53 protein-coding genes and 2 tRNA genes (2 of these 55 cut by a window edge) are annotated in these 57,671 nt (G+C 45.3%); 23 read left to right on the top strand and 32 right to left on the bottom strand.

Features of this window, described 5'->3' with window-relative positions; translation table 11 throughout:
• Positions 1-487, top strand: partial view of a cache domain-containing protein gene (locus ACN0W5_RS18685; protein ID WP_417455588.1) — the final stretch only. Its footprint begins 908 nt before the window's first position; only the last 487 of its 1,395 coding nucleotides appear in the window; its start codon lies beyond the left edge, outside the window; its stop codon occupies positions 485-487.
• Entirely contained in the window at positions 484-1,125 is a 642-nt protein-coding gene (locus ACN0W5_RS18680; protein ID WP_417455587.1) for a response regulator transcription factor, read from the top strand. The genes ACN0W5_RS18685 and ACN0W5_RS18680 overlap by 4 nt, the downstream gene beginning before the upstream one ends.
• Before the next feature lie 66 nt (positions 1,126-1,191).
• Here the strand turns inward: ACN0W5_RS18680 and ACN0W5_RS18675 are convergent, their stop codons facing one another.
• A complete protein-coding gene (locus ACN0W5_RS18675; RefSeq protein WP_417455586.1) occupies positions 1,192-2,637 on the bottom strand; it encodes a TrkH family potassium uptake protein in 1,446 nt (481 codons plus the stop codon).
• Between the two features lie 73 nt (positions 2,638-2,710).
• On the opposite strand from ACN0W5_RS18675, the gene ACN0W5_RS18670 reads away from it, so the two are divergent.
• The gene (locus tag ACN0W5_RS18670) at positions 2,711-2,836 is read left to right on the top strand and encodes a hypothetical protein (RefSeq protein WP_417455585.1); all 126 of its coding nucleotides are present in this window, start codon (positions 2,711-2,713) and stop codon (positions 2,834-2,836) included.
• A 24-nt stretch (positions 2,837-2,860) separates the two neighbouring features.
• On the opposite strand, the gene folE is transcribed toward ACN0W5_RS18670, so the two are convergent.
• From folE to ACN0W5_RS18635, 7 genes are all read right to left on the bottom strand, one after another.
• Positions 2,861-3,469, bottom strand: coding sequence for a GTP cyclohydrolase I FolE (gene folE / locus ACN0W5_RS18665; protein ID WP_047765473.1), 609 nt, complete (start codon positions 3,467-3,469; stop codon positions 2,861-2,863).
• A gap of 55 nt (positions 3,470-3,524) precedes the next feature.
• Positions 3,525-3,917, bottom strand: coding sequence for a Co2+/Mg2+ efflux protein ApaG (apaG, locus tag ACN0W5_RS18660; RefSeq protein ID WP_299377591.1), 393 nt, complete (start codon positions 3,915-3,917; stop codon positions 3,525-3,527).
• Positions 3,918-4,195: 278 nt separating this feature from the next.
• Complete coding sequence (locus tag ACN0W5_RS18655; protein WP_417455584.1) at positions 4,196-5,461, bottom strand: SulP family inorganic anion transporter; 1,266 nt, start codon at positions 5,459-5,461, stop codon at positions 4,196-4,198.
• Between the two features lie 247 nt (positions 5,462-5,708).
• The gene (locus tag ACN0W5_RS18650) at positions 5,709-6,392 is read right to left on the bottom strand and encodes an ATP-binding cassette domain-containing protein (protein ID WP_417455583.1); all 684 of its coding nucleotides are present in this window, start codon (positions 6,390-6,392) and stop codon (positions 5,709-5,711) included.
• 8 nt (positions 6,393-6,400) lie between these two features.
• The gene (locus ACN0W5_RS18645) at positions 6,401-8,119 is read right to left on the bottom strand and encodes an ABC transporter permease (RefSeq protein ID WP_417455582.1); all 1,719 of its coding nucleotides are present in this window, start codon (positions 8,117-8,119) and stop codon (positions 6,401-6,403) included.
• 40 nt (positions 8,120-8,159) lie between these two features.
• The gene (locus tag ACN0W5_RS18640; protein WP_417455581.1) at positions 8,160-9,428 is read right to left on the bottom strand and encodes an ABC transporter substrate-binding protein; all 1,269 of its coding nucleotides are present in this window, start codon (positions 9,426-9,428) and stop codon (positions 8,160-8,162) included.
• A gap of 191 nt (positions 9,429-9,619) precedes the next feature.
• Positions 9,620-10,108, bottom strand: a complete 489-nt coding sequence (locus ACN0W5_RS18635) for an Hsp20 family protein (protein WP_417455580.1) — start codon at positions 10,106-10,108, stop codon at positions 9,620-9,622.
• A 275-nt stretch (positions 10,109-10,383) separates the two neighbouring features.
• On the opposite strand from ACN0W5_RS18635, the gene ACN0W5_RS18630 reads away from it, so the two are divergent.
• The 6 genes from ACN0W5_RS18630 to ACN0W5_RS18605 all read left to right on the top strand — a co-directional run bounded on the left by ACN0W5_RS18630 (position 10,384) and on the right by ACN0W5_RS18605 (position 15,650).
• A tRNA-Gly gene (locus ACN0W5_RS18630) sits at positions 10,384-10,457 on the top strand.
• 55 nt (positions 10,458-10,512) lie between these two features.
• Positions 10,513-10,968 carry an NUDIX hydrolase gene (locus ACN0W5_RS18625; RefSeq protein ID WP_417455579.1) on the top strand — a complete coding sequence of 152 codons (456 nt, stop codon included), beginning with the start codon at positions 10,513-10,515 and terminating at the stop codon, positions 10,966-10,968.
• A complete protein-coding gene (locus ACN0W5_RS18620) occupies positions 10,968-11,960 on the top strand; it encodes a glycerophosphodiester phosphodiesterase (protein WP_417455578.1) in 993 nt (330 codons plus the stop codon). The genes ACN0W5_RS18625 and ACN0W5_RS18620 overlap by 1 nt, the downstream gene beginning before the upstream one ends.
• Positions 11,961-12,225: 265 nt before the next feature.
• A complete protein-coding gene (locus ACN0W5_RS18615) occupies positions 12,226-12,819 on the top strand; it encodes a biotin transporter BioY (RefSeq protein ID WP_417455577.1) in 594 nt (197 codons plus the stop codon).
• 227 nt (positions 12,820-13,046) lie between these two features.
• The gene (locus ACN0W5_RS18610) at positions 13,047-13,316 is read left to right on the top strand and encodes a hypothetical protein (RefSeq protein WP_417455576.1); all 270 of its coding nucleotides are present in this window, start codon (positions 13,047-13,049) and stop codon (positions 13,314-13,316) included.
• A gap of 183 nt (positions 13,317-13,499) precedes the next feature.
• Positions 13,500-15,650 carry an EAL domain-containing protein gene (locus ACN0W5_RS18605; protein ID WP_417455575.1) on the top strand — a complete coding sequence of 717 codons (2,151 nt, stop codon included), beginning with the start codon at positions 13,500-13,502 and terminating at the stop codon, positions 15,648-15,650.
• 15 nt (positions 15,651-15,665) lie between these two features.
• On the opposite strand, the gene ACN0W5_RS18600 is transcribed toward ACN0W5_RS18605, so the two are convergent.
• The 10 genes from ACN0W5_RS18600 to hutG all read right to left on the bottom strand — a co-directional run bounded on the left by ACN0W5_RS18600 (position 15,666) and on the right by hutG (position 24,535).
• The gene (locus tag ACN0W5_RS18600; protein ID WP_417455574.1) at positions 15,666-16,802 is read right to left on the bottom strand and encodes a CobW family GTP-binding protein; all 1,137 of its coding nucleotides are present in this window, start codon (positions 16,800-16,802) and stop codon (positions 15,666-15,668) included.
• A gap of 12 nt (positions 16,803-16,814) precedes the next feature.
• Positions 16,815-17,870, bottom strand: a complete 1,056-nt coding sequence (locus ACN0W5_RS18595) for a COX15/CtaA family protein (RefSeq protein WP_417455573.1) — start codon at positions 17,868-17,870, stop codon at positions 16,815-16,817.
• Positions 17,871-18,096: 226 nt separating this feature from the next.
• A complete protein-coding gene (locus tag ACN0W5_RS18590) occupies positions 18,097-18,501 on the bottom strand; it encodes a tellurite resistance TerB family protein (protein ID WP_417455572.1) in 405 nt (134 codons plus the stop codon).
• A 167-nt stretch (positions 18,502-18,668) separates the two neighbouring features.
• The gene (locus ACN0W5_RS18585; RefSeq protein ID WP_417455571.1) at positions 18,669-19,472 is read right to left on the bottom strand and encodes an anti-sigma factor family protein; all 804 of its coding nucleotides are present in this window, start codon (positions 19,470-19,472) and stop codon (positions 18,669-18,671) included.
• Positions 19,469-20,002 (bottom strand): RNA polymerase sigma factor, encoded by a 534-nt coding sequence (locus tag ACN0W5_RS18580; protein ID WP_417455570.1) that lies wholly within the window; start codon positions 20,000-20,002, stop codon positions 19,469-19,471. The genes ACN0W5_RS18585 and ACN0W5_RS18580 overlap by 4 nt, the downstream gene beginning before the upstream one ends.
• 42 nt (positions 20,003-20,044) lie before the next feature.
• Positions 20,045-20,440 (bottom strand): hypothetical protein, encoded by a 396-nt coding sequence (locus tag ACN0W5_RS18575; protein WP_417455569.1) that lies wholly within the window; start codon positions 20,438-20,440, stop codon positions 20,045-20,047.
• Positions 20,441-20,593: 153 nt separating this feature from the next.
• Positions 20,594-21,220 carry a LysE family translocator gene (locus ACN0W5_RS18570; protein ID WP_417455568.1) on the bottom strand — a complete coding sequence of 209 codons (627 nt, stop codon included), beginning with the start codon at positions 21,218-21,220 and terminating at the stop codon, positions 20,594-20,596.
• Between the two features lie 282 nt (positions 21,221-21,502).
• Complete coding sequence (locus ACN0W5_RS18565) at positions 21,503-22,261, bottom strand: IclR family transcriptional regulator (RefSeq protein ID WP_417455567.1); 759 nt, start codon at positions 22,259-22,261, stop codon at positions 21,503-21,505.
• 6 nt (positions 22,262-22,267) lie between these two features.
• Positions 22,268-23,650, bottom strand: a complete 1,383-nt coding sequence (locus ACN0W5_RS18560) for a formimidoylglutamate deiminase (RefSeq protein ID WP_417455566.1) — start codon at positions 23,648-23,650, stop codon at positions 22,268-22,270.
• Positions 23,651-23,761: 111 nt separating this feature from the next.
• The gene (hutG, locus tag ACN0W5_RS18555; RefSeq protein ID WP_417455565.1) at positions 23,762-24,535 is read right to left on the bottom strand and encodes an N-formylglutamate deformylase; all 774 of its coding nucleotides are present in this window, start codon (positions 24,533-24,535) and stop codon (positions 23,762-23,764) included.
• Between the two features lie 147 nt (positions 24,536-24,682).
• Here hutG and ACN0W5_RS18550 point away from each other — a divergent pair, with 147 nt between their 5' ends.
• From ACN0W5_RS18550 to ACN0W5_RS18540, 3 genes are read left to right on the top strand one after another with little or no spacing between them, the layout of a single operon-like run.
• A complete protein-coding gene (locus tag ACN0W5_RS18550; protein ID WP_417433023.1) occupies positions 24,683-25,660 on the top strand; it encodes a TAXI family TRAP transporter solute-binding subunit in 978 nt (325 codons plus the stop codon).
• A complete protein-coding gene (locus ACN0W5_RS18545; RefSeq protein ID WP_417455564.1) occupies positions 25,647-26,144 on the top strand; it encodes a DUF1850 domain-containing protein in 498 nt (165 codons plus the stop codon). Before ACN0W5_RS18550 ends, ACN0W5_RS18545 begins: the two co-directional genes overlap by 14 nt.
• A 3-nt stretch (positions 26,145-26,147) precedes the next feature.
• Complete coding sequence (locus tag ACN0W5_RS18540; protein ID WP_417455563.1) at positions 26,148-28,364, top strand: TRAP transporter permease; 2,217 nt, start codon at positions 26,148-26,150, stop codon at positions 28,362-28,364.
• A 340-nt stretch (positions 28,365-28,704) separates the two neighbouring features.
• Here the strand turns inward: ACN0W5_RS18540 and ACN0W5_RS18535 are convergent.
• Positions 28,705-28,781: transfer RNA gene (locus ACN0W5_RS18535), tRNA-Pro, on the bottom strand.
• 124 nt (positions 28,782-28,905) lie between these two features.
• A complete protein-coding gene (locus ACN0W5_RS18530) occupies positions 28,906-31,701 on the bottom strand; it encodes an ATP-dependent DNA helicase (protein WP_417455562.1) in 2,796 nt (931 codons plus the stop codon).
• 407 nt (positions 31,702-32,108) lie between these two features.
• On the opposite strand from ACN0W5_RS18530, the gene ACN0W5_RS18525 reads away from it, so the two are divergent.
• Complete coding sequence (locus ACN0W5_RS18525; RefSeq protein WP_417455561.1) at positions 32,109-33,692, top strand: lysine--tRNA ligase; 1,584 nt, start codon at positions 32,109-32,111, stop codon at positions 33,690-33,692.
• A 99-nt stretch (positions 33,693-33,791) separates the two neighbouring features.
• Here the strand turns inward: ACN0W5_RS18525 and ACN0W5_RS18520 are convergent, their stop codons facing one another.
• Together ACN0W5_RS18520 and ACN0W5_RS18515 are read right to left on the bottom strand one after the other, a co-directional pair.
• Complete coding sequence (locus ACN0W5_RS18520; RefSeq protein WP_417455560.1) at positions 33,792-34,220, bottom strand: hypothetical protein; 429 nt, start codon at positions 34,218-34,220, stop codon at positions 33,792-33,794.
• Positions 34,221-34,382: 162 nt separating this feature from the next.
• A complete protein-coding gene (locus tag ACN0W5_RS18515) occupies positions 34,383-35,015 on the bottom strand; it encodes a S24 family peptidase (RefSeq protein ID WP_417455559.1) in 633 nt (210 codons plus the stop codon).
• Between the two features lie 340 nt (positions 35,016-35,355).
• Here ACN0W5_RS18515 and ACN0W5_RS18510 point away from each other — a divergent pair, with 340 nt between their 5' ends.
• Positions 35,356-35,925: a pseudouridine synthase gene (locus ACN0W5_RS18510; protein WP_417455558.1), complete on the top strand. Its 570-nt coding sequence runs from the start codon at positions 35,356-35,358 to the stop codon at positions 35,923-35,925.
• A gap of 137 nt (positions 35,926-36,062) precedes the next feature.
• On the opposite strand, the gene ACN0W5_RS18505 is transcribed toward ACN0W5_RS18510, so the two are convergent.
• Positions 36,063-36,272: a hypothetical protein gene (locus ACN0W5_RS18505; protein WP_417455557.1), complete on the bottom strand. Its 210-nt coding sequence runs from the start codon at positions 36,270-36,272 to the stop codon at positions 36,063-36,065.
• 406 nt (positions 36,273-36,678) lie between these two features.
• On the opposite strand from ACN0W5_RS18505, the gene ACN0W5_RS18500 reads away from it, so the two are divergent.
• The gene (locus ACN0W5_RS18500; RefSeq protein WP_417455556.1) at positions 36,679-37,038 is read left to right on the top strand and encodes a DUF952 domain-containing protein; all 360 of its coding nucleotides are present in this window, start codon (positions 36,679-36,681) and stop codon (positions 37,036-37,038) included.
• Between the two features lie 108 nt (positions 37,039-37,146).
• On the top strand, positions 37,147-38,211 hold the full coding sequence (locus tag ACN0W5_RS18495; RefSeq protein WP_417455555.1) for a quinone-dependent dihydroorotate dehydrogenase: 1,065 nt from the start codon (positions 37,147-37,149) through the stop codon (positions 38,209-38,211).
• Positions 38,212-38,221: 10 nt separating this feature from the next.
• On the opposite strand, the gene arsC is transcribed toward ACN0W5_RS18495, so the two are convergent.
• Positions 38,222-38,569: an arsenate reductase (glutaredoxin) gene (gene arsC / locus ACN0W5_RS18490; protein ID WP_417455554.1), complete on the bottom strand. Its 348-nt coding sequence runs from the start codon at positions 38,567-38,569 to the stop codon at positions 38,222-38,224.
• A 133-nt stretch (positions 38,570-38,702) separates the two neighbouring features.
• Here arsC and ACN0W5_RS18485 point away from each other — a divergent pair, with 133 nt between their 5' ends.
• From ACN0W5_RS18485 to rpmB, 7 genes are all read left to right on the top strand, one after another.
• Positions 38,703-40,013 (top strand): EAL domain-containing protein, encoded by a 1,311-nt coding sequence (locus ACN0W5_RS18485; RefSeq protein ID WP_417455553.1) that lies wholly within the window; start codon positions 38,703-38,705, stop codon positions 40,011-40,013.
• Positions 40,014-40,117: 104 nt separating this feature from the next.
• Positions 40,118-41,002, top strand: coding sequence for a TIGR01459 family HAD-type hydrolase (locus ACN0W5_RS18480; RefSeq protein WP_417455552.1), 885 nt, complete (start codon positions 40,118-40,120; stop codon positions 41,000-41,002).
• Between the two features lie 551 nt (positions 41,003-41,553).
• Positions 41,554-43,698, top strand: a complete 2,145-nt coding sequence (scpA, locus tag ACN0W5_RS18475; protein ID WP_417455551.1) for a methylmalonyl-CoA mutase — start codon at positions 41,554-41,556, stop codon at positions 43,696-43,698.
• A 120-nt stretch (positions 43,699-43,818) separates the two neighbouring features.
• Positions 43,819-46,182, top strand: a complete 2,364-nt coding sequence (locus ACN0W5_RS18470) for a hypothetical protein (RefSeq protein ID WP_417455550.1) — start codon at positions 43,819-43,821, stop codon at positions 46,180-46,182.
• Positions 46,183-46,188: 6 nt separating this feature from the next.
• A complete protein-coding gene (locus tag ACN0W5_RS18465) occupies positions 46,189-48,048 on the top strand; it encodes an ABCB family ABC transporter ATP-binding protein/permease (RefSeq protein ID WP_417455549.1) in 1,860 nt (619 codons plus the stop codon).
• A 13-nt stretch (positions 48,049-48,061) separates the two neighbouring features.
• Positions 48,062-49,051 (top strand): methylmalonyl Co-A mutase-associated GTPase MeaB, encoded by a 990-nt coding sequence (gene meaB / locus ACN0W5_RS18460; RefSeq protein WP_417455548.1) that lies wholly within the window; start codon positions 48,062-48,064, stop codon positions 49,049-49,051.
• Positions 49,052-49,220: 169 nt separating this feature from the next.
• Complete coding sequence (gene rpmB, locus ACN0W5_RS18455) at positions 49,221-49,517, top strand: 50S ribosomal protein L28 (protein WP_085902858.1); 297 nt, start codon at positions 49,221-49,223, stop codon at positions 49,515-49,517.
• Here the strand turns inward: rpmB and ACN0W5_RS18450 are convergent.
• From ACN0W5_RS18450 to cobT, 8 genes are all read right to left on the bottom strand, one after another.
• On the bottom strand, positions 49,484-50,620 hold the full coding sequence (locus ACN0W5_RS18450) for an esterase-like activity of phytase family protein (protein WP_417455547.1): 1,137 nt from the start codon (positions 50,618-50,620) through the stop codon (positions 49,484-49,486). The genes rpmB and ACN0W5_RS18450 overlap by 34 nt on opposite strands.
• A 120-nt stretch (positions 50,621-50,740) precedes the next feature.
• Positions 50,741-51,532, bottom strand: coding sequence for a heme ABC transporter ATP-binding protein (locus tag ACN0W5_RS18445; RefSeq protein ID WP_417455546.1), 792 nt, complete (start codon positions 51,530-51,532; stop codon positions 50,741-50,743).
• Complete coding sequence (locus ACN0W5_RS18440) at positions 51,529-52,533, bottom strand: FecCD family ABC transporter permease (RefSeq protein WP_417455591.1); 1,005 nt, start codon at positions 52,531-52,533, stop codon at positions 51,529-51,531. The genes ACN0W5_RS18445 and ACN0W5_RS18440 overlap by 4 nt, the downstream gene beginning before the upstream one ends.
• An 88-nt stretch (positions 52,534-52,621) precedes the next feature.
• The gene (locus ACN0W5_RS18435; RefSeq protein ID WP_417455545.1) at positions 52,622-53,521 is read right to left on the bottom strand and encodes a heme/hemin ABC transporter substrate-binding protein; all 900 of its coding nucleotides are present in this window, start codon (positions 53,519-53,521) and stop codon (positions 52,622-52,624) included.
• A gap of 22 nt (positions 53,522-53,543) precedes the next feature.
• A complete protein-coding gene (locus ACN0W5_RS18430) occupies positions 53,544-54,620 on the bottom strand; it encodes a hemin-degrading factor (protein WP_417455544.1) in 1,077 nt (358 codons plus the stop codon).
• Between the two features lie 137 nt (positions 54,621-54,757).
• The gene (locus ACN0W5_RS18425; RefSeq protein ID WP_417455543.1) at positions 54,758-56,812 is read right to left on the bottom strand and encodes a TonB-dependent hemoglobin/transferrin/lactoferrin family receptor; all 2,055 of its coding nucleotides are present in this window, start codon (positions 56,810-56,812) and stop codon (positions 54,758-54,760) included.
• A gap of 128 nt (positions 56,813-56,940) precedes the next feature.
• Positions 56,941-57,060 (bottom strand): hemin uptake protein HemP, encoded by a 120-nt coding sequence (gene hemP / locus ACN0W5_RS18420; protein ID WP_417455590.1) that lies wholly within the window; start codon positions 57,058-57,060, stop codon positions 56,941-56,943.
• Between the two features lie 226 nt (positions 57,061-57,286).
• Positions 57,287-57,671 carry the 3' portion of a cobaltochelatase subunit CobT gene (cobT, locus tag ACN0W5_RS18415; protein ID WP_417455542.1) on the bottom strand. It continues 1,466 nt past the right edge of the window, so only the last 385 of its 1,851 coding nucleotides appear in the window; its start codon lies beyond the right edge, outside the window; the stop codon is at positions 57,287-57,289.

The following is a 57,671-nucleotide window of genomic DNA, read 5'->3' as shown; positions in this document are numbered from 1 at the left end:
CGCGATTAATGAAGTTCGACGCATTTCTCGTGATCTCAGGCCTAGTCTTCTTGATGATCTAGGATTGTCGCCTGCCTTGGAAAGTTTAGCTCATGAATTTTCAGAGCGTACGAATATTAAAATTAAAATAGGTACTGTTACCTTTAAAAATTTGCTTCCAAAGGATGCAAAAACAACATTGTTTAGAGTGGCGCAAGAAGCTCTGACGAACATTGAACGCCATGCAAATGCCGACCATGTTGATATTAATTTGGCTGCACATCAGGGAATTGTGACGTTAGAAATTTCTGATAATGGTTCCGGTTTTGATATTCAGGGACTGAACACAAAAAAAGATCCCCTTGCAGGAATTGGATTAAGAAATATGCAAGAGCGCATGGAACATCACGGTGGAGAATTAGACATAACATCTTCCCCGTCGGGAACGAAGATTGTTGCGACACTTCCAAAGGGTATTTTGCGTACGGAGGCCGAGATAAAGTCATGATGAATGAGAAAAAAGTAATATCCGTACTGCTTTGCGATGATCATCCTTTGGTTCGTGATGGCCTTAGATCCTGCCTAGAGCTTTACGACAATATTGAAGTGATTGGGGAGGCGACAACCGGAGCTGAAGCTTTGGCCAAAGCGGAAGAGCTAAGACCTGACGTCGTCTTAATGGACATCAATATGCCGGAATTGAACGGGTTAGACGCAACAGAAATATTTGCCGAAAAGTATCCTGAAATAAAACTCTTGATTCTGAGCATGCATAACAATCGTGAATATATTTCCAGCGCTTTACGCTATGGGGCACGGGGGTATGTTTTAAAGGATGTACCATCTCAAGAGGTGGTTGCTGCTATTGAAGCCGTACATTTAGGGGGAACTTATTTTAGTTCGGGAGTGTCCAAGATTCTGATGTCATATCAGGATAGTGATGCGGAAGGCCCCTTAACCACACGCGAGCAAACTATTTTGTTGTTGTTGGCAGAGGGGAAAAGCAACAAGCACGTTGCTGTGGAGCTGGATATCAGTGTGCGCACAGTCGAGACTCATCGTAAGAATATCAAGCGTAAACTGGATATTAGTTCTACTGCAGGTTTGACACGATACGCGATCGAGAACGGGTTGCTTTCAAGCTAAAGTGATTATTCCCCGAAAAAGTTCAGGGGGAAAATGTTTAGGGTAAAATTATTAGAGTCTGTTGATCTAGCCGCGCCAGAAACGAGGAAGGATCATCACCATAATCGTGAAGAGTTCCAGCCGTCCAAGAAGCATTCCCGCAGACATGAGCCACTTAGCACTATCTGGTAGAGGCTGGAAGTTTCCGGCGGGGCCAATGGTTTCCCCAAGACCGGGGCCAACATTTGCAATCGCAGTTGCCGCGCCTGAAATAGCAGTGATGAAATCCAATCCCGAGAAACCTAATCCTGCTGCAAGCAAGACAAAACTGACGGCAAAGAGGAAGAAGAAGCTCATGACTGAGTCTGAGACACTTTCCGGGATCGGGTTACCATTATAGGTCGGAAAGAAAATACCGTTGGGTTGGATCAAACGGTTGAGCTGTGCCTCGGCAGTTGAATAGAGAACCTGCAGGCGGAATATTTTAATGCCACAGGTCGTGGAGCCTGCGCATCCACCGACAAACATCAATATAAATAGCAAGGCGAGGGCAAAGCCGCCCCATAAGCCGTAGTCGGCAGTTGTAAAGCCACTACCTGTCATCAGAGATATGACATTAAATGCCGATAGTCTTAGGGCTGTAGCAAAAGAATAGCCATTATCAGCAATAAGCCAGTAAGTTATAAGGGCAATTGATAACCCAAGAATGATCAAAAATGTTTTTACCTGACTATCCTGAATCAGAGATTTGAAATCCCCCCGAATAACGCGCAGATAAAGTATAAAGGGAATGGAGCCAAGAACCATAAAACCACTGATAGCCCAATGAATTTTAGGATCTTCAAAGTGTCCAATAGAGGCATCGTAGGTTGAGAAGCCTCCTGTTGCGATTGAGGTCATGGCGTGAACAACAGCATCAAACCCGCTCATACCCAAAAGGGACAGGATTATTGCAGCTCCGATTGTGATAAAGACATAAAAGATGGAAATAGCGGCAGCAATTTGAGCTGCCTTGGGAAGTACTTTATCTGCTTCAAAGGCTTCAACCCGGAACATCTGCATACCACCGACTTGTAGAATCGGAAGAATGGCAACGGCCATGACAATAATACCGATACCACCCAGCCATTGCAGAATCCCACGCCAAAGAAGGATACCTGGGGGGGTCTCATCCAACCCTACAATAATGGTAGAGCCAGTTGTTGTGATCCCAGACATGGATTCAAAAAAAGCATCAGTGATGCTGAGATCCAGTTCTGAAAATGCCAATGGGACAGCCCCAGCAATGGCAATGGTCAGCCAGGCAAGATTTGTAATAACGAAAGCTTCACGCAGGCTAAAGGCTGTCCAGGTTGCGTTGGTTGCCAGCACCATGGATATGCCAACAGAAAGACTAAGGGCAGAAGATGTCGCGAAAACGCGCCAGTCAGGGTGTCCTGCTGCAGCATCAACGATGGCAGGTATGATCATGGCAATGGCCATGATCGAGAGCAGTATTCCTGTGACGAAGACGACGGGACGGAACTTGATCATCTTCAAACCTTTTGGCCAAATAGTGGTTTTATGACCGATGAAAAAACTAAAGTAAATCCATCGAGGAGCCAGAATGACACCTAAAAGATCTTATACCAGTTCCGTCAGGGAAGCAGGTGTAAGGGCGAAAGTGCTGGGAGGGTATCAGAAAATTATTGTTATTGGTATGCAAAAGCCCCCTATCCGCATTGCGGATTAATGGGGGCTTTGGATTTTATTTTTCTTAAGACGCTGAAGAAGAAGGATTCCCAATGAGAGAAAGGAATTCGCGCCTTGTGGATGGGTTGGTACGGAACAGGCCAAGCATACGGCTTGTTACCATTGTAACGCCTGATTTATGAACACCGCGTGTGGTCATGCATTGGTGTGCAGCTTCGATAACAACGGCGACGCCCTTGGGCTGGAGAACCTCGTTAATGGCGTTGGCAACCTGCGCTGTCATCTTTTCTTGAATCTGCAGTCGTTTTGCATAGGCTTCGATCACGCGGGCAAGTTTGCTGATGCCGACAACACGATTATTAGGCAGATAAGCGACATGTGCTTTTCCAATAATCGGTGCCATGTGATGTTCGCAATGAGATTCAAACCGGATATCTCTGAGCAATACAATCTCGTCGTACCCTTCTACTTCTTCAAAAGTACGTTCGAGTAATTCCCGAGGCTCAACATTATAGCCTGCAAAAAATTCTTCGTAGCTGCGTACAACGCGATCAGGCGTGCCCAATAAGCCTTCGCGGGTTGGGTCATCACCTGCCCAACGTAGAAGGGTTTCAACCGCGGCCAGAGCTTCATCGCGTGAAGGGCGGATGACTTTGCTATCTTTGTCACTCACGGACTATAATCCTTTTAGCTTCTAACGGATTCAAAGCTCCGATAAAAGTGTTGTTCTAGTTCGGACGCGCTATCTCGTAAGGGCTGTCCAGTGAAAAGGGTGGAACCAATACATCGTATAGTTCCCCGCTAGTGTCTTCCATTTCATAACTGCCACACATGATACCAGAGGCAGTAGAAAGAGGCGTACCACTTGTATATTCAAAACTTTCACCAGGCTGTAATAGAGGTTGTTCTCCAACCACGCCAGCGCCTCGGACCTCTTGAATGCGTCCCATTGAATCAGTAATTCGCCAATAACGATTTTTCAAGGTAACGGCCTCGTCGCCTGTATTTTCTATCTGTACCTGATACGCCCAGACATAATGATCATCAGTAGGTGACGACTGATCTTCAAGAAAAGTCGGTGTTACTGTTACCGTTATAGACCGGGTTGTCTGGCTATACATCAACGTTGGCTCCCAAGCTATCTCAAAACGTGACAGCTTTTATCTCGTTTCTGCCGCAAGAGCAAAAATCGAGACGATATTCTGTTATTAAAAAAATCTCATATCACTTTGTTAGACAACTGTTAATATAAATATATTATTAGAAAGCAATCCCCTCTGTGCACTATTCATGGAAATAATGTCAAAATGTCTTCGGAAAATTGATTTTTGTATCTGTAGGAATGAACTTAGAGCGAGGAGGCATTCGGTGATATTAATAGGTCTTTTTTCATTGAGTATTATCGGTTTGGCGGAGACCAATCATTTTTTATATTATTTCGTCTACTAAGGCGCAGAGCTAACCCAACAGATACACCGACACCGATTGCGACAGTCAAATCAACAAGAACAGTCAAAATGAGTGTTAGTAGCAAAAGTATAATATCGCTTTTCTTGCCTCGAGCATATTCACGCCATTTGTGTGGCTCGGTCATGTTCCAGGCGGTGATCGTGAGAAGGGCGGCCAATGCGGGCATAGCCATATAACTTGCCAGTGGAGCAGCGAGCAACATAACAAGCAGTATTATAATAGCATGAATGATTCCTGCTACTGGTGTTTTGCCTCCTGCTTTTATGTTCGTTGCGGTTCGGGCAATTGCGCCTGTGGCTGGAAGCCCTGTGAATAATGCTGAGCCAATATTAGCGATACCCTGTGCGGTAAGTTCGGCATTCGGCCTGTGTTGTCCGTCAATCATTTTGTCGGCTACCATCGCCGATAGCAATGATTCAACGCCTGCTAAAAATGCAATAATCAAAGCAGAAGGAATAAGCTCTATAATTCGAGAGAAAGACAAATCAGGTAGCTGTGGCCATGGCATTTGACTTGGTAGTTGACCAAAGCGAGATCCGAGTGTGTCCACAGGCAGAGACATCATTGCAACGAGTACCGACCCAACGCCAATACCAATAATTAAACTAGGAAAACGAGGGGCTATAATGCGGAGAACGACAATCAGTATAAGTGTGATAATCGCTATTGTCGTGGCTGGTAAGCTAAGGGTTTGGTGGGCTGCCCAGAAGACAGGTATTTTTTCTAAAAAATCGGCTGGAACGTTATCTATAGACAAGCCAAATAAATCCTTTAGCTGACTTGTGGCGATAATGATTCCTATGCCAATAGTAAAGCCATTAACAACGGCTTCGGGAACAAAAGCTATCAGGTTTCCTGCTCGAAAATATCCGCCGACGAGTAGAATAATCCCTGCCATGAAAGTGGCCAATACAAGGCCATCATATCCGTATTGTGTGATGACGTTGAAAACAACAACGATGAATGCCCCTGTCGGACCACCTATCTGAACGCGACTGCCACCAAAAAGTGAAATCAATAAACCGCCAATTATAGCGGTTACAATCCCTTTTTCTGGGGGTGCACCGGAAGCGATCGCGATCGCGAGGCTGAGGGGAAGAGCGACTAATGCTACTGTCACACCGGCGAGAAGATCTGCAAAAAAAAGCGATCTGTTATATGTTGTTAAAGTTGTAAAAATCTTTGGATTACGCATGATCAGGTGGTCTCGAAAAATTGCGAGCGCTAGAATTGGTTGATGGTGTTCGTGAACATTACGGCGTGGAGTGTTCGTTAGAGACAATCAAGAACACAGAATATTTCAACAATCTCTGACGAGTATGACAAATTATAGCGTCGCGTCTGATGCGGATCAAGTTGGCGGTCTGAATAAAATTTGGAGGCTGTAACAGATAATGCTAACCAGGTTCTATTATTTTGATCAAAGCTAATGAGGTTTTCAACTAGAAATCGGATACTCGAATAACTTTCCCGCCTGTTGATTGAGCATCTTCGGGGTCATGGGTGACCAACAAAGTGGGCAGGTTATGTGCCCTTGCGTGTCTGAAGACAAAATCGCGAAAGCGAGTACGTAGTTCAGTGTCTAGTTTCGAGAAGGGTTCATCCAGTAAAAGCGCACGGGGTTGAGAGAGTAGTGTTCTTAATACTGCAATGCGTGCTCGCTGCCCACCTGATAGGGTTGCGGGATCTCTATTTTCGAATTCTGATAATCCAGCATCTTTTAACGCTTGGGAAATCAAAGATACTCGTTCTTTTTTGCTTTTGATGTGGGCGGGAATACCAAAGCATAGATTTTCGCTCACAGACATATGAGGGAACAAAAGATCTTCTTGGAACAGCATTCCTATATGTCGTTCTTCAGAGGGAAGATTGGTTAAGTTCATATCATCCAGAAAAACTTCTCCGACAAGAGAAAAATCGCTTTCAAGGGTACCGCTTATCGCCGCAAGAAGACTTGATTTCCCACAGCCACTTGGCCCCATAAGGGTTACAATTTCCCCCGGAGAAATGTTCAAGGAAAGGTTCGTGAAGAGCGTTTCCCCACGTAAGCACAGCTTCAGATCCTTTAAATAAAGTGTGGGATATTGTGCGGGGGGGGCAGATTGCTTGAAAGTATTATCGCTCATGATGTCACTTAATGTTCCTTTAAAGCACGGCGATTACGGAAAACAATATTTGGCAAGGTTAGCGCAGCTATAAAGCATAGCAAAGGTAACAAAGCCTGAAGAAGTGCGTACACGGCAATTATACGTCTATTGCCACTAGCTGAAAGATTGACAGCTTCGGTGGTCAAGGTTGAAAATCGGCCTCCACCGACGAAAAGAGTTGGTAAATACTGGGCTACCGAAACCGCAAAACCTATGGAAAAGGCAAAAAGTAATGGTCTGAGTAACATGGGCAATCTTATGCGCCAGAACGCACGAGCCGGGCTTATTCCCATCGAAAGCGCGACCTTCATATAGCGATCATCGTGTTGTCGGTAAGGGTCTGTCAGGGACAGGAATACATAGGGGAGAACAAAGAGAAGGTGGCTCCAGATAATCGCAAGCCAACTGGCATCGATGCCTGCTTTAATTGTCAAAATTTGTACCCCAAAAAGGAAAGACACCTGTGGGATCATAAGAGGTAAGTACACAAGCCACAGGGCTCCCGATCCGGCTGTTTTCCCCCGGCGTTTTTCATTTTCCAAACAGGCAATAACAAGTATTACCGCAATGAACGAGCTGATCAGGCCAATTATAAGCGTGGAAGAGCTACTCCATAATAGGTTGTTTATATTACGGTCCCAGCTTTGAATGCTCCAGACTGAGGGTAAAAAGTCCGGGTATCGCCATCGGCGGGTGAAAGACCAAAGAATAATGACGAGTAAGCTACCAAAAAACAGAACGAAAATACTATTCAGGGAAAATTTGGAAACCTGACGAACAGGTTGTTCTAAAAATGTCCGTCGGCCATTTATAAGCCACCTTATACTTATCCGGGATATTGCTTTTTCTGTAATCCACCAAGTGCCAATTACGCAGACAACGACAAAGAGTTGGAGTAAGGCACCTGCGGCAGCAATAGTCCGATAGTTTAGGTCGGGGTCATTAAACCACCGAAGTACCAATATTGATAACGTAGGCGGTGTTGTTGGGCCGAGGATCAGGGCAAGATCAACAACGGATAAGGAAAAAGCGAGAACGGCATAGATGGGGAGGCGAATTTGCTTATAGATGACAGGCAGTATGCCCTTTACCCATGCTGCGATCGGATGATAACCCAAAGTTTTCGCGAGCTTTAGCCGCTGTTTTGCTTGAGACTGATCCAGTGCGGCCAGTATCATCAATAAAAGATAGGGTGTTTCTTTTATCATTAGCCCAAGAACGAGTGATATTCCCCATTCATCGTGAATAGTAGCGATATCCGGAGGGCGTTCCCAGCCCGTCGCCCAAGGTGAAAATATACGGGCAATCCAGCCGCTAGGGGCAATTAAAAAAGCAAGGCCAATAGCAAGGGCAGAATGGGGAATGGCAAGAACCGGGGCCAAAATCCTACGTGCTTTTTTAAAGCTGCTCGTACCATTCCACGCTGCAACAAACGAAAGGGATACGATCAAGGAAAGAACTGTTGCGAGGACCCCGCTCGATATAGACGTGATCAGGGCACTGGATAAAGCAGGATGCGAAAAAAGATCTTCCCAGGCATTGGTATTTATCGATACCTGCCCAATAACGGGCAGGTATCCAAAAGCAGGTAAAACAGTACTCGTAAGTCCGGCAAGTACGGGTAGTAGAAAAACCATGAGTGTCAGCACAGGTACAGTGGGCAAACTGAAAAGCACGCTGAAAATTGAGCTGAGAAGTTTTGTCATGCTTTAAATGGTATCGTAATTGTTTGTTGATGATACTGTTTTATTGCCCGTACCGTGTCAGCCATTCTTTTTCGATACGTTCCATCCAGCTTGGGTGAGGTTCCAGCAAGGTTGGTCCCAGATCTTGAGGAGGCAAGGTTGCAACGCCGAGTTCAATTGCCGAAAAGATTTTCTGATCTTTAGCAGATAGCTTTGCAATAGATAAAACGGTGTCATCACCCCAATATTCTGGATCTTGTTTGCGGGCCTGTGCCTCGGGGCTCATCAAAAAATTTGCAACCACCATGGCTGCTTCTTTACTGGACGAGTTGTAAGGAATGGCAACAAAGTGTGTGTTGCCAATTGTTCCTTTTTCAAAAACAAAGGTTCGAACGCTTGGTGCCAGTTCACCTGACTTGATAAGAGACGAGGCCGCCCCCGGATTGAATGAGAGGTGAATATCAACTTCACCGTCGTCAAGCAATTGTTGTTGGGCAGAACTGCTTACGGGGAACTGTTTGCCAGTACGCCATAGTGTTGGGTGCAATTGATCAAGATAGTTCCATAAAGCAGATGTGGTTTGTTTGAATTCAGTTTCGTTTGTTGCTGCTTGTCGTAGTATTTTGAGATCATCAACAGATTCAACAAGCACTTGTTTTAAGAAGGTCGAACCTAAGTAGTCAGGTGGTGAGGGGTATGTAAAACGTCCTGAATTGTTCTTGGCCCAAGCCAAAAGTTCTTCGGAAGAGTTCGGGGTTTTGTCCACACGGGCACTGTCATAGATGAAGTTGAACTTTGCCATTCCCCAAGGTGCTTCCAATCCATCAACTGGAATTGTAAAATCTATTGTTGTTGTGGCTTTGTTTTCTGTATCGACCAAGGGATAGTTCGGCAGGTTTTCTGAGAAGGGGCCAAACAGAAGACCGTTCTTTTTCATGGAGGCAAAGTTCTCGCCGTTAATCCAGACAAGATCAACAGAGCCTTCGGCATCTTTCCCCGCTGTTTTTTCAGCTAGAACCCGGCTGACAACATCGGCAGTATCAGTAATCTTTACATGCTTGAGGGTGATTTTATTGTCATCCAACACTCGTTTGCCGACCCAGGCGATATATTCATTGATAAGCTCACTACCGCCCCAGGCATTCCAGTAAACGGTTTGGCCCTGAGCTTTGGTTGCAATTTTTGACCAGTCCTGATTAACAGTGGCTTGATCTTGAGCGATAACACTTTGTGGTGTCGCCAAGTTGAGAGCAAGCCCGGTAAAAAGAATGGCAGAAGTGAAAGTCAGTTTGATCCCCATTGATACCTCTTCGATGAAACTATCAGCCAACTGATGGTTTCTTGTTTTGTTAAGTTATCGGAAAGGTATAGATCAAAAGCGGCTTTGTCAGCTTTAAGAACCTCTGATCACGAGGGTTTTATCGGAATGGAAAAGCTGGTCTGTGTTAATTGTTTGAAAACAAGCGCCGGGAAAAGAACCCGACGCTTGTAAGTAGGAACATGTGATCGAACGTAAGGGGATTATGCAGCTTTATTTTTTGTTCCGTCGATTATTTTTTTTGCTTTGCCAAGCAAGTTTGCAGGCTGCCCCTGCGTAATTTCAATCGTACGCGGTTTCTTTTCTTCGGGAATCTCGCGGACGAGGTCAATGGTAAGCAACCCATCTTTGAGATGGGCATCCTCGACTTTTACATAATCATCAAGTTGGAATTTCTGCTCGAATTTTCGACTGCTCAAGCCATGGTGAAGATATCGACGTTCTTCTTTGGCTGGTGGAATTTCCCCTGAAACATTAAGCATGTTTTCATGAAAGCTGATCGCGAGCATTTCTTGTGTGTAACCTGCGACAGCCATGGTGATTCTATAGTGGTCTTCGCCGACGCTTTCTATATTGTAAGGCGGATAAGCAGGGCTATTATCTTTGTAATCAGGAATTTCATCCAGCATCCGTGCCAAGCGGTCAAAGCCGACAGTCGAGCGGAAAAGTGGTGATAGATCGTAACGGGTCATAACGACATCCTCCTAAAAGCAATGTGATCATAACAAACGGCCATTCAGGCCTATGTTGCGGGTCTGGTTTCAGCCCCCGCTAAACAACATTTAGGAAAGGTTTTTGTGGGGTCAAGGATAGAAGGTGTAAAATTTTACCACAAAATAATCCCACAAAATAATCGGTGAATTATTTCAGCAAAATTAAAAGGATGAAGGTACATATACCTTGTTATATTATCAGGCAAAGGATAGGAATAATGATTAGATATGTGCCAATCTAGTGTCTAGCTATCGCGGGTGTAGTTCAATGGTAGAACGGCAGCTTCCCAAGCTGCATACGGGAGTTCGATTCTCCTCACCCGCTCCAATTGTCCGCTATCCAAGTTCGGTTGCTTGATTATTTTATAAAAGAAGGTTCTTTGATGAGTTCCCAAGAAAAAAACACTGAAACGCCAGACGTGATCAAAATCGCGGCGGCTGTGATTGGTAACAGTCATGGAAAAATGCTGTTGGTTCGAAAAAGAGGCATGTCTTTTTTTATGCAAGCCGGCGGGAAGATTGAGCAAGGGGAAGAGCCCTTGGCTGCTTTGGAACGGGAGTTGGGGGAAGACCTTGGCTTTACGTTTGATCGATCTGATTGTCGTTTTTTAGGAAAATTTACAGCCCCGGCAGAGAATGAAAATCATACATCTGTAGAAGCTGATGTTTTCTATATTAAAAGTGATGCGTCAGTCGGCCCACAGGTGGAAATCGAACAGGCAATCTGGATTGACCCACGAAACATGGGTTCGATGAAGGTGGCGCCTTTGACCCGTCAGGTGCTGGTTCTCAATTTTGATGACAGCAAGACAATCGGGCAATCTGTAGAGGGCAGCTAATGTTTTTGAGCCAAGGAATAATCAAAGCTGGTGTAATCTTGGCCGTTATGGGGTTGCCCCTGAATGCAGGTGCAGAGAGTCTCTCGCAAAGATTCTCTAATCTTGGTGTGTCAGAAGATTTTGATTTGCAGGGGCATCGCGGTGCTCGGGGGCTTGCCCCGGAAAATACGTTGGCTGGCTTTTCCAAGGCGCTGGAGCTGGGTGTTACGACGCTTGAGCTTGATACAGGAGTGACCAAGGATGGTGTTGTTATTGTTCATCACGATCCTTATTTAAATCCCAATATTGCAAAAGATCCCAAGGGTAATTGGGTTCAGGATAAATCGCTTGTTTTGAACAAGATGAATTACGAGAACGTCGCCAAATTTAATGTAGGGGGGCTTAAACCTGGATCAAAGTACGCAGAAAGATTCACCCGACAAAAAGCTGAACCGTTTCAAGCTATTCCCAGATTGTCTGATCTTTTTGATTTGGTGACGCGCTCAGGTAATAAGATTGTTCAATTCAACATTGAAACTAAAATAAATCCTCAATTACCTGATGCGACTGTACCTCCGGATGCCTTTGTCGCGGCACTTCTTACTGTTATCGATAAGCACAGCATGTCGGATCGCGTGACGATCCAATCCTTTGATTGGCGGACACTTCAGCTCGTGCAAAAACAGGCACCGTCTATACCCACGGTTTATCTGACCGCGCAGCAAAAGTGGTTGGATAACATAGCGACTGGACAAACAGGAACAAGTGGCTGGACAGCGGGTTTCGATGTTGACGACTATGCGGGGAGCATCCCCAAGATGGTCCAGTCTGCGGGGGGACGTGTCTGGTCACCTTTTTATCGGGAAGTTACGCCTGAACTCGTGAAAGAAGCTCATCAAGAAGGCCTGAAAGTCATTCCATGGACTGTTAACGACCCTGATGATTTCACGCGTTTAATCAAGATGGGTGTGGACGGTATTATTACCGATTATCCAGATATGACACTTCCTTAAAGATCAAGGTTTTGAGCAAAACATAATTCTGTAAATATCCAGATTGTTTGGGCATGAGTATCTCGTTGGTATGGAGAGGCTGAATATAGCTCAACCCTCAGTAATTATTACCCGGTATTTGTTGCAAGACCCCCAATCAGTACCTGCAGAATTGCAACTTTCTTCTTGGACGCTAGCTTGTTAGAGTAAAATTGAAATTATCGATTCTTAACAAGGTGATATCAATCGATAACAATTGTTCGCTTATTTTGCAGGAGGCATATTGATGCTCTCGGTACAAACCGCTCACCCTACGTTGGGACAGCAACTTGTTGGTTCTCATTCTAACCTTCTAACAAAGATGTTGATGGTCCTCGTTGGGTCCCTTGCTCTTTGGGTGTCGGCTAAAATACAGATTCCTTTTTATCCCGTGCCAATGACAATGCAGACAACAGTGGTCTTTATGATTGGTATGGCCTATGGCTGGCGCTTGGGTGGATTAACGATCATGCTTTATCTTTTCGAAGGTGCTATGGGGCTTCCAGTGTTTTCCGGTACGCCTGAAAAAGGGCTTGGTCTTGTATACATGATGGGCACAACAGGGGGCTATTTGCTTGGCTTCTTCTTTGCTGCTGTCTTGCTTGGCTGGTTAGCTGAAAAAGGCTGGGATCGCAATTATATCTCAACCGCTGTTGCGATGATCCTTGGTAATGCAGTGATCTATAGCTTTGGTTTGCTTTGGCTTGGTTCGATTGTTGGTTGGGACAAGCCTTTGTTGGAATGGGGTATGTTGCCATTCCTTATGGGTGACGCAGTAAAACTTGCGTTGGCTTCATTACTCCTGCCAACGGTATGGAAATTATTGGGAAATCATAAATAATCGATTTCTACCAATTTGGGCATATAGATCCAAGAGCGTTGTTCTTTTTCATAAGACAACGCTCTTGTTGATTCCAGACGAGCACTTTGTCTGTATCTGCCCGCTCAACATAGTTGGGTGCTGATTGTTCTTGCTCTAGACGCTGTCGGATTCTAGAAAATAACTGGTCTAGAGAATTTTAATTGAACTTGATTATAAACTGAAGACCTTAAAAGGTGTTCGGTTACATGGGAAATCGCATGGTTGGCCGTATTATTCAGATCGTACTTCTTTGTTTTGTGGTTGGTGTTGTACTTGCCGCTTTCAACACGGATGCATTGGGGCTCGTGAACTGGATTGTCGATAATTTTCAGAAGGTAGTCGATTCTGCTGCTGAATTTATTGATTGGGGCGGGCGCTATATTCTTTTGGGGGCAGGGTTGGTCTTACCAATCGTTGCGATCAACTTTTTGATCAAATATTTCAAGGGTCGCGGGTCAAAAAATCATACCGAATAAAAAATGTAAGATTTATTGTCAAAAAATTGTGAAATTTTCCAGATCTTTACATTCCAGTAAGAGTCATTTTGCTAGCTTAGAGGATAAGCTGGGCGGCGTTTCTTTGAGTTATTAGCCAGTCCAAATGGCGGTTGTAAGTATAATGGAATGGATGGCTATTTCTATGATAGTCATAAATAAAGTTTGAATACAGATATCAAGCAAATCCTTAATGCTCTTCCTGATCTGGCTCTATTAGTGCGGGATCAGTGCGTTGTTTTCTGCAATAATGTGGGATGCGATATGCTTGGTTATGATAATTCCGGGAATGATAATCCTCTTCCCGTTATTGATCTTGTTGATGTCGAATATCACGATGTCTTCAACGATATTTGGCAGGGACTATTGGAAAGTGGGAAAACAGATTTTCCGTTAAAAATAGTTGGCTTTAACAACAACAAGCATGAAATCATGTTTTATGCAGATTCTGTTGTAGAAGCGGAACAGAACACCATCATCCTTTATGGCAAGGACTTCTCTCTTGCTAAGAAAAATGCTGCAGCTCTTGTTGAAAGCGAGATGTCACAGCGTATTCTCAAGGATGCGGCGCTTTCTTTCCTATGTATCTGTGACGATAATGGCATTAGCTATATGAATCCTGCTGGGCTAAAGTTGCTTGAAGGTGATGATGAGGAAGAAGTTCTTGGTAAAGCTTTTTCAACGTTTGTTCATCCGGATTACAAATCTGTTTTTAATAAAGATTTTAAACTTCTCTCCGCTGAAACACAGGCATTTCCTCTCAAGCTTGTTGGTTTAAAAGGGGGACCATTACGTGTTGAAATGTTTGTTTCAAAGTTTCGCCATGGAGGGCGAAGTGCGTATTTAATTGAGGCCAAGGACATCAATGACCTGTTATTGCGCCAAGAAGAACTGCTTCGTATTCAAGGGGTGTTGAAGAAGAAGGTCGCGGAAAGAACACAGGAACTCTCACAGGAAATCAAAGCACGTATTGAAGCCCAGAAAACAGTGGAACATATGACTTACCACGACGCGTTAACGGGGCTTGGAAACCGCATACAGTTTGTACATGCTGTAGATCAGTACCCATCTCTTTTCAAAGGGGCCGAAGCGTGTGAGGATAATAAATACTGTGCTGTTCTGGTGATGGATTTGGATCATTTCAAAGATTTGAATGATATCTTTGGGCACGAAACGGGTGATCAATTATTACGAAAAATTGCTGATTTACTCAAAGAAGAATTAATCCCAGGGGCACATTTGGCTAGGTTGGGCGGCGATGAATTTGCGCTGATGCTACCGATCGAAGAAAAAGTTGATGCTGAATATTGTGCTCAACGACTGCTTATGCGAATGGGCAAAGCGTTTTTCCTAAGCGGTAAAGAAGTTTATTCAGGATGCAGTGTTGGTATCGCCATTGGTCCTGAACATGGGGGGACGGCAACTGAGCTTTTAGGGCATGCTGAAATGGCACTCTATCAGGCGAAGCATAAAGGGCGGTCGACCTACACATTCTTTGATAGCGGTTTAAAAAAGAATCTTGAAGAAAGTAGTCGGTTAGAACATTTACTTCGGGCCGCGTTGGATAAAAATGAATTTGAGCTTTATTATCAGCCTCAGATAGAGCTGCAAACAGGACGTTTGGTCGGGGCCGAAGCCTTAATTCGCTGGCATAGCAGTGATGGAATGGTGAGCCCGGATCGTTTTATTCCTATTGCTGAGAAAACAGGATTAATCGATCCTATCACTGACTGGGTTATGACGACGGCTTGTACACAAGCAAAAGAATGGCAAAATATTTTGCCGGGTATTCGTGTCGCGGTTAATTTGTCTGCCGTTTCATTCAGGCAAGTCGATTTTGTTCACAAAGTGGCTGAAGTTCTTGAATTCACGCAGGTAAGTCCAGGATGTCTAGAGCTTGAAATTACCGAGACGGCGATTATGGCTGACTTTAGAGAAGCTGATCGTATTCTGAACAGTCTTGCTGAACTTGGGGTTCATTTGGCTATTGATGATTTTGGTACGGGTTATTCTTCGCTTTCTTATCTGAAGCGATTCCCGGTTGATAAGCTGAAGATTGATAAATCGTTTGTCCTAAAACTGGATCAGAATCAGGATGATGCTGCGATTACGGCTGCGATTATCTCTATGGCGCATGCTATGGGAACGAAAGTCCTGGCCGAGGGGGTCGAAGAAAAGTCTCACATGCTATTCCTGAAAGATCGAGGTTGTGAAGAGGCGCAGGGGTATTTCTTTGCCAAGCCGATGCCAGCAGAAGAGTTTCTTCGATGGTGTACTCATGAAAGAACAGGCGGTTTTAAAGCGATAACTGGTTGAGGCTAGCTATACCCGCTATATCACATCGTCATTCTGTTCCATGAAGGCTTTGAAGGTATCTTCAAACATTTCTTGTTTTAAATCTTTGACGATAAAAACAATTTTTGATCGGCGGTCTCTGTCTGGCCAACCTTCTAGCATCACGGGGGGATGAAAAATATGTTGAACGCCATGAATGACAATTGGTTTCTCATCACCTTCGATATTCAGCAAACCTTTGATCCGAAGTAGATTGCTGCCATACAGTGTGATCAGCATATCAACCCATGAATTAAGTTGATCCCAGTCTAGCGGTTTGTCATGTGTCAGACAAAAAGCATGCACCTTGTCATCATGTCTGTTGGGGTTATGGCTATGTCCGTGGTGGTGTCCATGACCATGATGGTGATTATGCCCGTGATCATGATCATGATCATGACCGTGGTTATGCTTGTGGCCATCTTCAAACGCTTCTGCTTTAAGCCAGTTTTGCACATCCAGTGTTTTGGTTTCGGGATTATAGAGCCCAGCGTTAAAAAGCTGTGCCGGATCAATCTGGCCCTTCGCAATTTTGAAGATACTTGCTGTGGGGTTTAATTCTTTGAGGCGAGCGACAAGATCCTTAAAATCACCATCTTTGGACAGATCAGTTTTGGTCAGAAGCAGGCGGTCGGCCACCGCAGCCTGCTTGATTGATTCTTGATGATTGTTCAGTGTTTCTGTACCATTAATGGCATCGACAGTGGCGATTACACCATCCAGTCTAAAACGGTCACTTAGAAAAGGATCGGACATTAAGGTTTGCAGGATCGGCGCAGGATCGGCGAGGCCTGTTGTCTCGATAACGATGCGGTTGAAAGTGGGAACTTCTTTCATCAAGCGTTGTTTGTAGAGCTTTCTGATTGTTTCAACCAAGTCACCACGAACTGTGCAACACAGGCAACCACTGTTCATTAGGACGATATCTTCTGAAGAGCTTTCTACCAGAAGATGATCCAGTCCTATTTCCCCAAACTCGTTAACAATAACAGCAGTTTCATCCATGTCAGGATGTTGTAATAGCTCTTTCAATAGGGTAGTTTTGCCACTGCCCAGAAAGCCGGTAAGTACAGAGATTGCTAGTGGCTCATCAGGGATGTCCATATCGTGAACTTGGAATTTATGATCTGACATATCTAATAAACCTTAAAAGAGAGCAGGGTTTTTATCCCGGCGAACAACATAGAGGGCATAGAGACTGGCGGTAAGATACAACAGGCCACCGGCCTGGTGCATGGCAGCTAACGAGATGGGAACAACCAGTAAAAGAGTACTAATGCCCAATATAACCTGAATGACAGCACTCAAAAGCAACAGGTTGAGCGCGAGCGCGAGGTTAGTAGAACGCTGCAAGACAAGGGACCACCCCCATATAACTAAAGTAAGGGCGAAAGTAGTGATCGCCAAAGCCCGATGGTTAAACTGTACAGCAGCGATATTCTCAAAAATATTTAAATGCCATGGTTCAAGCGCATGATAGGCGTCGGGAATGATTTCTCCGTCCATCAGAGGAAAGGTGTTGTAAATCATGCCTGCATTGAGGCCGGCTACGAGACCACCTGAAGCAATTGTTATGGTAACGAGTATAGGAATAAGGCAAAGCGGAATGTGCAGCTTGGCGCTTGAAAAAGCCGAATTTCTGCTTGGTTGTGGAAATAATAACCCGATGGCAATCCAGAAAATATAGGCATAAATGGCAAAGGCTAGTAACAGGTGTGCAGTTAATCGGTACTGGCTGACATCAGTTCTGTCTGCGAAGCCACTGGCAACCATATACCATCCCATACCACCCTGTAGTCCACCAAGAATAAACATCAGAACCATATGAGGGATAAGCGGTTTCCTGATTTGTCCTTTGATTAAAAACCATACAAAGGGCAACAGAAAAACGACGCCAATGGCACGACCCCAAAGACGATGGATGAATTCCCACCAGAAAATACTCTTAAATTCTTCCAGACTCATGCCCAGATTTTCTTGCTGGTATTCGGGAATTTGTTTGTAGATATCAAACATGCGTTCCCATTCGCCTTGGTTCATCGGGGGAAGAACACCTTTGAAGGGTTCCCACACCATGATTGACAAACCCGATTCCGTTAACCGGGTTATGGCACCAATGACAGCCATGGCCAGAATCATTCCACAGCAGAGCAAAAGCCAAAGGGCAATGGGACGATCTTGTTGTCTTGTGTCTGATATCATGCTGTACCTGCCAAAAACGATAGCTCTATACTGGTCTTATATAAGGATTTCGACGGGTATCAATAGCATAAATCATAGGATAGATGATTGTTAGTTAACGGGCTTTTGTCACAGGGCATCTACAAAGGTAAAAAGATGTCTATCTCTAGTATGGACATAGAAGTTACTTCCAAAGAAAAAAGAGAGGTTGTTGGCCTCTCTTTTTTTTAAATTCGAATAATTAAATTCAAGCGTGCATGTAACGTGCGCGGGCGCCACGCTCAATTGCGGCGGCTGCAAGGCGTTCGATATCAAGTGTGTGGCGTAAAATTTCTAAAAGACGTAACTCTTCCTGGCTGGCAATACCATCCGCGGCAACAACTTCTAATGCCAGTGCATAGGCTGTTTCTCTGAGATGTTCAGGCAGAGCCGCGACAACTTGGTCTAGGACACGATCAATACCGTCTTCGCCTTCGAGAAGGTCAGCGCACTTACGAGAATCCATGGGAAGATCTTCTGGGTTATAACCTTTGAACACAGGCAGGACCTTTACGATTTCACCAATCGTTGTTAGCTCTGAATCAGTCATGTCGCTGTCAGCTGCAGATGTAAGAACCATTACATAGACCAAGGCAGAACGATAATCGGTCATTGAGACACTTCCTTATGAACGTGTATAAACATTGTGCGTAATATTTGAAATATTGAGCCTCTTACTTGAGATGAAGCGCGGTAAATTTCAATAGCTTTTTCATTACTATAACAGTCTTGGTGAATAAGTCCCTAGAGAACTCTTGAAAATAGGTGTTATTTTTTCGTTTAGAGTTGCTTATAGACATCATTAACAATTTCTTGGAGTTCATTCCGCTCAATGTCGCCGATGACGGCGTAGCCGAGAGCGCCATTGTACCAGTAGAATGCCCGTGTTGTTTCGGCTTGTTTGAATTGAAATCCCATCTCGCTCTTTTCGTCGTTGAATGATTTTGTGAGATAGAGGGTAATACGGCTGCCGGCTTTACTTTCATACATAAACTGCGCGGCAGGTCCTGTTTGCGAAGGTAAAAGACGGCCGCCCATCAAATCAAACCCTTGTGCCGAGAGATCAGGAATCGTGAGGGGGGTCTCTAGCCGATAAGAAAGCCATTTAGCAAGATGATCTTGCTCGTTCTTTTCAACTTCTACAGGATGCCGGACCTCGGGTGTGTATATCCAATGAGCTTCCATCGCAGGTTGGGAAAAGTTTTGATATGCTGTTGCGATGGGAATTTGATCCGATATTGATACCTGTAGGAAATCTCGCCCAAACCAACCACCTGCTATGCCGATGGCTAGGATCAAGAACGAGGCTGCTATTTGAGGAAGGATCGATGCTGACGTGCGATTGTCGGAAAGTATATGTTGAGGCTTAGAAGGGGGAGAGAAATGTTCCGGTATTGGTTCATCCGCTTTTGAAGCAAAAAGGTTGTTAATTCCCTGGTTTTGCTTTTGCCACTCATTGACCATTCTTGCGTCATCCGGGTGAGTTTCAAGCCATTGTTCGACACGCAGCCTTTCCTCTGGTTTTAATTCTCCATCAACATAGGCGTGGAGAAGCTCTGAGCCTTCAAATCTATTCCTGCTCATTTTATTCTCCTGATCGGCGGTACTTTTTCCGAGGATGGTGTCGCGGTAGATTTCCGCAAAGTTTCTCTTGCTCGGGAAAGCCGTGACATGACGGTGCCAAGTGGCACTTGTGTAATGGCTGCGACTTCCGAATAGCTTAAACCCTCTAACACAATCAACAAAAGGACCTGTTTTTGTTCATCGGGTAGTTGGTTAATCCCTTTATCCAGATCTCTTAAATACAAATGGCTAAGTTGATGTGATGTTGTATCTGTGTCTGGGACCAATGGTGTTCTTTCTGTCAATTCAGCAGGAAAATGAAGAGGGTTGGTTTGGTTCTGTCGATAGTGGTTAAGGTGGATGTTACTTAAAATTCTGTATAACCACGATTTTAAGCTGCCGTCGCCTTTCCACTGGTCACGTTTCGCCAAGCCTTTTTCCAGACAGTCCTGGACCAGATCATCCGCCTTGGACGAGTCTTTGACCAATGCGTAAGCATATCGCCTGAGAAAAGGGATAGACCTTGTCAACTGATCAAGAAACTCGTCCATAATGGCTTAGACCTTTGGTCTGTCGTATTCTGAACTGCGGTATTAAGGTTTTACAACGTGCCAGACGCCTTTGAACTTATCTCCGGTGACATCGCCGGGCTTTTTGTCTTGGACCCAGCCATAAAGTGGCATCCCTTTATATGCCCATTGTTGCGCCCCATCATCACGTGTGATTTTTGTGTAATTTCCTGATTCAGCGGCTGAAGAAGCTGCGAGAAGGGGCGGCCAAGCTTTTGCGCAACCACCATTGCAAACTGATTTTCCACCTGAATCCTTATCGAAGGAGTAAAGTGTCATCCCTGAGTTGTTGATGAGAATTGTACCGAGTGATGTCTCGCTTGTGGTAACGATTCCATCCAAATTTTCTGCTGATGCTGCTAAGGGAGCGGCGGTCATAAGGGCAGTTGTAACGACGATCATTTTCAGCGCTGTCTTCATGTCTTTATTTCCTTAATTCAGAGATTTAAAAATATCCGTGTAGATAAAAGACACTTCAGCGCTGGTTTTATTCCCCTAATGTGAAAATAAAGTGTTTCAAATAAGAAAATGCCGGGATAGTTCGGCATTTTCTATGTGGTATTTCGGTGAAATCTATCGGCTGGATGTAGCGAGTAGGCCGCCAGCCGCAATGAGAAATGACCCACTGGTTCGGTTCATTATTCTTTGCCCCTTTTGTGTTCGGGTTAGGAATGCAAGTTGCTTACCGGAAATGGCATAGAGAAAGAGCGCAATAATTTCGAGAAAAACAAAGGTTATGCCCATTGTCGTAATTTGCGGCAACATTGGAAGAACAGGGTCAATGAATTGAGGAAAAAAGGCAGTGAAAACTAAAATTGCCTTCGGATTACTGATTGCGACCAGAAATTCCTGTCGAATAATGGCATAGGTAGAAGCTTTTGATCTCTGGGGTTCTCCAAAGTCTTCGACATCTTCCGTTTTTGAGCGCCACAAGCGAATGCCCAGATAAACGAGATATATGGCACCGCCAATTTTTAAGGCGTAAAAGGCTGTTGTTGAAGCCGCCAGAATCGCCCCGAGGCCGGTGGCAGTCAGAACAATAAGGATAACAAAAGCCACTAGGCGGCCTAATCCGCCTTTCATGGCGTCAAAAAGTCCATAACGCAGACCGTTTGTCATGGCAAGCATGTTATTTGGACCCGGCAGAATATTGATTGCGAAGGCTGCGGGTATAAACAACAGCAGTAGATCAAGCGACATATCAGATTCCGAGATAGCAGTAATGAACTGATCAAAAGCCTAGTGAGAATAAAGTGCGGCGTATAGCAGAAGAATGAGATAACCCAGATTGTAATGTTACAATGAGTCTGTGCGGTAATACTGGCATGGTCTCATCGGGAGACAGGCAGACGTTATGATGAAAATATTCTGCGAATAAAGACAAAAACCCGCTCAAAGGCGGTCTTTTGGGATCAGTTTTTCTTCTTTTTAAAATATTGAGTAAAGCACAGATCAAAGCGCGAATGTCCTTCGCTATGATTATTACTGCATTTCAGAGATGCGCTTCGCACAGTCGAGTACCATGTTTATTAAATGTTCATTCAAGCCTAGCTGGTTGTGGTGTCCAGATATGTTAACGGCTCCGATAGCGTACCCTGATCGATCATGGATCGGGGCAGCTATCGCATTTGTTCCTTCTGCTAACTGTGAAGCTTGTGCAGTGTATCCTCGTTTTTGATCTTCTTTTAAGGCAATTTTAAGCTCGTTAAGCGTGCCAATTGTGGCGTCTGTGAATTTTTGAAATTCATACTCCTTGAAGCGGCGATCAATTTCTTCGTCACTAAGCGAGGAAAGCATGATACGCCCCATGGAGGTTGCAAAGGCTGGTAAGCGCGAGCCAACGGGAATATTGGAGACCATCGGGCTGGGAGACATGGCGCGAAAAACATAGACGGCATCTGTATTTTCTAGCACAGCGACGTGAACCGAAAAACCGGATAGGTCGCGTAAATGGCGTGCGTGACTGGCTGCAACGTCGTTTAAATCCAGGGATTTGATATAGCTATAGCCCAGCTCCATAACGCGTGGCGCGAGGCGGAATGTACGCTCCGCCTCGTTTTTTATCAAATAACCTTCTTGTTCCAGCGTATGTACAAAACGAAAGGCTGCTGAACTGGTTACTGAAATTTCATCAGCGATTTGCGAAAGCGTCATTTGTGCTCTACCGGCACCAAATGCTTCTAGAATTCTAAGGCCTCGCAGAAGTGAATTTGACTGATATTTTTTACTTTTATTATCCATAGCTACTTATAATTTATGGGCCAGTCTCTGTATAGCTGAAACATAGGCTGTGTTTATCGTTTCTTCTAATGGATGTTTTCCGGAGATCAAAACTTTCTTGCCTGCAACATAAACGTCACCAATATCAGCTTTCTGCCCAGAAAATATATGATAATCCAGTACTGCTTGAGGGGAAACGGCTGCCATAATACCGTTTTGATCAAATTTAAGTTCGACAAAATCTGCTCGGGATCCCACGGATATTTGTCCGATTTTACGGCCTGTGGCGCGGGCACCGCCCGCTGCAGCTAATTGCCACAAATTACTGCCAACATTGGGCATTTTTTCCGAGCACAGAACGTTTCTTTGTCGATGTAACAAACGCTGACTATATTCCAGAGTACGTAGCTCTTGGGTGGCCTTTGTGCAAATGTTGCTGTCTGAACCGATACCAAAATGCCCCCCATCATTCAGAAAATCAATAGCACGGAAAATTCCATCCCCGAGATTGGATTCTGTTAATGGGCACAAGCCGACAGTTGCACCAGAGGAGGCAATGGCAGAAACTTCGTCATCATCCAGATGGGTTGAATGGATTAGACACCAAGCAGAATCTACAGGTGCCTGGTCCATAAGGGCTGTGACAGAACGCTTCCCGTTATAAGCAACGCTGTCATCTACTTCTTTGGTTTGCTCTGCCACATGAATATGAACCGGACAACCTGGTAAAAGATTGTCTCTTAACTCAAGAAGCCAAGCCATTTCGTCTTCGGTGACGGCTCGTAATGAGTGAGGAGCCAAGCCTAAATTATAACTGGCCTGGTTTTGGTTTGACTTAAGTATTTCGATTAACTTGAGATATTGGTCCCGCGAGTTGATAAAACGACGTTGAGCATCTTGTGGGGCGACACCGCCAAAATTTGCGTGGGCGTAAAATACAGGAAGATGTGTAAGGCTAAGACCTGTTTGATCAGAGGCTGTTATAATCGCTGTCGACAGTTCTTCAGTTTGTGCATAATAACTGCCGTCCATGTCATTGTGTAGGTAATGGAATTCAACAACTTCAGTATAACCACCCTTGAGAAGTTCCATATAAAGCTTTGCGGTGATTGCCTGTAGTTCGCTGGGGGAAATATTGTGCGCAAAATAATACATCATTTCACGCCAGGACCAGAAGCTATCAACGGGATTTCTTCGTACTTCTGATAAGCCGGCCATTGCATATTGAAACGAATGGCTGTGAAGGTTTGGCATTCCGGGGACAGCCGGGTTTTCAATCACAGGGTAGCAGTTTGGATTATTATCCTGATCAATTGCCAGAATATGACCGTCTTCCGAGATGCTGACAGAGATGTCATATACCCAACCCTGATTTGTCAGAGCTTGTTTGAAGAATAAACCGGCAGCCATTTAATTGATGTCCTTTATAACTTTATGGGAGTACCACAGAATAGAAGAGTTCGTATTCAGATCCGGGTCGGAATGGTTAACTTAAAGTGGTGATGAGGTTTTCAAGAAAAGTCATTTTCTAGATTCCAGTTCGGATAACAGCGCAGATACCAATCCTTTTATCGTATCACCAAGTGCAAACGCTTTTTGGTTTTCTAGGTTCCAGGGGCTTTGCTCTATCATGTATGTTGATTGTGCAATCTCAAGCTGAAGGGCGTGTATGTTTTGATCTGGCCGGCCATAATGCCGTGTAATGTAGCCGCCTTTGAAGCGACCATTTTTTACGAAACTATATTTACCAGAACTAAGGTATTGCTGGGCACATTTCTCAAATTGAGAATCAGTACTGCTGCCGTTATTGGTTCCAAGATTAAAATCGGGCAACACACCATCAAATAGACGGGGTACTTCTGATCGGATCGAATGCAGATCTATTAGAATGCAAATACCAAACTTGGATTTGATACGCTGAATTTCTGCCTCTAGTGCTTGATGATAGGGCCCCCAATAGGTGTTGATACGTGCTTTTATCTCTTCTTCATCGGGCTCTTGTTCTGTTTGATAAAGTGGATGCCCGTCAAAATCTATCTGTGAAACAAGACCAGTCGTGGGACCTGTATAAAGGGGCGTATCTTCGGCGGAACGATTCAAATCCACTACGTAGCGGGAATACTGCGCTGCCATAACGCTGCATCCTAGCTCAGCACAAGGGAGGGCAAATTCATGCATGTGCCAATCGGTGTCTTTCAGATCCAATGCATCAGGGCGTAATCGCGATAGGATTGACGGTGGAAGGGAAGTTCCAGCATGGGGGACGTTAAGCAAAATCGGGGTGGACCCTGCCATAAATTTTATCAATTCGGGTGTCATCGCTATAAAATCATATTTTTACAATTGAAAAACAGCTTTGACATTTAAAATTAGATGAGTCAAATTATTCCTAGAGCCGGGTGGCGAGAGAATTCCCGGTTGGTTAACAACATGGAGAACAATATGCTTACTCGCAGAACTCTTATGCTTTCAGCCGCGGCTTTGCCTTTGGCCGGTCTTGTCGGAAAATCTGTAAGCGCTCAGACACGCTCTTTCTTTGGTATTGCAACTGGCGGAACGGGTGGTACTTACTATCCGCTGGGCGGTATGCTTGCTCAGTTAATTTCTAATACAGCTGAGCTTCCAGATACAAAATTGTCGGCAACGGCAGAAACAGGTAATGCGTCTGTTGCTAACACCAAACTTTTGAGCCGTGGCGAAATCGAAAGTGCTTTTGCCGCAGCAGATATTCTGGACGCAGCCTATAGAGGCATTGGTCAATTCGAAGGCAACAAAGTTGAAAACATTCGTGCCATCGGTGCACTGTACCCTGAGACAGTTCAGCTGGTTGCGCGTGCGGATTCTAACATCGAGAAATTCGAAGATCTTGCTGGAAAGTCTATTTCGTCGGGTTCACCGGGATCTGGTCAATGGCAGCTCCTTGGCGATTTGGTTGAAGCTCATGGTATGTCTCGGGATGATTTGTCTGAAGACTTCTCATCTTTTTCACAATCGGTTGAAAAAATTAAAGATGGTAATCTAGACGCATCATTGATTACTGCTGGTGCGCCGACGTCTTCTGTTACCGAACTTGCCAATGGTCATGAGATCAAAGTGATCCCGTTAAGTGGGCCAGCAATCGCCAAGTTGCAGGAAAAACAGCCTTATTATGTAAATTCCATTCTGCCTGCGGGATCTTACAAAGGTATTGATAAAGATGTTGAAACTTTGGCTGTTCGTGCGATCTGGGCAACACATGCTGGCGTGTCGGATGATATTATCTACGCCGTGACAAAAGCTCTTTATGAAAACACGGAAACTCTTGGGAAAGTTCATCCTAAGGGCAAGGAAATTGCTGCGAAAACAGCGCTACAAAGTGTTTCAATTCCTGTGCATCCTGGCGCAGCAAAATACTATAAAGAAATCGGTGTTACAAAGTAAGCTGATATACTTTCGTAAAATAGGCTTTGCCGTATGGCTAAGCCTATTTTTTCTGTCGGCTCCTTCTGGGGCCGACAATCCGGTTCGTAACCTTTGTTTATATGATGGCTATTCGAACCGTGAACTAGTGCGATATACGCTTGATGAAAGCCACAAATTTTCACTTTCCTTTATTCATTCCGCGACGCTTACGCCAGTGATGGATATATACGAGGTGCGATCAAGTGGGATACATCAAATTGCTGAAATATTTGAAACTCATAGTGCCGGACTGCCTTCTTTTGCTGGTGATGTTGGAACAATCAAATGGCGGCAACAGGACGGTAAATTTATCCTGGAAATGGATCGGCAATTTACCCGTATTCAGCTGCGTGTTCAGCGTGAATACCTCAATAGTCTGCATCTTGGTGAATTTGTGATTACTTTGGCGGATCTTAAAGCCAAGGTTCTGGGTATTGAGATGTGCGAGAATGAAGGAAAGTAACATATGACAAAGCAAACAGGTCAATCTGGACAGTCAGATCCAGACCTCTCGCCCGAACAAATTGAGGCGATGATCAAGGAGTACGACTCCGAATCTAACTTCCGCGATTTATTGGGACCAGTTGCTATACTGGTCACAATTGCCTCGGTTGCTCTGTCTTTATTCCATTTGTATACGGCAGGTTTTGGACTTCTGAACGAAGTTATGCACCGCACGGTGCATCTGGCTTTTGTGATGGGGCTGGTATTTTTGGTTTTCCCTCGCAAACGGGCAGCGCCGACACCAGCGATGTGGCGCAGCTCTTTCTTGTTTACGGCCTTCTATCTCTTTTTGATCTTTGACCTTTTGGGGCAATTACCCGCGACTGTCTCAAGTTATGTTTTTATCGCAGGAATGGTGGGGCTGGCTATCATGACCTTGCCAATAAAAGGGCGTGGTTGTGAGCCGGGGAAAATCGCTTTACGTGATTGGCTTTTTGCTGCGTTAGGTGCAGGGTTCTCTGCTTATCTTGCAGTATTCTTCAAAGACATCTTTATCGTGAATGTTGGCGAACCGCGTCCACAAGAATATATGATGGGCCTGATCGCAATTATCGTTACGCTAGAGGCAACGCGTCGTACCATGGGGGCTACGCTGGCCTATATTGGGGCCTTTTGTATTCTTTACGCTATGTTTGGTCCTTACATGCCCGGTATTTTGGCCCATCGTGGTTACGGGATCGATCGTATTATTAATCACCTCTTTGTTGGAACTGAAGGTATCTACGGCGTCGCAGTCGGCGTTGTGGCAACCTATGTCTTCCATTTTGTTCTATTTGGGATTCTTGCTCAAATGAGTGGCCTTGGGCAGCTCTTTATTGATTTGGCGACAATCATAGCTGGCCGTCAATCCGGGGGGAGTGCAAAGGTTTCGGTTGTGTCTTCTGGCTTTTTTGGGATGATTTCCGGGTCTCCGATTGCCAACACGGTTACCACGGGGGCTTTTACAATTCCGTTGATGAAAAAAATGGGTTTTTCAGGGCGCTTTGCTGGTGCCGTTGAAGCATCTGCATCCTGTGGTGGGCAAGTCACACCGCCGATTATGGGGGCTTCAGCTTTTGTGATGACCGAGATGTTAGGTGTGCCCTATAATGAAATCATACTTATTGCGATTATTCCGGCCGCTTTTCACTATTTAGCCATTTTGTTGATGGTGCATTTGGAATCAAAGCGGTTGGGACTTGCGGGGATGTCTGCTGATAAAATTCCACAGCTGGCTAACGTTCTGAAACGGTCTTGGCACTTGTTGATTCCCTTAGCTGTCATGGTTACACTTTTATTGATGCAATATACGCCGTTCTTGGCCGCTTTTTGGGGAATTCTATTTACGATAGGATTTTCTTATATCCCGCTGGTAGCTCATAGAATGGGTAATCGGGATATGGATTTAAACACAGTATTGACGCCAAGAAAGCTCATGATCGGTTTCGAGGATGGCGCTAAGTTTGCGCTTGCTATCGGTGCTGCTTGTGCCTGTGTAGGCTTCTTGTTGGGGATTACGACATTAACGGGCCTAGGGTTCAAGTTCTCGGCGGCTGTTGTACAGTTGGCATATGATCTCGCAGGAATTGTCACGGCGTTTGACTTTACTGGCCTTCTTTCAGAAAAATCCATTGCTTTGTTCTTCGGTCTCTTTTTCGTGGCAATTGCTTGTATCCTGATGGGGGCAGGTATCCCAACGACGCCGACTTATATTATCTTAGCATCAATAGCTGCGCCTGCATTGTCAGAGTTTGGTGTGCCGTTGATCGCGACACACTTCTTTGTTTTTTACTTCGGAGTGCTGGCAGATGTTACCCCCCCTGTTGCCTTAGCAGCATATGCAGCGGCAGGACTGTCACGGGCAGACCCGATGCGCACGGGCACGACCGCTTTCAGGCTCTCTATGGGTAAGGCGTTGGTACCTTTTATGTTTATCTATGCGCCTAGTTTGCTGTTTGTTGACTTTTCTCTGGTTGAGTTTGTTTTGGCTTTGTTTAGTGGGGTTCTTGCTATTCTCGCTCTGTCTGCTGCTTACATAGGGTTTTGGGGACGTGAACTTATTTTAGTCGAGAAGGTTTTGCTTACTCTTGCTGGTTTGGTTCTTATCTCAAACAGCTGGATCGCTATTACGCTGGGGACTCTCGTTGTTTTGGGTATCCTGTTAAGGGCAAAGGTATCAAGCCGAACGGAAATGGCTTAATTTATGTGGTTTGGGCAGGGTGTTTTAGATCCTGTCCAAACCACAATTTGTTGCGGGTGTATGAAAGATCCGTTTTGCGAAAGTATACCTGTCACAGAGTATTGGGCGCAGAGTATTCGGCTTGTCGCAATGTTCGAATGAATTGATGGATAGCGTTATTCTGCTGTTCAATTAACGAATTTTGTTTCGTTATATTGCATTCAAATTCTCATGAATTTTTATTATTATAGAATTTTTAAAGCAAACATTTGCATATCGTGAGGAAGAGTTTGCCTGAAAAAGACAAAAGACCGCTCGAAGGCGGTCTTTGTGGTCAATTATTCCTTCTTTTTGGAATAATTGGTCGGGGAGAGAGGATTCGAACCTCCGACCCTCTGGTCCCAAACCAGATGCGCTACCAGGCTGCGCTACTCCCCGATCCGGAGTGAGGTTTATTCTTCCTCTTTTACTTTTGCAAGTAAAAAAAATAGAAATTTCCATACTGAACTAAAATGAAGGACTTGGTCTTAATCTTTATAGGCTGGGATATAAGGTTTTTGTCCTATTTAGAGGAAGTGTCAAAGAAGTCACGAACCTGGGAAACGGCGTCTGCCAATCCTGTTTTTTGTATTGAAACACCTTCGGGAAAGGCATTTTGGAGTCTCGTCGGCATCATCGGATCAAGAAGGACGAATATACCGCGATCATTTTCACGTCTGATGAGGCGACCATAGGCTTGTTTTAACTTTAGTCTTGTTTGGCTGTCATTATAACGATTACCGCCGAAATGTTCTTTGCGGGCACGGTGTTGAATTGTTGGCCTTGGCCAGGGAACGCGATCAAATACGATCAGTCGTAGGGAATCGCCGGGTACATCTACGCCGTCACGAACGGCATCGGTGCCCAACAAAGATGAATTTCTTTCTGCCCTAAATATATCGATGAGTGTTGAGGTGTCGAGGTTATCGACATGCTGGCTGTAGAGGGTCAAACCGGATCGATCGAGTTCGGGTCCCATTTTCTGGTGAACAGTCCTGAGGCGGGAAATGGCAGTAAAAAGTCCTAAGGCTCCTCCTTGTGAGGCCAAAAACAATTCTCGATAAGCTGCTGAAACCTGATCCATATCGTCTTTACGGACGTCATTGACGATAAATACCCGGGTTTGATTGACATAATCATAGGGGGACTTGAATCGGGCTCTTGTCGGAATGCCGGGAACGAAGGATGCACCGCTGCGCCGTTCTGCGCCGATCCAGTCGCCTTCTTCATTTCCACTCCCCTCGGTCAGGGTTGCTGATGTTATGACAGTACCATGCGCCTGAGATAACAAAGTATTCGCCAGCGGTTTAGTGGGATCAATCCAGTGTCTGTGCAGGCCGACATCCAAGTCTTTTCCTCCTGCGCGTTCGACAGAAAGCCAGTCGGTGAAATCTTCTGGAATTTCCTCTTCCAACGCAATGAGCATGGCGATCCATGCCTGCACCTGATTACTGCCACGTTGTTCCAGGCTTTTACAAGCAGCTTCAATTCGCCGTCTTGTATCACTGTCGAGTTCATCCGCCTCATTATCCAGACGTTGTTCCAGACGACGACGCAGGTTTTTAATTGGCTCCAGAAGTTCTTCGAGTGCAGAACGTAGTTCAACCGCAGATTCTATAAGGCCCGGAATTGCGGGCTTGGTTTCTGCTTCGAGACTATAGGGGGAGTTTTCATGGTCCGTACGAGCGTAAACCTGTTCTCTTAACCGGCAAAGGAAGGTTTCCATTGGCCCGTTTGGAAGGTTATCTTCCATGCGATTGACCCACCCGTCCCCGGTAAGATGTCTTGCAGCATGCACAGTCTCGGTAACCAGATCACGCGTTCTGTCATCTGTCGCGATCAAATCTTCGAGCCGCTTTTTCAGGCCGCGTGCTCTGCTTGCAGAACGAGTTGATCCTGTTTCTACCCCAGAAATCCAACGGCGGAGCTCCTGACTTTCCTGTGCTGTTAGATGTGCAGAAAAAGCACTGTCAGCAGCATCAAATAAGTGGTGCCCTTCGTCGAAAACATAATGACTGGGAAGAGAGCCTTCTTCGCGTCCGCCGCCCATGGCGGCTTGAATCATGACCAGTGCATGGTTTGCGACAACGATATTTGCGCGTTTGGCTTTGCGAATATTACGTTCAATATAACAACGGCTGTAGTGGGGGCAGCCAGAGTAAATACATTCGCCACGTCTGTCTGTTAGACCCAGAGTTCTGTTCTTCCCAACCAAGTCAGCCAACCAGCCGGGGAAGTCCCCCCCGACCATATCACCATTTCTGCTGCGTGATGCCCATCTGACCATCAAACCTATGGCAATGGCATCATGTGGTTTGGTCATAAGAGCCTGCGAGGCTTCTTCGAGATTTAGCAGGCAAAGATAGTTTTCGCGGCCTTTGCGTATGACGACGCGTTTTGATTTTTCACGCCGTTCCGGAAAAAGCCTGTTGAGTTCGCTATCTATTTGGGTTTGCAGGTTTCGGGTAAAAGTGGATATCCAGATCGGGGCGCCATTTTTTTCGGACCAAAGACTGGCTGGCGCAATGTACCCCAAGGTTTTACCAACACCAGTTCCGGCTTCTGCCAAGACAATATTAGGTTCGCCGGAAACGTCTCTTGGGGCGAAAGCGCTGGAAACTGCGGCGGAATAATCCACCTGTTGTGGACGAACTTCTGCATCGTCACCGAGTAACTCAGAGAGGCGGCGTCTTGCTTCTTCTGGCTTAACAGACTGATGTCTTGGTGGGTCTTCGGGCGCGTGATCACTCCATTCTTCAAGGCGTTCCCAAACACGCATCCCGCGTCCGGGCTTTAGGGCTGGAGAGTTCAGATTTTCTTCCTGCATAGCCGATAGTATTGCGGGGCCCCATAGCCAGCCAGCCATCATCATTGTTCGTGCAATATCTGCAGCATAGGGATCGTATTGCCTGCCTTTGGATGCTTGTTCACGCAAAAGAAGTTCTGATGTTTGATGCAGAATTAGGGCAGCTGCTTCAATTGATGTGGGCTCTGGGGCACCAATAAAGGCCGCGAGGCCCCGGGGCGTTGGTGTACAGGCGGCAGCCGGGCGCACAAAAGCGATCAGTTCAAGAACATCATACGATGGGAAGGGATCTATGCCCAGCCTTTGCGCGGTGGATTTTGCATGGCATACCATCGGTGGTTCAAGTGTGACACGGCGAGCAGCCTCAATATTTGGCAATCTTTCGATCTCGCCGTCTGGACTAATCCAGACAGAAAAACGTAATCCGGATAACAGCAAAGGAGCCTTGGGCATCATAATAGCGTCGGCTTGGCTGGTAATTGTTTGATTTGCTGTTGGGGGTTCCGGTGTCATGCTTTGAGTATCATATTTCTGATGTTGTTCCTCGTAGGATCTATGCTCTATCTAAATATTTTTACCAATTATATAAGTTTGGACGGCTGTCTTTGTCTTCTTATAAAAGCGGGCGTCGCTAATGGCTATTGAAAAAGAACAAGCGGCGAACATTTGTTGTAATTTATGAAATATCAGTCTCTATTTCGGCTCTTATAGTCGTTTAACTTAACTCTTGTCTGTATTGTTTCATTGTTCGTTTAGGCTATCGACACTTCACTCTTCACGCCTAGAACAAAAATTAAGTTAAACGACTATAGTTGACGCGAGGCTTTCCTGCGCCTAATTTCCCCATCTCTGGCCTGTTCTTGAATAGAGTCAGAATGACTTTCATTAAATTAACATTACACCCTTGAGGGATTGAAACGATGTCTAACCACCAGGAACTTGCTATGCAGGCAAAAGCATGGCCGTTTGAAGAAGCGCGCAAAGTATTGGCTCGTATCGGTGGAAAGACGCCCGAGAAGGGGTATGTTCTTTTTCAAACTGGCTATGGTCCATCAGGGCTGCCTCATATTGGAACTTTTGGTGAGGTTGCTCGCACGACGATGGTGCGTAATGCGTTTGAACAGCTGAGCGATATCCCAACCAAGCTTTTCTGTTTCTCTGATGATCTTGATGGTTTCCGCAAAGTACCGGATAATTTGCCCAACAAAGAAATGCTGTCGGCAAACATCGGGCAGCCACTTTCAAAGGTGCCTGATCCGTTTGGTGAGCACGAAAGCCTGGGGCACCATAATAATGCTCGTCTCAGACAGTTCCTGGACAGCTTCGGTTTTCAGTATGATTTCCTTTCTGCTACCGAGGTCTATCAGTCTGGTCAATTCGATAAGGCATTATTGGAAATTTTGGCTAACTACGACAAGATCATGGGGGTGATGCTGCCGACACTCGGGAAAGAGCGACAGGCAACCTATAGCCCCTTTATGCCTATTTGCCCTAAGACAGGGAAAGTCCTTCAGGTGCCTGTCGAGGAAACCAATGTCGATGCGGGAACGATCTCTTTCCGTGATGAAGGTGGCGATCTGATCGAAGTTCCCGTGACTGGCGGGTATTGTAAGCTTCAGTGGAAACCGGATTGGGCGATGCGTCAGTACGCGCTGGATGTTGACTATGAAATGTCAGGTAAAGACCTGATTGATTCAGTCAAGCTGGGCAAGAAAATACAAAAGGTTCTGGGATGCAAAGGACCCGAAACCTTTACTTACGAGCTTTTCCTAGACGAACAGGGACAAAAAATATCTAAATCCAAAGGAAACGGACTTTCCATGGAAGAGTGGTTGACCTATGCACCACAGGAAAGTCTAGCCTTGTTTATGTATAATAAGCCAAGAACGGCTAAGAAGTTATATTTTGATGTTATTCCTCGTACTGTTGATGATTACGTCACTTTCAAGGGGAAAGTTGGAGAGCAGGACGAAAGCAAACTTTTTGAGAACCCTGCGTGGCATATTCACACAGGAAATGTTCCTTCTGAGCAAACCTCGCTTTCTTTTGGTATCTTGCTAAATCTGGCGAGCGTTTGTAATGCGAATGATACTGATCGTCTTTGGGGCTTTATTAAGCAGTATGCACCAGAAGCGTCGCCAGAGACGACGCCGTTTCTTGATAAACTGGTCGGGTTTGCTGTTCGCTATTACCAGGATTTTGTGAAGCCAAAGCTTCAATATCGGGCGCCAGAAGGTAAAGAAATCAAAGCCCTTGAAGATTTACTAGCTGTCTTGAAAGGTTTGCCGTCTGATACAAGTGCGGAAGATATTCAAACAGAAGTTTATACCATTGGTAAAGATCATGAATTTGATAATCTGCGCGATTGGTTCAAATGTCTCTACGAGGTTTTGTTGGGCCAGTCTCAGGGGCCGCGTATGGGAACGTTTTTTGCTCTTTATGGCTTGAACGAGAGTATTAAGTTGATCGAAAGAGCCCTTGCTGGGGAAGATCTTTCAGCTTAAGGCCAGAAATAATTAAAGACGCAGAGAAAAATAAGCAGATTAAAAAAGAAAAACCCCGAATTAAAATTCGGGGTTTTTCTTTGGGGTCATTATTTAAAGTTACCCAGCTTTAATCTTAAAGCTTGCCGATAATTCTTCTGTGCATTTATTACAAGCCCAATCCGATCCTTTTGGTGGTGCGGGGTGATCTTTGTTGTTCAGCTTTTTGGAACCGCCAAAATCGTGAAAGTTTTTACACGTTTTTTGAAAACAGGCTTCAAGCGAGTTTGCGTAGCTGTATTTGAAGGCATTGATTTGGTTTTTGCCTGTTAATTTATCCATTAAACCGCCTTGTCCAACTCGCTTTTTCAGGCAGTGCAATAATGTTTCTTGGACAGTTTTTTCGGCATATCCAACGTACAATACTTCAAAGCTTCGATCTGAACCAAGATGTCCGAGCGCAAATGAGCCAGGCATGGGCTGGATTATTTCTTTGAGAATAGTCTTCTCTTCCAATTTTAGGGGACCATCCATGTCCAGTTTTGCCATGCGTCAGTGCCTCTTTAATTAAATCTAATTCTCGTTAATAGACGACAAACGCTTAAATCGTTTGTTACTTTAACATGACGCTAAAGCCTTTAAAAAGAGTAAAAATTATGATTTTCATTTGGTTGAAGTAAGTTGTGTGAAAGCACTTTTTGCAACCAGAATTTATTGACTGGCCCATAATATGCGAGCGATCCAGGTAATGTTCTGAGTCAAAATTGTCATATCTTGATGTGGGGCAGCTAAGCCTTTTAATTCAGCTTTTAGCGGACTGTTTCTGATAAGTTCTTTGATGAAAATTTCATAGTTGGTTGTCATAAGCGCAATGCGATCACCCCGTCTTAAGTCGGCATTGGGGGAGATGATCAATAGGTGCCCGTCACTGTAGACGGGTTCATAGTCATTGCCTGTAATTTCTAATCCAAAGGCATTTGTGTCGTCTATGCGGGCAAAAAGCGCTTCGTCCCAGGTGTCTCCCATCGGGTGGCCGTTATGGTCAAACTGCCCCAATGAAGATGCCTGAGTTAGATCTTGGACTGGGATCCTTTTTGCGAGTAAGCCAGCACTTTCTTCACCCACAAGATTAACAAATTCAGCGAGTGTTGAGTTGGTTGCGTCAAGAATTTTAGAAATGGACTCTGTACTTGGCCATCTGGGTTTATTCTTTTGGGTTATGCGCTTGCTTTTATTAAAAGTCGTTGGGTCCAGCCCTGCTTTCCGCGCCAAGCCAGAAGGGGATAGAGAGTTTTGTGCAGCTAAACTATCTATGGCGTGCCATATATCAGCATGTTTAAGCATTGTACGGTCACCTATTCAGTTGTTGTTATGCAACGTGACACCTGTACTCTTTGGGAATTATACCTCAATTTGATAAAAATTAGGATCAAAAACTTATTAAGAATGGCGAGCGTTTAGAATGGGGTGAGCTAAGTGGATGATTTAGAGTGCTTTCGTTGTAGTCGCGTAATTGAAACGTGACTGTAACTCCTTGTTGCAGTAGATAATTGTTATGATTCAAAGAAGAGAACGAAAAACTGTGGGCCAAAAAACTGGGAGCCAAAAAACTGGGAGACAGCATCAGCCCGAAAAATACGGTTTGAAAAACAAGAGGAAGGCGACTTCCCCAAGGGGGAAGAATATGGTTAAGCCATCTGTCTTGTTGTATGTTGCGCTATACAAGCCATACGATGTTTTGAGTCAGTTTACAGGTGAGGTAGGGCAGCGGACGCTTGGCGAGATAGATTTACCCCAGGGTGTTTATGCTGCGGGTCGTTTGGACAAAGACAGTGAAGGGTTGTTGTTGTTAAGCAACGATGGCCCGTTTATTGATCGTTTGATTCACCCTAAAAATGGACATCCGAGAAGCTATCTTGTTCAGGTGGAAAGAGTGCCAGATGACGATACTCTTGATCAGCTCAGAAAAGGTGTAACGATTAAAGGGTATCGCACGAAACCTTGCAAAGTAGAGCTTCTGAAGTCAGAACCGGAACTCCCGCCAAGGACGCCCCCGATAAGAGAGAGAAAGAATATTCCAACCGCTTGGTTACGGATTTCTCTGACGGAGGGGAAAAATCGTCAGGTAAGACGGATGACGGCTGCAGTCGGGTTCCCCACGTTACGTCTTGTCCGGGAATCTATTGGTAAATTGACACTGGGAAACCTGCTTCCGGGGGAATGGAAAATGGTTTCTACCGATGATATTTTGTAGAGCCATATACTTTATTCTTGTTGGGGGTGCTGTATTGAGAAAAAGAAATGGCGGGAAGTTACCTTCCCGCCATTAGGCTGTCTTTCACAGGCTGAAGACAGTCTTTAGCGACTTAGATGGTTGAGAACGTGAGGGGGTTACTGTTCTGTCTCAACCATTGATACGAAGAGTTGCCGAATATTTTCTTCGCCTAAGTCGTTCTGTGGCGATCCTACATTGAAGATCGCTGTTTTTGGAGAAGTCGGTATCATTGATTGATCCGATTGTCCCATGGCTGATACGGCGTCAAGAGCAGTTGCCAATGCTCTGCTGCCGATGGTGCTCGCTGTCATGTTTTGATGTGCCATGGTATTCTCCTTTATACTAGGTCGTCTAGCTCGCAATAGACTTCCTGAAAGGGTATATTGCAGGGAGTGTGCCAGTTTGTGTTGTATTTGTTACATGAATTAATTTTTTTAGTTAAGTTATTGATATTAAATTTAATAAATGATTATTAAAATGTTTTTGATGAGTGAGGGTTTCGCGAATATTTAAAAAAAATGAGCGTTTCTGCGGGGTAGAGGTGTTTTAGGTGGTGTTTCTTTTTATTCGCACAGCCTAAGATTGCTTTGAATCCCTTGGAAACTGCGGGGGTGAACTCGCGTCGAATGAAATTATAAGTTGTTACAATTAATCGCGTGTTGCATTTTGCGGTAACTTGACTTGATATTTTTTTGCAATATGCAACGCTATTTGCGAATTGAAAGGGGTAGTATGACGGAGCAGTTAATATATCACGTTTGTAAACGGGATGAATGGTGCCTTGCAAAAGAACAAGGGGGGTATTCAGGATCCTCACAAGACAAAGCTGATGGCTTTATACACTTTTCTGGACTAGACCAGGTTCATAGTTCAGTTGCTAAGCATCGTGCTGGGCAAGATGGGCTCATTTTATTGGAAGTCGATGTGCAGCTGCTTGGTGATGCTTTGAAGTGGGAACCATCAAGGGGCGGGGCTTTGTTCCCTCATCTATATGCTGATTTACCCTTGGCGGCGGTTGTGCGAACAGCTGATTTAAATTTGGATACGTACGGTAATCATCAATTTCCTGTTTGGTTACGTGAGCAATCATAATTTAATTTGGCAAATTCTGTACTTGTAGTTGCTTATGGGGTGGTGACTTGGGCATGCCTATGTTACTCCGCTCCAAATACAGCTTTGCTATGATCTCAGGAGATTTTTGTGAACAGCTTCGATATCGTTGGTCCATGTATTCGTCTTTTACCAGCAGAGACAGCGCATAATTTTACCTTATGGTGTCTCAAACACGGTCTGGCCCCATCACAAAAGCCACTTGATGATCCTATTCTTAAAACGTCTGTATGGGGGCTTCAATTTTCAAACCCCTTAGGGCTAGCAGCTGGTTTTGATAAGAACGTAGAAGCTGTAGAGCCGATGCTTGGGCAGGGCTTGGGGTTTACAGAAGTCGGATCTATTACCCCATTGGCACAGCCGGGAAACCCTAAGCCCAGAGTATTCCGCTTATCGGATGATAAAGCTGTTATAAATCGCATGGGGTTTAATAATGGGGGAATGGATGCTGCAAAAAAGAGATTGATTCAACTTCGCAAGAAAAAGCTTTCGGGATTACTGGGGGTTAATCTTGGTAAAAATAAAGCGACCGAAGTTGCCCTTGAAGATTATCAAAAAGGGGCACGAAAACTCGCAGGATATGCCGACTATATGGTAATCAATGTATCTTCGCCCAATACGCCTGGCTTGAGAGCGTTACAAGGTAGAGAAGAACTGGAGATACTGATTTCTGGTGTGCAGGATGTATTGGCTTCTACGCTTGGTAAGAAGGCTCCTCCGCTTGTCTTAAAGATTGCGCCTGATCTAACCGAGGAAGATAAGCAAGACATTGCTGCGGTCGCGTTGGATCTTGCGTTGGACGGTTTGACGGTTACAAACACAACAATAGAACGTCCTAAAAGCCTCAAAAGCAAACATTGTACAGAGATCGGTGGGTTGAGCGGGGCGCCGCTTTTTGAGTCATCGACAAATGTTTTGAGGGATATGTACCGATTAACAGAGGGAAAAATTCCATTAATCGGTGTTGGTGGTGTCGCCAATGGTGAACAGGCCTATGCTAAAATAAAAGCGGGCGCTTCGCTGGTACAGTTGTACTCTGCGCTGGTCTATGGTGGCCCGCCTCTTATCTCTCAGATTCTTAAAGAACTAATTGTTTTGCTGCGCCAAGATGGTTTTGCCTCTGTCGCTGAAGCCGTTGGCGCAGATCACAGATAGATTTTTTACCTTATAGAATTTCCAATACTGATTCTGGTGGCCTGCCAATTCTGGCACCCTTTGAGCTAATTACGATGGGGCGTTCGATAAGTATCGGGTGTTCTATCATGGTTTTGATTAAGTCTTGGTCTGTTAGGCTTTTGTCTGAAAGCGTAAGCTCTTTATAGATTTTTTCCCCTTTTCTTAACAGATCGCGCGGATTGAGTTTTAACTGTTCTAGAATGTTTGTGAGTTGATTTTCAGTGATTGCACCCTTTAGATATTCAATAATTGTTACCGTGTGTCCTTGCTCTTCAATTATTTTAAGGGTTTCGCGGGACTTGCTACAGCGGGGGTTGTGCAGAATTTTAACCGTCATATCAGTTAGGCCATCTATATAGTTGGAAAAGAGATCTGAAATCTGTCAGATTATTAGTCACTTGTTAAGGCTCTCTCAAGAACCTTGTGTCATTGATTACTCTATTCGTTATATCCAATTGAAATAAAGATTTATGCCGCTGCTACACCATTTGTTCTTTATCACAATCTATTGTGCCCTTGCCCTGATCGCTGCCCTTATGGGGCCCAGCTATATTCCTGACTTGCAAACAGGTGGGGCAATGTTACTTGGGTTATGGGTTTTTCTTTCGGGCGCCGTGTTGCATGAAATCATAACCCGACGGTCAAATGATGATGACGTTACTGCAAAACTGGAAACGCTCCATCATAATCAGGCTGTTTTGAGAGATCGTATCTCCTGGACCCGTCGAGAAATAAAAGGAATGGCAGAAGCCTTTGAGGCCGCAGGTCAGTCAAGCAAGTTAAGTGAAGAACAAAACATTATTAATGATGCTCTGTCCGAGGTAAACTTACTTAAAACGCTTATGCCCAGATTGACAGACCCTTTTCTCGGATTGTTCGATGATGAAGAAAGCTCTCAGTTTGGCGAGACCGAAAGTAAAGAACCTGCTCGCGAAAAGCAGCAGATTGTAAAAAGTGATTTTCTGGATGATTTCAGAAATGAAAGGTCTTTACGCTTTGGACGAAATGATAAGCAAGCTAAACAAGAGAAAGAGCAGGTTTCTGTTTTAAGTGATCTGAGTGAAACTGAAATTTTATCTATCGTGAGGCGTTCATTACGGGATGACCGGATTGATATGTTTCTACAGCCCGTTGTTGCTCTGCCCCAGCGAAAGAGAAAATTTTACGAGTGCTTTTCCCGTCTGCGTACAACGAACGGGCAGGTAATCGAGCCGGGACAATATGTTGCTGTTGCAACACGGGCGGGGCTGATCACCGCTATCGATAATATGCTTCTGTTCAGGTGTGTGCAGATTATTCGAAAGATTATCCGGTCAGGTGAAGATGTTTCGTTCTTTGTAAATTTGTCGTCCCATACCTTGAAGGATCAGGATTTCTTTGATGATTTTGTCGATTTCGTACGCGGAAATATTGAGATAGCGCCGCATTTGATTATCGAAGTCGCGCAAGATGAGTTTTTGGACTTAAAGGCCAGCGAGTTGTTGAGCCTGGAGCGATTGATGGGGCATGGTTGTAGACTGTCGCTCGATCGTATGAAAACACTGGATATGGACCTAAAAGCTTTGGCCGCCGGCCGTGTAAGATTCTTGAAGTTAGAGGGTTGGCTTTTTTCCCAGGATAAAAGCAAGACAAAGAAATTTTTAAATAACCTAAGAAGCCTTCCCATTGAGCTGGTTGTTGAAAAGATCGAAACCGAAGATGCTCTTGTTCAGGTTCTTGATCAGGACGTTGCCTATGGTCAGGGGTATCTTTTTGGAGAACCGCGACCTGCTAAACCATAAGGGAAGTTCTCTTTTCGAAAGTATGAGTAATGCTTTGCAAGTCAAGATGCTTGTGGCACAAGAAGTCTTGCTATTTCTAAAACATTTATTTGCAGGAACTTCCTATGTCATCTACGCCTCGAACGATCCCTTTTCTATCAGGGGTTTCCGAAGTCATCGATAATTATGATGGATTTGTTATCGATCTTTGGGGGGTGATGCATGATGGTTTAGAGGCTTTTCCTGAGGCCGTGAATGCGCTTCAGAAACTAAGAGAGGCTGGCAAAAGAGTTGTCATCCTGTCCAACGCACCCAGACGGGCTGAATCTGTAACCGTTCGGAATGAAGAACTGGGTATCGCCCGGGATCTTGCCGATGCTGTTCTTTCTTCGGGTGAGGTTACATGGCGCAACCTGAAAGAACGATCCCTGCCGTTTTATCAGAAGTTAGGTCAAAATGCTTTCTTGATTGGCCCTGAGAGAGATCTGGGGATGAAAGAAGGTTTGGATTTCACTTTTGTAGATAACATTGATAACGCTGATTTTATTATGCTGACCGGGATCTGGGATCCAGAAGATAAGGTTGAGCGGTATGATTTTCTATTAAAACCGGCGCTTGAAAGAAAATTACCTATGGTATGTGCCAATCCTGACCTGGAAGTCATTAGAGGCGGTAAGCGGGAACTGTGCGCTGGTTCTGTGGCTCATCATTACCAGGATATGGGTGGGGAAGTGCAATATCACGGTAAGCCTTATCAGGATATATACAAGGAATGCATGAAGCTTGTCGGCATTGAAGATGGATCACGTGTGCTTGCTGTCGGTGATTCGCTTCGTACTGATATTACAGGGGCGAATGCTGCTGGTATTCACGGCTTATTTATTGCGGGTGGGATTCATTCTGATGATCTTAATGGCCTGAACTCTCCAACTGATATGTTGAAACTTGTCGGTCTATGTAACCGTTATAACCAGTATCCGGTCGCGGCTATGCCTATCTTTAAATGGTAAAATCGTAAAAATTTTGTAGTTTAAAGCTTGGGTGGCTCTTGCCGAGATGATTAGGGGTCTTTGCTGAAATGTCACGATACTATCTCCTAATACTAACCTCGGCTTGATTAAGAACAGCCTAGGCATTTGTATGTGGCAATTCTAGGAAACTCGCAGCGGGAAAAACTATCATCGTTATACAATAGCAGGGCTGTTGTGTGGAGCAATCGAGGCATTGGGTTTCTTTTGTATTTCTATCATTTCCCGGTTCTTGTTTTCCGTAGTTGCATGGAGAAGAAGGTATACCGCTGCAAGGGTGATTTCTATCGAAGATTTCGTGTAAAAATTTTTACATCTGCAATTTTACTGAATTGGCTCTGCTTTATTAGGCTTCTTACAGAGCATAGACTTGCCTTGAAAAAACTGGTTATATTGCGCTGCAAAAAAGATTCTGTTTTAGGGTCGTCTATCCGTAAGACGAAAAGACCCGATAACGTGAACAGTTACAATAATAAAGACTGGCATAATAATAAAAGCCGGGGCGAGATCCTGAAAACTAGGAGGGGCGTTGAATGTCTGATTTTCCCAAAAAAACAATCGCGGACTGGGAAGGACTTGTTGAGAAAGAACTTCGCGGTAAGCAAAGCGATAGCCTGAATTGGGAAACTCCCGAAGGTATTGTGGTAAAGCCAATCTATACGGAAGAAGATCTTGAAGATCTGGATACCGTGGGAACCTTACCGGGCTTTGCTCCTTTCTTGCGTGGTCCCCGGGGCAGTATGTACGCGGCGCGTCCGTGGACGGTGCGTCAGTATGCAGGCTTTTCTACTGCTGAAGAGTCCAATGCTTTTTATCGACGGAATCTTGCCGCAGGACAAAAGGGGCTGTCTGTTGCTTTCGATTTGGCAACGCACAGAGGGTATGATTCTGATCATCCGCGTGTGGTTGGGGATGTTGGTAAAGCTGGCGTTGCGATTGATTCTGTTGAGGATATGAAAATCCTTTTTGACGGTATTCCGCTGGATCAAATGTCTGTTTCCATGACAATGAACGGTGCCGTGTTGCCGGTGTTGGCTGGCTATATTGTTGCTGCTGAAGAACAGGGTGTTAAGCCGGAACAACTCTCGGGAACAATTCAGAATGATGTTCTCAAAGAATTTATGGTGCGAAATACCTATATTTTCCCGCCGACGCCTTCTATGCGGATTGTTTCTGATATTATCGGTTACACGGCTAAAAATATGCCACGCTTCAATTCAATTTCTATTTCCGGTTATCACATGCAGGAAGCGGGCTCTACCTGTGTACAGGAGCTTGCTTTTACGATTGCAGACGGCCTTGAGTATGTACGTACCGCGATCTCAAAAGGTCTGGACGTAGATGCTTTTGCACCACGACTTAGTTTTTTCTTCGCGATTGGCATGAACTTTTTTATGGAAGCGTCAAAGCTTCGGGCTGCACGTTTCCTGTGGTCGCATTATATGAAAAAGATGTTTGATCCTAAGGATGTTAAATCCTTGATGCTCCGAACGCACTGTCAAACATCTGGCGTCTCTTTGACCGAGCAGGATCCCTATAACAACGTTATTCGTACAACTGTTGAAGCCATGGCCGCAGCTTTGGGCGGAACGCAATCCCTTCATACTAACGCTTTGGACGAAGCGGTAGGTTTGCCCACTGATTTCTCTGCGAGAATAGCGCGTAATACACAGCTGATATTACAAGAAGAGACAGGTATCACTAAGGTCGTAGACCCCCTTGCTGGAAGCTATTACGTGGAAAGTCTGACTGCGAGCTTGATTGAAGAAGCGCGTAAAATTATCGACGAAGTTGAAGAAATCGGCGGGATGACCAAGGCGGTTGAATCCGGCATGCCTAAATTACGGATTGAAGAGTCTGCGGCGAAGAAACAGGCGCGGATTGATCGTGGTGAAGAGACTGTCGTTGGCGTTAATAAATATCGCCTTGAAAAAGAAGACGATCTTGATGTCCTTAATATTGATAATACGGCGGTTCGGGAACAGCAGATTCAACGCTTGAATGAAATTCGCAAGACACGTGATAGTAAAGCCTGTGATGAAGCTCTTGCTGCGTTAACCAAAGCGGCAGAAGATGGTTCTGGTAATTTGCTTGATTTGGCTGTTCAGGCGACGAGATTACGGGCAACAGTTGGCGAGATTTCTGATGCACTGGAAAAGGTGTATGGTCGTCATCGTGCAGTAAACAGGAGTATATCTGGGGTGTATGGATCTGCGTATGACGGCGATGATGATTTTGCCCGTATTCAGGGCGAGGTAGAAGCTTTTGCTGAACAGGAAGGTCGCCGCCCCAGAATGCTTGTCGTGAAGCTGGGACAGGATGGACATGATCGCGGCGCAAAAGTCATTGCAACGGCTTTTGCGGATATTGGCTTTGATGTTGATGTCGGTCCCCTTTTCCAGACACCGGAAGAAGGTGCGCAACAGGCCATTGAAAATGATGTCCATGTTGTTGGTATCTCGACACAGGCCGCTGGCCATAAAACGCTGGTGCCGCAATTGATCGCCGAGCTTAAGCGTCAAAAGGCCGATGATATTCTTGTTATTTGTGGCGGTGTTATCCCCGCGCAAGATTATGATGCCTTGAAGCAAGCGGGTGTTTCTGCGGTTTATGGACCGGGGAGTAATATCCCCTTGGCGGCGCAGGAAATCATCGGTTTATTGAACAAAAGAAGCTAACTGATAAAAAAATGTCCAAGAAGGCCCTGATCTTAATGGTCTTTCTTGGACTATAGGACTTTCCTGCCGTAGTATCTCTCTCAGTCGATCGTAAATCGTGATTAAACAGGGAGTGAGGGGATGTCAGGTCATACCTGGATCACAAGAATTTTGGCGCTGTTCGGGGTGGCAGCATCAGGGGCATGGCTGTGGGTTTGTTATCAGTATTTTAAGAACCAGGTTGGTCTGGATGTGATTGAAAGCATGGTGCCTCAGGAACAGGGGCAGGTGCTTGCTGGTATCACGCTGCCACTTGTTCTCTTGTGGGCGATACTTCTTTTTATCCTCAGGGGGGCTGCGCTTTCCAATGAAACGCGCAAGCTTCTGGATAAGCTGGATAAGCTAACCTATCCCGATGACGAAGAGAATACCCGCGTTAAAGACATTACACGCCAGTTACAAGAACAGGCTGAAAGCCTGAATAGCGCGTCGGGTGAAGTCGAAAAACGTTTGAGCGGTCTGATTAGCGCATTTAAAGAGCAAACAAAGCAGCTTACGGGCGCCGCGATCCGGGCCTCTTCTCAGACCGAACAGATTCAAGAAACGCTTGTTACACAACAAAGCTCACTTGAAGACGTCCACAATTCAATTCATTCCAGCCTTGAAAATGCGCGAGAAGCAGTGAAAGAACAGGTTACTGCCCTTGAAAGTTCTGGAGTTCGCAGTGAAGTTATGGCTGAGACGATCAGCAAGACATTGCGTGACTCCGTCGATGTTTTGGACGAGGCGGTGGAACGCACAATCGGTCGAACTGAAGATGCCAGTGAAATGTTAAAACAGCAGGCAGAAGACATGGCCGCGGCGGGTACAACAGCAGAAGTCTGTGGCGAAACCATGCGCGAAAGCCTGAAGCAAGATCTCGAAACCCTGAAACTAGTTCAGGATACGATTGATACGGAAGGCGAAAAATTCAAAGGCTTGATCAAAGATCGCATCGGCGACGTTGAGCTGCTACTCGAAGGTGCGGGTGCTAAAGTTTCAGAACTCGGCGAGAGATTGTCTGGCGAGAATCAGGCCATGGAACAACTGGTTGCTGAAATCGGGTATAAAGCTGTCTCGTTGTCAGATGCCATGCGTAAAGATGCGGAAGAGGTTCGAGAGCTTTTTGCTGACGTTGCTTTGCGTGCGGGGGAAATGAATGAACGCTTTAGAGTACAAGCGGGCGAGCTTGATAAAAGCGGTAAGGAAGTTGCCGATAACCTGACGCAGGTAACAAAAGATTTAGGCGAAGCGGTTTCTTTGGCTGGCCGGGAAGAAGCTTCTCGACTGACAGAGGCAACGGCACAGGCACAGGATATTTTGGTGGCTTCGGCGGAAAAGATCCGTCCGGGGATTGCGAGTTTGGAAGAATCTTCTGAACGTCTCAGCGATCTTGCCGATGTTGTGATGGGCGGCTTGAGCGAGCACACTCGTGAAATCGGACAAGTAAGTAAAAGTGCGCAAGAGAATGTCGAAGAAGCATCAAAAGCGCTTAAGGATCAAACAAGGCTTATGGAACTTGCCGCTGATAAGGCGGTGCGCCATACCACAGAAGTGGCCAAGGTCTTCCAGCTTCAAACGCTTGCCCTTGCTGATGGATCTAGTGCGGCTAATCAGGCTGTGCAGGATCTCCGCCATGGTGTACACGAAGAATTGGATGCCTATAAGACATTGTCAGACGACTTTAACGCGCTTTTGGAAGATGTCCGGACGTCGCTGGATGCCCGTACTGAAGCATTGAGTAAAGCGTCAGATGAATCCCGGCAAACTGCAGACAGCTTGAGAGGTCATGTTGATCAACAACGAGAAAAACTTTCTCAACTGGCCGAAGAGTCGCTAAAGCAGGTAGAAGATATCGGGGTTCGCGCTGAAAAGGCTGCGTCCAGTTTGAAAAATTCAGCAGATGGTGCACTTAAAAGCGCAGAGAAATTGAGTGAGACATTCTCGCAAGATAGTAACAAAGTTACGGAGTTGCATGGCAAGGTCTCATCCCTTGCAGATGCTTTTGGGCAACAGGCGCGTGATTTAGCCCATGCTTCGGAAGAAGCAACACGTCAGGCCCTGAAATTACGGGAAGACCGTTCTGCGAACAAGCGGGATGCATTCTTGCGCGGCGCGACAATTCTTATTGATGATCTCAATTCTTCGGCCATTGATTTGAATAAAATTTTGGACGAGGACTTGCCTGAAGAATATTGGAAACGATATCACAAGGGGGACCGTTCTATTTTTGCACGGTCCATTCTAAAGAAAAAAGATCTTTACGATACACGTGAAGTTAAACGTTATTTTGAGACAAATCAGACCTTTAGAAATCAGGTGAACCGCTATCTGGATCAGTTTGATAACCTGATGTCTCAGGCCCGTGAATGCGATAGCGAAGACGTTCTTTCTGCAACATTTATGACTGCAGATGTTGGAAAACTCTATGTTCTTCTCGCGCGTTCTCTCGGTCGTATGGAGTGATGATATATGCGCCGGATGCGTGAAGATGTTCCTAAGTCAGAGGGCGAGAACAGTCAGCTGGATACTCTAAAGACGCTGCTGCCCTATTTTTGGCCAGTTGGCCGTTTTGATCTCAAAGCTCGGATTATCTTCTGCTTTGCGCTTCTTATTTTTGCAAAACTTACAAATGTATCTGTACCCTATATTCTTAGGGGGGCGGTGGATGCGTTGAGTATAGATGACCCAACGTTGCTCGTTGTCCCGCTTGGCCTTTTGATCGCTTATGGTACGGCCAGGGTCGGCGCAATCGCGTTTGACAACATTCGTGAGGGATTATTTGCCAAGGTTGTGCAAAATGCCATTCGCAGTGTTGCGCTGGTTACCTTCCGACATTTGCATTCACTTTCCTTGCGCTTTCATATTGAACGTAGAACCGGGGGGGTAACCCGCGCGATTGATCGGGGAACCAAGGGGATTGAGTTTATGCTCACCTTCTTGATGTTCAATGTTATCCCGACTCTCATTGAAATCACGGTTGTTTGTATTCTGCTGTGGTTTTTGTTTGACTGGCGCTTTGCGGTTGTTCCGCTTGTGACAATTCTAGCATATATATTCCTGACACTCCGCATTACGGAATGGCGCATTACACTACGCCGGGATATGAATGCGGCTGATAATGATGCCAACACCAAAGCTGTTGATAGCCTTTTGAATTTTGAAACAGTTAAATATTTTGGCAATGAAGAACATGAAGCCAAACGTTATGACCGGGGCCTAGCTGCGTATGAGCATGCAGCTATTCGTAGTCGGACAAGTCTTTCCAGCCTAAATATTGTCCAGTCTGGGATTATTTCGCTCGGGGCTAGTTTAATGATGATCATGTCTGCCTATGGTGTCGTAAATGGTGCGATGACGGTTGGCGACTTTGTAATGGTCAACGCCTATCTGTTACAGCTTGCAATGCCATTGAATTTTTTGGGCTTTGTTTATCGAGAAATCCGTCAGGCGCTTATCGATATGCATACAATGTTCGAATTGCTCCATAAGGATCTTGAAATCAAAGATGAGCCGGATGCCAAAGGCCTGACGGTCAATGGTGCAGAGATTCAATTTAAAGACTGTCATTTTGGGTATGACGAACGACGCCCTATTCTAAAAGGCGTTAGTTTCACGGTTCCAGCAGGTAAAAAACTGGCCATTGTGGGGTCTAGTGGCGCAGGTAAGTCAACGATTAGTCGCCTTCTTTTTCGGTTTTATGATCTGGATGCGGGTGAGGTCCTAATCGATGGGCAAAATATTGCCAAAGTGAAGCAGGGGTCACTTCGTCAGGCCATTGGTATTGTCCCGCAAGACACCGTGCTTTTTAACGATACGATCCTTTATAACATCGCCTATGGACGCCCGGATGCTACGCGTGAAGAAGTCGAAGAGGCTGCAAAATTAGCTAAAATTCATGACTTTGTATTGTCATTGCCGGATGGGTACGATTCCATTGTCGGAGAGCGAGGACTGAAACTGTCAGGTGGGGAAAAGCAACGTGTTGCCATTGCTAGAACAGTTCTCAAAAATCCGTCAATCATGTTGTTTGATGAGGCAACTTCTGCATTGGATAGCCGCACAGAACAGGAAATTCAGGCCAGTCTTAATGATGTATCCAAGGATAGAACAACGCTGGTCATTGCCCACCGTCTTTCCACCGTTGTCGATGCCGATGAAATTATTGTCCTTGAACAGGGGCAGATAGAAGAGCGTGGGACCCATAGTGATCTCCTTAAAAAAGAAGGTCACTACGCTGAAATGTGGCGCCGACAATTGGAAGTGGCCCAGAAGGTTGCTGAGGTTGAAAAGGTCGCCGGACAAGATGATGCGGTTGGCGAGATAGTATAGGTAAAGCGGCATTATGACGAAAGATAACGATAAGATCGGGAAACTGGTTGCTGGGATTGCTGATGGACAGCGGCGTGCTTTGGCACAAGCAATTACGCTGATTGAATCAACCCGTGCAGATCACCGGGAAGATGCGGATCTTTTGTTAGAAAAAATCTTGCCGATGAGTGGTAAATCTATCCGGATTGGTATTTCCGGCGTTCCTGGCGTTGGTAAATCCACTTTTATCGAAGCTTTCGGCATGCACTTGATTGATAAAGGCTTTCGTGTTGCCGTTTTGGCTATTGATCCATCGTCACAGCGAACAGGTGGTTCGATTCTCGGCGACAAAACCAGGATGGAGATCTTATCTAGGCAAGAGGCAGCCTTTATTCGCCCTTCCCCGGCTGGTGCGACGCTGGGGGGCGTTGCGCGTAGAACCCGTGAAGCGATGTTGCTATGTGAAGCATCGGGCTTTGATGTCATTCTGGTTGAAACCGTAGGCGTAGGGCAATCAGAAACAACCGTTTCAGAGATGGTTGATATGTTCCTGCTTTTGTTGCTGCCAAGCGGAGGTGACGAACTACAGGGCATTAAAAAAGGGATTATGGAGTTGGCTGACATGGTTGTCGTCAACAAAGCTGATGGAGATCTTGCGCCAGCAGCAAATCGGGCCGCCGCAGAATATCATGCGGCTTTGGGGTTAATGCGTCCGTCCAGTCCCAATTGGAAGCCTCGGGTTAAGAAGTGTTCTGCATTGCATGATGAAGGCATTGATGAGATTTGGGCAGGGATAGAGGAATTTAGAACCAAGCTTTGGGAAAGCAACGAGATCCCGGATAAGAGGGTTAAGCAGGCTGTTTCCTGGATGTGGAGTGAGATTAAGGAATCTCTGGTTCTCGCGTTTAAGGATAAGCCTGAGATTGATAAGGCCCTTAAAAAGGTGGAATCCGACGTGATCTCGGGTAAGATGGCGCCAGCTACGGCCGCGAGAAAGCTACTCAATATATTTCTCAAGGTCTGAGGTGGGGCAATAAAACGCTGTAAACGTGACGTTTTTACAGATTCGTTACGAATCTTTACGTGAATTGTGCTTTTATCTTGACCCTTGGGCGGTGGTGTCCTAAAACTCGCGCCGAGCCGACGTATCGGCATTAGATTTTTATTTTCATCGAGTTTACGGGATTAGAACCATGGCACGCCGTTGTGACTTTACCGGCAAAGAGGTACAGACTGGCAACAATGTGAGCCACGCTAAGAATAGAACACGGCGTCGCTTCTTGCCAAATCTTCAAAAGACTTCGATGTTGAGCGATGCTCTAGGTCAGACTGTTCAGTTCCGTCTGAGCACTGCAGCTATCCGCACCATCGAAAAGCGTGGTGGTCTTGACGCATTTTTGCTGTCAACATCATCTGAAAAACTGGGCAAAAAAGCTCGGGAAATGAAAAAGCGCGTTCAGAAAGCTTTGGTTTCTAAAGCAGCTGAATAAGAAGTCTTATTCTTAGAACAGCCCGCTGTGCTTTGGCCAGCGGGCTTTCTTTGTTTTTGCAATTCAAACATCAGCAATAATGTATCCTGCGCAAAGCTTAGATTGTCATCAGATAAAAGATAGATCAGAGTTTCGCCGTTAGGACCGATCCGGCTACTGATACCTTCCATGTTATCGATGGATTGTGAGCCTTCGAATGTTGCAAGAACACTTCCCTGCATCACGTAACCCGGCATGGATAATGCTGTTTGAATTTCTAATGCTGGAAAAAATCGTAGGCTGCTCTTGAACCCTTCCCAAAAAGAAAACTCTCGTTCCAGCAAGAGTAAATCGCCCTCTGCTGTGCTACTTAAGCCTGTGGGCAGATAATTACTGTTCGGTTTCAGATAAAGCTTGTCCCAACTCCCTTGGTGCCAGAGATACGCTTCTATGACGCTCTCTTGTGAGGGTATTGTCGTGGCTGGTGGAGTAGTCGTTCGCTCTGGAATTGCCAAAAGGCAATCACCAGCTAACCACGTAAGAGCTTCAATCCCTCGGTTACTCGACGCGATATCAGTGAATTCGCTTGGAAGGGGGATAGCGCCGATGGTCGTGGTTAAGGGAGCCGAATACTCGAGAATTCGGTGATCTCGTTCAAAACTTACAAAAATTGCTCCATTATCAGCCAGAGCGATTGATTCGCTATCCCGATCTTTTTTTCGAATCAGGCTTTGCCCTTGGCTCCCTTTCATAGTGGAGAGTAATCCATTTGTAAGGGACAGAAGGTTGCCATTTGGGGCGTAATTTAAACGCCCTGTAAACCAAAGGCCTTTATCACCGATTGCTAGGATAGATCGTCCATCTGGGGAAACTTCAAGCCCCGACAAACCGCCAAAGCGTTTATGGGGGGAGCTGATTTTAATACCACCACGCCAATAGAGAGATGGTGCTTCTTTAATCTCTGGTTCTCGGATAGCGAACTGTTGATTGGGCACCGGGACGGCTTTGATCGTGAGAGGGATTTTGGCAGCCTCTATGACTTCCAGATTTCTGTCCATATAGGCTGTATATCCCAACAAGCTGATGGCGATTACGGCTATGATAAATAGGGCTCTGATAATCATGTTTGTCTTTGCGCTACCTTTCCTAGGTTCGTAAGAATTATTAAACATTCTTTATGAACTTAGGGTGAATAGGCTGTGACTTTTGTAAGGCAAGTTATCTTTTCTTATTCAGAAGAAAGCTCAGACTGAGGAAAGGAAAACCGGCGTCGAAGAGGTTATGTCCAAAGATCTTGATATATTACAACTGAAAATATCAGATAAAAGTTCGGGGTCCATGACTTCAAGCGTAGGGCCGCTAGATATTAAAGTGCCGTTAGAAATGATCGCAATGAAATCACAATATTGAGCAGCTTGATTTAGATCGTGGAGAATGGCAAGCCCGGCTGTGTTTCGCTCTTTGCACTGTTTCCTTGCTGCCGCTAAAACCGCGTGTTGATGGGCGATGTCTAGCCCAGCGGTTGGCTCGTCCAGTAACAGAAATTTTGATTCTGTATCTCCGGTTAATCCGATGCTCTGGGTTAAGGCTCTGGCAAGTTGGACGCGTTGTTTTTCCCCACCCGACAATACAGGGTAAAGGCGATCAGCGAGGTGTTTTATATCGGTCAAGCTCATGGCTTTTTCGACAGCGAGCCTGTTGATAAAAGGTGAGCATAACTTTTCATATGGCCAACGACCCATGCCAACGACATCGCGTGCAGAAAAAGGAAAAGCCAACTGTGATGCCTGTGGCATAACGGCACGCCGCCTGGCGAGGTCAATACTCTCCCATTTCTGAAGGGGGCTATCATCAAGGGTAATCGTACCATTGGTCGGTGTAAGATCACCAGATAGAACCTTGAGAAGGGTGGATTTTCCCGCACCATTAGGGCCCAGAATACCCAAGAGTTTTCCGGGAGTAAGTTCGAGTGAAACATCTTCTAGTAATTTAGTTGAATTGATTTTTACGTCAATGGCGGTTGCTTTGAGTGTCACATGCGTCTCTTTTTGAATTCACGGAACAGAAGGGCGAAGAAGAAAGGGCCGCCAATAAAGCTTGTGACCAGTCCTATGGGAAGCTCCGCAGGTAAAACAATAATTCGGGCAATGGTGTCGGCAATCACAATAAGATTGGCCCCAATCAGGGCCGCAGCTGGTAAAACAAAACGGTTATCCGCGCCACCAATCAAACGGGATAGGTGCGGGGCTATCAAGCCGATGAAGCCAATCATGCCCGCCGCAGCAACCGCAGCCCCCGTGGCACAGGCCGCAGCAATCGCTGCCTGTTGTTTGATGCGTTCTGTCGGGATGCCCAGATGATGAGCTTCTGCTTCGCCCAATAAGAAGAGATTAAGGGGGCTGGAGAGTTTAAGCAAAAAGAGCGAGGCAATAATCATGACCGAAATGGAAGGCCATGCTGTTTGTCCTGCACCAGCCAGACTTCCCATGGACCAAAAGGTTAGAGATCTGAGTTCGGTATCATCGGCTAAGTAAGTTAGTAGTCCGATAAGAGAGCCAACAATGGCATTTATTGCAATGCCCATCAGCACCATCATGGCGACATCAGTAAGGCCATCGCGTCTGGATAGATGGTAAATCAAAGCAGTCGTTAACAAGCTTCCGGCAAAGGCGGCAATAGGAAGCGCAAAATTACGGGTTAGCTCTAAGAAAGCTGTAAAGTAGGTGTCGCCCAATACGATTACGCAAACCACGGCCAAGGCTGCGCCCGAAGAAACACCGATTAAACCGGGATCAGCTAGAGGGTTCCGGAATAAGCTTTGCAAAACGGCTCCGGAAAGTCCCAGAGATGCACCAATAATAAGTCCAAGAATAATTCTGGGAAGGCGAATTGATTCAATTACCAGTGTCTGATGCAATTCCAATTTGCTTTCGCTCAGGCCAATATAAGAAGCAAAGTGTTCAATATTTGATAGGGAAGAAATTGCCACGCCCCCGATCCCCAGCGATATGATGGAAGACAGGATAAGCGCGAACAAAAGGCCTCCCAAAATATAGTAAGGCTTTTTAATACTTCTTTGCTGACGGCGGGCGGATGTTTCTGTCAGAGTCTGGGCCATTGTCTGTTCAGGGTGTCTGTTGTTTGATTTGAGCTGACAAAGTTTTTACTGCATCTATGGTGCGTGGTCCCAAGCCAAAGAGAAGCGTACCGTCCAGTGTTACGATGCGGCCCTTTTGTACGGCGGATAATTTGCCCAAAAGTGGATCAGTGGCTAAGGCTTCTATACCACCACTATTTGCCAAGGATCTTTTCGACATTAAAATATAATCGGGGTTATTCCCGAGAATGTATTCACTGGCCAAGGGCTTAAAGCTTTCCAAATCCGATGCGATATTTTTAGCACCTGAATAGGTAATGATTGCATCAATGGCGGTGTTTCTCCCGGCTGTCATAGGGCCGCCATGGCCTGTGTTTAAAAGGAAAAGAACTGTTGGCTTTTCCTTTTCCGTATCAACAGCAGAAAGTTGTTTTTGTAGTTGAGTTGAAATCTGTGAGCTGAGTGTTTTCCCCAACTCTTGGCGATCCGTATGTGCTGCGATCAGTTCAATGCCTGTTACTATTGATGCGGTATTTACAAGTTCTGGTATTTTAACGACTTTGATCCCCGCGGCTTGAATGGTTTCGAGTACATATGCCGGACCTGATCCCTCTAACGCGAGGATTAAATCAGGCTTTAGGCTTAAGAGGCCTTCGGCTGAAAGTTGTCGTAAATAGCCGACTTTTGGTAATGCGACAGCTGCTGCAGGGTATTTGCTGGTGGTATCCGTTGCGGCAACTTTATTTCCTGCTTCAAGGGCATAGACAATCTCAGTTACAGGTCCCCCTAAGGTGATTATTCGTTGAGCATTAGCATTTGCCTGTTTATTGAGTACCATGATTAAGGCAAAGGCCAAGCATATGGCGATTGCTTTATAAAGCTTAGGCAAGCAAGTAAGGTTAAAAGACATCGGTGTATCAGGGATCATTTTTTCGACTTTTCTTAGATCATTACTCTGCTGCAGCAGAAACAGTGTCGTGTCGAACCAAACTTTCGAGCATGTTTTGCCAAGCGATATTTTCCGGTTGCCCCATTTCACGTTCTCCACAAAGCAAAGCAAAGCTTTCTTGTTTGTCGTTGAAAACTTCAAGGGTCGTGATGATGCCGTCTTTGGTTGGTTTTCTGACGAGCCAAATTTCTGCAATGTGATCTTGTCTGAGGTGGAGGTTGAATCCTGGGTCCAGTATGTTGATCCATGGGCCCATCTCTTTAACTTTTTCAATGTGCCCAGTGTGGATTTGTATGCATCCTTTGTTCCCAACAAAGACCATGATAGAAATTTTATTGGCAACGGACTGTTCCAAAACATTTTTGAGAGCCTCAGGCATTAGCTTTTCGGCGAATTCCTTGCCAATTAATCTAAAGCTTTGATGGCGGTCGCAATTATGCTTTCTCAATAGACCGTGGAATTGGTGCACATCCTTGAGAGCAGCCCATTCGTTTTTAAGGGCTTCAATATTGATCGTGTTATCAGCCTCGGGTGCATTTTCCGGCTCGTAATTTTCTAACTGAAGTGTTGGCAATTGTTCAGCCGCTTTGTAACGAAAAACAAGTGTTTCATAAGCGGTTTCATCAGAACTTTCGGTCAGGAAAATTTTGTGAATAGCTGTGCCTTCGTGATCAAAGAATTGAAGGCTTTTCCGTCTGCCTTTGTTGTTATCCGTTGTCACGGCAAAGCCGAAGGCCCATTTCGTTAAAAATAATCTAAGATCAATTTCGCGATTGAGCACAATTCCCATAGGGCCTTTGGCACTAATTTTATCGAAAAGGCCAACTTTTTCATGAACAGCATGTTCATTCCGGGTGATAATTTTAACATCACCAAGAGATCCAAGCTCTTGTACAAGTTGCCCCCAGTCGGCCTCTAGCCGGATGACATTATCACCCACACCCGCCGCCACAACCTCTGCCTCTGTGATATTCATCGCATGGGCGATATCTCGGGCGTAACCTTTAGCTGTGCCAGCGCATAGATCTGCCCAGGCATCTGATGGCGATTTGTATTCAACAGAGAGTGTGTTGTGCATGATAATGCTCCTGATTTTATAACCTTATTTTGACTTAGGTCTCGGTGTGCCTAGTAACTTGTATTTTTAGGCACTTTTGCTTTTGTTGTGGTGGATACTGGTGTGAACTTCTCGATCCATTGTTGGGTATTCCATTACTAGAATTTCAAGCTGGCTGTTACTTTGAAATTACGCCCGGGTTCATCCAGAACAGCCGCGCCGCGTCTGTAATTTTTATCGAGAATATTATCGATACCCGCATTGATTTTCAGGCCAGGGACGTAATCATCGGCATCCCAAGACGTGAAGACATCAAATGTTGCATAGCCGTCAATTGCATCGCTGTCGTCTGGGACGCGATTTTGTTCCCTGACCGCAAGGGCGCGACCGCCAAGATCAAGATTGATGCTCTGAAAGTGATATCCCAGCATTAGGGCTGCTTTATCACCTGCTATACCTGATAATGCTTCAGAGGTATCGGTGTTTTTGCCGCGAATTCTTGAGCCGCTTAAAGAGCCATATACGGTTGGTGTGTCGTAATGGATTTCGGCTTCAAAACCTTGAATACGTGCTTTTGTGACATTGCTGCTGGTTGTTGTTCCGCCTGTAACATCCACATCCAACTCAATAAAATCATCGACATTGTTTCTAAAGTAGGAAACTTTGGCACGCAGAGAATCATCCACCATAAACAGGCCATCCTGTTTGATGTTTGTGCCAATTTCCCAGGTTTTGGCCGTTTCCGGTTTTAAGTTTGGGTTGGCGACAAAAAAGTTGTTCGGAATAGGTCCTCCGCCAGGAAAGTGAAGACCGGATGCGTAAGTTTCTCCTAATGAGGGAGCTCTAAAAGCTTCAGCGTAACTTACATAGGGTTGTAAGAAGGGAAGAACTTTGTAGCTGATGGCAAAACGAGGAGATGTTGCTGTCTCTTCTGAATTTTCTTGTCCATCTGCTTCGAGAGAATAAGAATCATATCGAAGTCCCGCAGTGAGTTCTAGATTTTCAAATAGTGTTAAGGTGTTGTCTAGATACACACCATAGATATTACGTTCGGCATCAGGATAACCACCAATCGGCGCACCATTGCTCTCGCCTTCTTGGGTGTCCTGAAAGATTTCCCCGCCGACTGTCACAGCAAGTTCAGCATTTTCATGAAGGTTAAGATAGGATGTGTTGAAGCCTTCTAATCCTATAGTTTCCAAATTTCGTTCTTCATGGCGTCCGTCAGATATTCTGACCTCGTCTATGTCCGTTGTGTCATAGTAAGCCTTGATAGATGTGTCGAACCATTGGTTGTCAGGGTTGTCATAATTGTAATCGAAAACAAAACTGTCTTCTTTACTTTCGCGTTCAACAATAGAAGACGTGCTTAATCCGTCAGGTGTGGCTGGGAGGTTATGATCATCACGATAAAGCCTGTATGAAAGGCCTATACGATGGAAATCAGCGATATCAATGCCGCCTTTGACTAGGCCCGAGGCTAGGTCATCATCGGTGTAGGCTCTTTTCTTGCCATCCCCGGCATCGTAATCATCCGTTTTGCGGCGTGTAACGCTTGCCATAAGATCAATGTTATCTAGCGGGCGTGCATAGCCCGTGATATTACCATGTACTCCGTTATCAACAGAGCTAAAGCCAGTAGAAATCTGAGCACCGTATTTCTCGCCGGCTTCTAAGAAGTCATCAGCACTTTTTGTTTCAAAAGCAACGACACCACCCAAGGCACCTGTGCCATGAATCGTTGATGCGGGGCCACGAAGAACTTCGACCTGTTTCAATAGGGCAGGATCAACAAATAATCCTCCTTTGTGTCCTGCATTGAAGTTTTGGCGTGCTCCGTCAATACGGGTAACAACGCGTTGTCCACCCAACCCGCGAATGGAAGGTTTCATAACAGTATTACGTGTGCCACCTTCTAACTCGACGCTCGGTAAATCCTTTAATAGGTCATGAACTGTTTCGGCTTGTCGGCGTTCAATCTCTTCTTCGGTTACAATAGAAATCGAAGCTGGGCTATCGATCGCCAATTTTTCTGTTCGTGATGCGGTGACAGAAATAGCATCCAGAGTTTGTACTTTGTGCTCACTCGTTGAGGACGGTGTTTCGGTCTTCTTGTTGTTTTCTGTTGTATTGTCTTCGGCCTTAAGGGGCGTGGAGAGTAAAGTCAGGGCAACACTTGCAAGCAAAAGCCCTTTGTAAGATTTATATTGCACAGGTCAGACACCTTATCGAAAAGCAAACCAATTAATGTTGTTTATGAACATTGCTGGCTGGCTGGCTGATATTGTCTTTTAGACAAGGTGGCGAGCTGGCTGGCGTTCTCTACTGCACCGGAGAGACGTTATTTTGTAAGTATCAGTTTATTATTAGAAGTAATACGAAGGCGGTAATCACTACCTTGGTATTCAATGACTATTTCTCGGGTGTTTTGCATCAGTGCTTCAGCAGAAACTCGATGCATTTTGCGAGAAGAATTACCCTGATCATTCACGGGAACGTCTATGGAGGCTCGTATATTTGTGGAGTTATCAGGTGTCATTCATCTTTAACCGATACTGAAAATCATTCGCAACTATTAGTTCTGCTCTTGATAAGTGTCAAGTTTATTTGCGAATAATTCTTAAAAAGAAACCCCGCAAGTTAGATAAAGTCTGCGAGGTTTCGAAAAAGAATCAGTTCATGAAGCGTTATCGCTTGAAATTTTCTAGTGGATTGTCACCACCACGTGGCGTTTCGGCAAAAAGTTCAGCCAATTTTTCCATCATAATGCCACCTAGTTGCTCTGCATCGCTGATGGTGACGGCTCGTTTATAATATCGGGTGACATCATGTCCAATCCCGATCGCTAGAAGTTCCACGGGGGACCGTTTTTCGATGAGATCAATTGCTTCACGCAAATGATCTTCCAGATAGCTGCCGCTATTCACAGATAGAGTGGAATCATCTACGGGAGCACCATCGGAAATAACCATCAAAATTCGTCTGTGCTCTGTTCTGGCGAGTAAACGATTATGTGCCCATAACAGTGCCTCACCATCTATATTTTCTTTTAGGATACCTTCGCGCAGCATT

The sequence above is a fragment of the Kiloniella sp. genome, from assembly GCF_048270245.1.
Classification (GTDB): domain Bacteria; phylum Pseudomonadota; class Alphaproteobacteria; order Kiloniellales; family Kiloniellaceae; genus Kiloniella.
This window is presented reverse-complemented; position numbering and strand designations above follow the sequence as displayed.

Bases quoted from the DNA above. Each gene is read 5' to 3' on its own strand.
- ACN0W5_RS18680 (WP_417455587.1), top strand. From the start codon at position 484: ATGATGAATGAGAAAAAAGTAATATCCGTACTGCTTTGCGATGATCAT.
- ACN0W5_RS18675 (WP_417455586.1), bottom strand. From the start codon at position 2,637: ATGATCAAGTTCCGTCCCGTCGTCTTCGTCACAGGAATACTGCTCTCG.
- ACN0W5_RS18670 (WP_417455585.1), top strand. From the start codon at position 2,711: ATGACACCTAAAAGATCTTATACCAGTTCCGTCAGGGAAGCAGGTGTA.
- apaG (WP_299377591.1), bottom strand. From the start codon at position 3,917: ATGTATAGCCAGACAACCCGGTCTATAACGGTAACAGTAACACCGACT.
- ACN0W5_RS18655 (WP_417455584.1), bottom strand. From the start codon at position 5,461: ATGCGTAATCCAAAGATTTTTACAACTTTAACAACATATAACAGATCG.
- ACN0W5_RS18650 (WP_417455583.1), bottom strand. From the start codon at position 6,392: ATGAGCGATAATACTTTCAAGCAATCTGCCCCCCCCGCACAATATCCC.
- ACN0W5_RS18645 (WP_417455582.1), bottom strand. From the start codon at position 8,119: ATGACAAAACTTCTCAGCTCAATTTTCAGCGTGCTTTTCAGTTTGCCC.
- ACN0W5_RS18635 (WP_417455580.1), bottom strand. From the start codon at position 10,108: ATGACCCGTTACGATCTATCACCACTTTTCCGCTCGACTGTCGGCTTT.
- ACN0W5_RS18625 (WP_417455579.1), top strand. From the start codon at position 10,513: ATGAGTTCCCAAGAAAAAAACACTGAAACGCCAGACGTGATCAAAATC.
- ACN0W5_RS18620 (WP_417455578.1), top strand. From the start codon at position 10,968: ATGTTTTTGAGCCAAGGAATAATCAAAGCTGGTGTAATCTTGGCCGTT.
- ACN0W5_RS18615 (WP_417455577.1), top strand. From the start codon at position 12,226: ATGCTCTCGGTACAAACCGCTCACCCTACGTTGGGACAGCAACTTGTT.
- ACN0W5_RS18610 (WP_417455576.1), top strand. From the start codon at position 13,047: ATGGGAAATCGCATGGTTGGCCGTATTATTCAGATCGTACTTCTTTGT.
- ACN0W5_RS18600 (WP_417455574.1), bottom strand. From the start codon at position 16,802: ATGTCAGATCATAAATTCCAAGTTCACGATATGGACATCCCTGATGAG.
- ACN0W5_RS18595 (WP_417455573.1), bottom strand. From the start codon at position 17,870: ATGATATCAGACACAAGACAACAAGATCGTCCCATTGCCCTTTGGCTT.
- ACN0W5_RS18590 (WP_417455572.1), bottom strand. From the start codon at position 18,501: ATGACCGATTATCGTTCTGCCTTGGTCTATGTAATGGTTCTTACATCT.
- ACN0W5_RS18585 (WP_417455571.1), bottom strand. From the start codon at position 19,472: ATGAGCAGGAATAGATTTGAAGGCTCAGAGCTTCTCCACGCCTATGTT.
- ACN0W5_RS18580 (WP_417455570.1), bottom strand. From the start codon at position 20,002: ATGGACGAGTTTCTTGATCAGTTGACAAGGTCTATCCCTTTTCTCAGG.
- ACN0W5_RS18575 (WP_417455569.1), bottom strand. From the start codon at position 20,440: ATGAAGACAGCGCTGAAAATGATCGTCGTTACAACTGCCCTTATGACC.
- ACN0W5_RS18570 (WP_417455568.1), bottom strand. From the start codon at position 21,220: ATGTCGCTTGATCTACTGCTGTTGTTTATACCCGCAGCCTTCGCAATC.
- ACN0W5_RS18565 (WP_417455567.1), bottom strand. From the start codon at position 22,261: ATGGATAATAAAAGTAAAAAATATCAGTCAAATTCACTTCTGCGAGGC.
- ACN0W5_RS18560 (WP_417455566.1), bottom strand. From the start codon at position 23,650: ATGGCTGCCGGTTTATTCTTCAAACAAGCTCTGACAAATCAGGGTTGG.
- hutG (WP_417455565.1), bottom strand. From the start codon at position 24,535: ATGGCAGGGTCCACCCCGATTTTGCTTAACGTCCCCCATGCTGGAACT.
- ACN0W5_RS18550 (WP_417433023.1), top strand. From the start codon at position 24,683: ATGCTTACTCGCAGAACTCTTATGCTTTCAGCCGCGGCTTTGCCTTTG.
- ACN0W5_RS18540 (WP_417455563.1), top strand. From the start codon at position 26,148: ATGACAAAGCAAACAGGTCAATCTGGACAGTCAGATCCAGACCTCTCG.
- ACN0W5_RS18530 (WP_417455562.1), bottom strand. From the start codon at position 31,701: ATGACACCGGAACCCCCAACAGCAAATCAAACAATTACCAGCCAAGCC.
- ACN0W5_RS18525 (WP_417455561.1), top strand. From the start codon at position 32,109: ATGTCTAACCACCAGGAACTTGCTATGCAGGCAAAAGCATGGCCGTTT.
- ACN0W5_RS18520 (WP_417455560.1), bottom strand. From the start codon at position 34,220: ATGGCAAAACTGGACATGGATGGTCCCCTAAAATTGGAAGAGAAGACT.
- ACN0W5_RS18515 (WP_417455559.1), bottom strand. From the start codon at position 35,015: ATGCTTAAACATGCTGATATATGGCACGCCATAGATAGTTTAGCTGCA.
- ACN0W5_RS18510 (WP_417455558.1), top strand. From the start codon at position 35,356: ATGGTTAAGCCATCTGTCTTGTTGTATGTTGCGCTATACAAGCCATAC.
- ACN0W5_RS18505 (WP_417455557.1), bottom strand. From the start codon at position 36,272: ATGGCACATCAAAACATGACAGCGAGCACCATCGGCAGCAGAGCATTG.
- ACN0W5_RS18500 (WP_417455556.1), top strand. From the start codon at position 36,679: ATGACGGAGCAGTTAATATATCACGTTTGTAAACGGGATGAATGGTGC.
- arsC (WP_417455554.1), bottom strand. From the start codon at position 38,569: ATGACGGTTAAAATTCTGCACAACCCCCGCTGTAGCAAGTCCCGCGAA.
- ACN0W5_RS18485 (WP_417455553.1), top strand. From the start codon at position 38,703: ATGCCGCTGCTACACCATTTGTTCTTTATCACAATCTATTGTGCCCTT.
- ACN0W5_RS18480 (WP_417455552.1), top strand. From the start codon at position 40,118: ATGTCATCTACGCCTCGAACGATCCCTTTTCTATCAGGGGTTTCCGAA.
- scpA (WP_417455551.1), top strand. From the start codon at position 41,554: ATGTCTGATTTTCCCAAAAAAACAATCGCGGACTGGGAAGGACTTGTT.
- ACN0W5_RS18470 (WP_417455550.1), top strand. From the start codon at position 43,819: ATGTCAGGTCATACCTGGATCACAAGAATTTTGGCGCTGTTCGGGGTG.
- ACN0W5_RS18465 (WP_417455549.1), top strand. From the start codon at position 46,189: ATGCGCCGGATGCGTGAAGATGTTCCTAAGTCAGAGGGCGAGAACAGT.
- meaB (WP_417455548.1), top strand. From the start codon at position 48,062: ATGACGAAAGATAACGATAAGATCGGGAAACTGGTTGCTGGGATTGCT.
- rpmB (WP_085902858.1), top strand. From the start codon at position 49,221: ATGGCACGCCGTTGTGACTTTACCGGCAAAGAGGTACAGACTGGCAAC.
- ACN0W5_RS18450 (WP_417455547.1), bottom strand. From the start codon at position 50,620: ATGATTATCAGAGCCCTATTTATCATAGCCGTAATCGCCATCAGCTTG.
- ACN0W5_RS18435 (WP_417455545.1), bottom strand. From the start codon at position 53,521: ATGATCCCTGATACACCGATGTCTTTTAACCTTACTTGCTTGCCTAAG.
- ACN0W5_RS18430 (WP_417455544.1), bottom strand. From the start codon at position 54,620: ATGCACAACACACTCTCTGTTGAATACAAATCGCCATCAGATGCCTGG.
- hemP (WP_417455590.1), bottom strand. From the start codon at position 57,060: ATGCATCGAGTTTCTGCTGAAGCACTGATGCAAAACACCCGAGAAATA.